The organism is Symploca atlantica LB2515 (genome assembly GCF_052546295.1).
Genome location: NZ_JBQWMT010000001.1, coordinates 4,068,081 through 4,125,553, shown reverse-complemented (window position 1 = coordinate 4,125,553; position 57,473 = coordinate 4,068,081). Strand labels below are relative to the sequence as shown.

51 protein-coding genes and 1 pseudogene (2 of these 52 cut by a window edge) are annotated in these 57,473 nt (G+C 43.9%); 21 read left to right on the top strand and 31 right to left on the bottom strand.

All coding sequences use genetic code 11. The features are described 5' to 3' along the window. The 3 genes from ACT7WV_RS17230 to ACT7WV_RS17220 all read right to left on the bottom strand — a co-directional run. Positions 1-3,698, bottom strand: the 5' portion of a protein-coding gene (locus ACT7WV_RS17230; protein ID WP_445104058.1) for a toll/interleukin-1 receptor domain-containing protein. 193 nt of this gene lie to the left of the window's left edge; the window shows 3,698 of its 3,891 coding nt (coding positions 1-3,698); its start codon is at positions 3,696-3,698; the stop codon falls past the left edge of the window. 299 nt (positions 3,699-3,997) lie between these two features. Then, on the bottom strand, positions 3,998-5,038 hold the full coding sequence (locus tag ACT7WV_RS17225; RefSeq protein WP_445104057.1) for a DUF4231 domain-containing protein: 1,041 nt from the start codon (positions 5,036-5,038) through the stop codon (positions 3,998-4,000). Further along, the gene (locus ACT7WV_RS17220) at positions 5,029-5,790 is read right to left on the bottom strand and encodes a hypothetical protein (RefSeq protein ID WP_445104056.1); all 762 of its coding nucleotides are present in this window, start codon (positions 5,788-5,790) and stop codon (positions 5,029-5,031) included. The genes ACT7WV_RS17225 and ACT7WV_RS17220 overlap by 10 nt, the downstream gene beginning before the upstream one ends. Positions 5,791-6,204: 414 nt before the next feature. Here ACT7WV_RS17220 and ACT7WV_RS17215 point away from each other — a divergent pair, with 414 nt between their 5' ends. Further along, positions 6,205-6,678: a hypothetical protein gene (locus ACT7WV_RS17215; protein ID WP_445104055.1), complete on the top strand. Its 474-nt coding sequence runs from the start codon at positions 6,205-6,207 to the stop codon at positions 6,676-6,678. Between the two features lie 16 nt (positions 6,679-6,694). Here the strand turns inward: ACT7WV_RS17215 and ACT7WV_RS17210 are convergent, their stop codons facing one another. Genes ACT7WV_RS17210 through ACT7WV_RS17200 form a run of 3 tightly spaced genes read right to left on the bottom strand, consistent with a single transcriptional unit; the run spans position 6,695 to position 9,994 of the window. Next, positions 6,695-8,506 (bottom strand): DnaJ domain-containing protein, encoded by a 1,812-nt coding sequence (locus tag ACT7WV_RS17210; RefSeq protein WP_445104054.1) that lies wholly within the window; start codon positions 8,504-8,506, stop codon positions 6,695-6,697. A gap of 28 nt (positions 8,507-8,534) precedes the next feature. Next, positions 8,535-8,912 carry an HNH endonuclease gene (locus ACT7WV_RS17205; RefSeq protein ID WP_445104053.1) on the bottom strand — a complete coding sequence of 126 codons (378 nt, stop codon included), beginning with the start codon at positions 8,910-8,912 and terminating at the stop codon, positions 8,535-8,537. A 50-nt stretch (positions 8,913-8,962) separates the two neighbouring features. Next, complete coding sequence (locus ACT7WV_RS17200; RefSeq protein WP_445104052.1) at positions 8,963-9,994, bottom strand: PspA/IM30 family protein; 1,032 nt, start codon at positions 9,992-9,994, stop codon at positions 8,963-8,965. A gap of 308 nt (positions 9,995-10,302) precedes the next feature. On the opposite strand from ACT7WV_RS17200, the gene ACT7WV_RS17195 reads away from it, so the two are divergent. After that, positions 10,303-10,632: a DUF433 domain-containing protein gene (locus ACT7WV_RS17195; RefSeq protein WP_463424267.1), complete on the top strand. Its 330-nt coding sequence runs from the start codon at positions 10,303-10,305 to the stop codon at positions 10,630-10,632. A 3-nt stretch (positions 10,633-10,635) separates the two neighbouring features. Then, positions 10,636-10,977: a DUF5615 family PIN-like protein gene (locus ACT7WV_RS17190; RefSeq protein ID WP_445104050.1), complete on the top strand. Its 342-nt coding sequence runs from the start codon at positions 10,636-10,638 to the stop codon at positions 10,975-10,977. 260 nt (positions 10,978-11,237) lie between these two features. Here the strand turns inward: ACT7WV_RS17190 and ACT7WV_RS17185 are convergent, their stop codons facing one another. Next, the gene (locus tag ACT7WV_RS17185; RefSeq protein WP_445104049.1) at positions 11,238-11,648 is read right to left on the bottom strand and encodes a hypothetical protein; all 411 of its coding nucleotides are present in this window, start codon (positions 11,646-11,648) and stop codon (positions 11,238-11,240) included. A 155-nt stretch (positions 11,649-11,803) separates the two neighbouring features. Here ACT7WV_RS17185 and ACT7WV_RS17180 point away from each other — a divergent pair, with 155 nt between their 5' ends. After that, positions 11,804-13,024, top strand: a complete 1,221-nt coding sequence (locus ACT7WV_RS17180; RefSeq protein ID WP_445104048.1) for a GUN4 domain-containing protein — start codon at positions 11,804-11,806, stop codon at positions 13,022-13,024. A 71-nt stretch (positions 13,025-13,095) separates the two neighbouring features. Here the strand turns inward: ACT7WV_RS17180 and ACT7WV_RS17175 are convergent, their stop codons facing one another. Continuing rightward, a complete protein-coding gene (locus ACT7WV_RS17175; protein WP_445104047.1) occupies positions 13,096-13,518 on the bottom strand; it encodes an EVE domain-containing protein in 423 nt (140 codons plus the stop codon). A gap of 136 nt (positions 13,519-13,654) precedes the next feature. On the opposite strand from ACT7WV_RS17175, the gene ACT7WV_RS17170 reads away from it, so the two are divergent. From ACT7WV_RS17170 to ACT7WV_RS17150, 5 genes and pseudogenes are all read left to right on the top strand, one after another. Further along, the gene (locus ACT7WV_RS17170) at positions 13,655-14,863 is read left to right on the top strand and encodes a Coenzyme F420 hydrogenase/dehydrogenase, beta subunit C-terminal domain (RefSeq protein WP_445104046.1); all 1,209 of its coding nucleotides are present in this window, start codon (positions 13,655-13,657) and stop codon (positions 14,861-14,863) included. 121 nt (positions 14,864-14,984) lie between these two features. After that, positions 14,985-15,470 (top strand): ATP-dependent zinc protease family protein, encoded by a 486-nt coding sequence (locus tag ACT7WV_RS17165; protein ID WP_445104045.1) that lies wholly within the window; start codon positions 14,985-14,987, stop codon positions 15,468-15,470. Further along, positions 15,467-16,372 (top strand): 30S ribosomal protein S6--L-glutamate ligase, encoded by a 906-nt coding sequence (gene rimK / locus ACT7WV_RS17160; RefSeq protein ID WP_445104044.1) that lies wholly within the window; start codon positions 15,467-15,469, stop codon positions 16,370-16,372. The genes ACT7WV_RS17165 and rimK overlap by 4 nt, the downstream gene beginning before the upstream one ends. A 182-nt stretch (positions 16,373-16,554) precedes the next feature. After that, positions 16,555-17,505, top strand: coding sequence for a succinylglutamate desuccinylase/aspartoacylase family protein (locus ACT7WV_RS17155; protein ID WP_445104043.1), 951 nt, complete (start codon positions 16,555-16,557; stop codon positions 17,503-17,505). Between the two features lie 868 nt (positions 17,506-18,373). Continuing rightward, a pseudogene (locus ACT7WV_RS17150) lies at positions 18,374-19,621 on the top strand (glycosyltransferase family 4 protein); the annotation flags it as partial. A 423-nt stretch (positions 19,622-20,044) separates the two neighbouring features. Here ACT7WV_RS17150 and ACT7WV_RS17145 read toward each other — a convergent pair. The 8 genes from ACT7WV_RS17145 to ACT7WV_RS17110 form a co-directional block, all read right to left on the bottom strand. Next, a complete protein-coding gene (locus ACT7WV_RS17145; protein ID WP_445104041.1) occupies positions 20,045-20,482 on the bottom strand; it encodes an Hsp20/alpha crystallin family protein in 438 nt (145 codons plus the stop codon). Between the two features lie 191 nt (positions 20,483-20,673). Further along, positions 20,674-21,126 carry a hypothetical protein gene (locus ACT7WV_RS17140; protein ID WP_445104040.1) on the bottom strand — a complete coding sequence of 151 codons (453 nt, stop codon included), beginning with the start codon at positions 21,124-21,126 and terminating at the stop codon, positions 20,674-20,676. Positions 21,127-21,382: 256 nt separating this feature from the next. Beyond that, a complete protein-coding gene (locus ACT7WV_RS17135; RefSeq protein WP_445104039.1) occupies positions 21,383-22,117 on the bottom strand; it encodes a peptidoglycan-binding domain-containing protein in 735 nt (244 codons plus the stop codon). A gap of 303 nt (positions 22,118-22,420) precedes the next feature. Further along, the gene (locus ACT7WV_RS17130) at positions 22,421-22,633 is read right to left on the bottom strand and encodes a hypothetical protein (protein ID WP_445104038.1); all 213 of its coding nucleotides are present in this window, start codon (positions 22,631-22,633) and stop codon (positions 22,421-22,423) included. A 340-nt stretch (positions 22,634-22,973) separates the two neighbouring features. After that, the gene (locus ACT7WV_RS17125) at positions 22,974-24,437 is read right to left on the bottom strand and encodes a 16S rRNA (cytosine(967)-C(5))-methyltransferase (protein WP_445104037.1); all 1,464 of its coding nucleotides are present in this window, start codon (positions 24,435-24,437) and stop codon (positions 22,974-22,976) included. Between the two features lie 127 nt (positions 24,438-24,564). After that, the gene (locus ACT7WV_RS17120) at positions 24,565-25,158 is read right to left on the bottom strand and encodes a hypothetical protein (RefSeq protein ID WP_445104036.1); all 594 of its coding nucleotides are present in this window, start codon (positions 25,156-25,158) and stop codon (positions 24,565-24,567) included. Between the two features lie 20 nt (positions 25,159-25,178). Then, positions 25,179-25,379 carry a hypothetical protein gene (locus ACT7WV_RS17115; RefSeq protein WP_445104035.1) on the bottom strand — a complete coding sequence of 67 codons (201 nt, stop codon included), beginning with the start codon at positions 25,377-25,379 and terminating at the stop codon, positions 25,179-25,181. A gap of 160 nt (positions 25,380-25,539) precedes the next feature. Further along, the gene (locus tag ACT7WV_RS17110) at positions 25,540-26,331 is read right to left on the bottom strand and encodes a TIGR04255 family protein (protein ID WP_445104034.1); all 792 of its coding nucleotides are present in this window, start codon (positions 26,329-26,331) and stop codon (positions 25,540-25,542) included. A gap of 319 nt (positions 26,332-26,650) precedes the next feature. Here ACT7WV_RS17110 and ACT7WV_RS17105 point away from each other — a divergent pair, with 319 nt between their 5' ends. Continuing rightward, complete coding sequence (locus ACT7WV_RS17105) at positions 26,651-27,181, top strand: hypothetical protein (protein ID WP_445104033.1); 531 nt, start codon at positions 26,651-26,653, stop codon at positions 27,179-27,181. Positions 27,182-27,198: 17 nt separating this feature from the next. Here ACT7WV_RS17105 and ACT7WV_RS17100 read toward each other — a convergent pair whose 3' ends face one another. Next, positions 27,199-28,446: a CCA tRNA nucleotidyltransferase gene (locus ACT7WV_RS17100; protein WP_445104032.1), complete on the bottom strand. Its 1,248-nt coding sequence runs from the start codon at positions 28,444-28,446 to the stop codon at positions 27,199-27,201. 146 nt (positions 28,447-28,592) lie between these two features. Here ACT7WV_RS17100 and ACT7WV_RS17095 point away from each other — a divergent pair, with 146 nt between their 5' ends. Together ACT7WV_RS17095 and ACT7WV_RS17090 are read left to right on the top strand one after the other, a co-directional pair. Further along, positions 28,593-28,841: a Ycf34 family protein gene (locus ACT7WV_RS17095; RefSeq protein WP_445104031.1), complete on the top strand. Its 249-nt coding sequence runs from the start codon at positions 28,593-28,595 to the stop codon at positions 28,839-28,841. Between the two features lie 152 nt (positions 28,842-28,993). Further along, complete coding sequence (locus ACT7WV_RS17090) at positions 28,994-29,641, top strand: DedA family protein (protein ID WP_445104030.1); 648 nt, start codon at positions 28,994-28,996, stop codon at positions 29,639-29,641. 373 nt (positions 29,642-30,014) lie between these two features. On the opposite strand, the gene ACT7WV_RS17085 is transcribed toward ACT7WV_RS17090, so the two are convergent. The 4 genes from ACT7WV_RS17085 to ACT7WV_RS17070 form a co-directional block, all read right to left on the bottom strand. After that, a complete protein-coding gene (locus ACT7WV_RS17085; RefSeq protein WP_445104029.1) occupies positions 30,015-30,713 on the bottom strand; it encodes a hypothetical protein in 699 nt (232 codons plus the stop codon). A gap of 257 nt (positions 30,714-30,970) precedes the next feature. Next, positions 30,971-32,173 (bottom strand): argininosuccinate synthase, encoded by a 1,203-nt coding sequence (locus ACT7WV_RS17080; protein WP_445104028.1) that lies wholly within the window; start codon positions 32,171-32,173, stop codon positions 30,971-30,973. Between the two features lie 152 nt (positions 32,174-32,325). Further along, entirely contained in the window at positions 32,326-34,671 is a 2,346-nt protein-coding gene (locus ACT7WV_RS17075) for an ATP-dependent helicase (RefSeq protein WP_445104027.1), read from the bottom strand. A 405-nt stretch (positions 34,672-35,076) separates the two neighbouring features. Next, positions 35,077-35,604: a hypothetical protein gene (locus tag ACT7WV_RS17070; RefSeq protein WP_445104026.1), complete on the bottom strand. Its 528-nt coding sequence runs from the start codon at positions 35,602-35,604 to the stop codon at positions 35,077-35,079. A 114-nt stretch (positions 35,605-35,718) separates the two neighbouring features. On the opposite strand from ACT7WV_RS17070, the gene ACT7WV_RS17065 reads away from it, so the two are divergent. Further along, a complete protein-coding gene (locus tag ACT7WV_RS17065) occupies positions 35,719-36,372 on the top strand; it encodes a L,D-transpeptidase (RefSeq protein ID WP_445104025.1) in 654 nt (217 codons plus the stop codon). Between the two features lie 782 nt (positions 36,373-37,154). On the opposite strand, the gene ACT7WV_RS17060 is transcribed toward ACT7WV_RS17065, so the two are convergent. From ACT7WV_RS17060 to ACT7WV_RS17045, 4 genes are all read right to left on the bottom strand, one after another. After that, positions 37,155-39,170, bottom strand: coding sequence for a ribonuclease catalytic domain-containing protein (locus ACT7WV_RS17060; protein ID WP_445104024.1), 2,016 nt, complete (start codon positions 39,168-39,170; stop codon positions 37,155-37,157). Positions 39,171-39,434: 264 nt separating this feature from the next. After that, positions 39,435-39,650, bottom strand: coding sequence for a 30S ribosomal protein S18 (gene rpsR, locus ACT7WV_RS17055; protein ID WP_445104023.1), 216 nt, complete (start codon positions 39,648-39,650; stop codon positions 39,435-39,437). Between the two features lie 196 nt (positions 39,651-39,846). Continuing rightward, the gene (gene rpmG, locus ACT7WV_RS17050) at positions 39,847-40,041 is read right to left on the bottom strand and encodes a 50S ribosomal protein L33 (RefSeq protein WP_445104022.1); all 195 of its coding nucleotides are present in this window, start codon (positions 40,039-40,041) and stop codon (positions 39,847-39,849) included. A gap of 49 nt (positions 40,042-40,090) precedes the next feature. Beyond that, positions 40,091-40,624, bottom strand: coding sequence for an RDD family protein (locus ACT7WV_RS17045; RefSeq protein WP_445104021.1), 534 nt, complete (start codon positions 40,622-40,624; stop codon positions 40,091-40,093). Between the two features lie 394 nt (positions 40,625-41,018). Here ACT7WV_RS17045 and ACT7WV_RS17040 point away from each other — a divergent pair, with 394 nt between their 5' ends. After that, a complete protein-coding gene (locus ACT7WV_RS17040; protein ID WP_445104020.1) occupies positions 41,019-42,278 on the top strand; it encodes a molybdopterin molybdotransferase MoeA in 1,260 nt (419 codons plus the stop codon). A gap of 271 nt (positions 42,279-42,549) precedes the next feature. On the opposite strand, the gene ACT7WV_RS17035 is transcribed toward ACT7WV_RS17040, so the two are convergent. Then, on the bottom strand, positions 42,550-44,412 hold the full coding sequence (locus tag ACT7WV_RS17035) for a protein kinase domain-containing protein (RefSeq protein WP_445104019.1): 1,863 nt from the start codon (positions 44,410-44,412) through the stop codon (positions 42,550-42,552). A 144-nt stretch (positions 44,413-44,556) separates the two neighbouring features. Then, entirely contained in the window at positions 44,557-44,826 is a 270-nt protein-coding gene (locus ACT7WV_RS17030; protein ID WP_445104018.1) for a hypothetical protein, read from the bottom strand. A gap of 160 nt (positions 44,827-44,986) precedes the next feature. Here ACT7WV_RS17030 and ACT7WV_RS17025 point away from each other — a divergent pair, with 160 nt between their 5' ends. After that, positions 44,987-47,110 (top strand): NAD(P)/FAD-dependent oxidoreductase, encoded by a 2,124-nt coding sequence (locus ACT7WV_RS17025; protein ID WP_445104017.1) that lies wholly within the window; start codon positions 44,987-44,989, stop codon positions 47,108-47,110. Positions 47,111-47,219: 109 nt separating this feature from the next. Here ACT7WV_RS17025 and ACT7WV_RS17020 read toward each other — a convergent pair whose 3' ends face one another. The 3 genes from ACT7WV_RS17020 to csaB all read right to left on the bottom strand — a co-directional run bounded on the left by ACT7WV_RS17020 (position 47,220) and on the right by csaB (position 50,558). Continuing rightward, entirely contained in the window at positions 47,220-47,474 is a 255-nt protein-coding gene (locus tag ACT7WV_RS17020) for a GlsB/YeaQ/YmgE family stress response membrane protein (protein WP_445104016.1), read from the bottom strand. Positions 47,475-47,774: 300 nt separating this feature from the next. Beyond that, positions 47,775-49,220, bottom strand: coding sequence for a hypothetical protein (locus tag ACT7WV_RS17015; protein WP_445104015.1), 1,446 nt, complete (start codon positions 49,218-49,220; stop codon positions 47,775-47,777). A 282-nt stretch (positions 49,221-49,502) separates the two neighbouring features. Then, positions 49,503-50,558 carry a polysaccharide pyruvyl transferase CsaB gene (csaB, locus tag ACT7WV_RS17010; RefSeq protein WP_445104014.1) on the bottom strand — a complete coding sequence of 352 codons (1,056 nt, stop codon included), beginning with the start codon at positions 50,556-50,558 and terminating at the stop codon, positions 49,503-49,505. Between the two features lie 178 nt (positions 50,559-50,736). On the opposite strand from csaB, the gene ACT7WV_RS17005 reads away from it, so the two are divergent. The 3 genes from ACT7WV_RS17005 to ACT7WV_RS16995 all read left to right on the top strand — a co-directional run bounded on the left by ACT7WV_RS17005 (position 50,737) and on the right by ACT7WV_RS16995 (position 52,113). Next, a complete protein-coding gene (locus ACT7WV_RS17005; protein WP_445104013.1) occupies positions 50,737-51,096 on the top strand; it encodes a DUF2499 domain-containing protein in 360 nt (119 codons plus the stop codon). Positions 51,097-51,262: 166 nt separating this feature from the next. Next, positions 51,263-51,568 carry a DUF3593 domain-containing protein gene (locus ACT7WV_RS17000; RefSeq protein WP_445105677.1) on the top strand — a complete coding sequence of 102 codons (306 nt, stop codon included), beginning with the start codon at positions 51,263-51,265 and terminating at the stop codon, positions 51,566-51,568. 116 nt (positions 51,569-51,684) lie between these two features. After that, the gene (locus ACT7WV_RS16995) at positions 51,685-52,113 is read left to right on the top strand and encodes a hypothetical protein (protein ID WP_445104012.1); all 429 of its coding nucleotides are present in this window, start codon (positions 51,685-51,687) and stop codon (positions 52,111-52,113) included. A gap of 15 nt (positions 52,114-52,128) precedes the next feature. On the opposite strand, the gene ACT7WV_RS16990 is transcribed toward ACT7WV_RS16995, so the two are convergent. Beyond that, entirely contained in the window at positions 52,129-53,475 is a 1,347-nt protein-coding gene (locus ACT7WV_RS16990) for a helix-hairpin-helix domain-containing protein (RefSeq protein ID WP_445104011.1), read from the bottom strand. A 280-nt stretch (positions 53,476-53,755) separates the two neighbouring features. Between ACT7WV_RS16990 and ACT7WV_RS16985 the strand changes: the two genes are divergently transcribed. The 3 genes from ACT7WV_RS16985 to ACT7WV_RS16975 all read left to right on the top strand — a co-directional run. Then, entirely contained in the window at positions 53,756-55,003 is a 1,248-nt protein-coding gene (locus tag ACT7WV_RS16985) for a hypothetical protein (protein ID WP_445104010.1), read from the top strand. Positions 55,004-55,011: 8 nt separating this feature from the next. After that, on the top strand, positions 55,012-56,247 hold the full coding sequence (locus tag ACT7WV_RS16980) for a Dyp-type peroxidase (RefSeq protein ID WP_445104009.1): 1,236 nt from the start codon (positions 55,012-55,014) through the stop codon (positions 56,245-56,247). 165 nt (positions 56,248-56,412) lie between these two features. After that, positions 56,413-57,473, top strand: the beginning of a protein-coding gene (locus ACT7WV_RS16975) for a DNA polymerase III subunit alpha (RefSeq protein WP_445104008.1). Its footprint extends 1,594 nt past the window's final position; 1,061 of the gene's 2,655 nt are visible here — the first part of the coding sequence; it begins with the start codon at positions 56,413-56,415; its stop codon lies beyond the right edge, outside the window.

The window sequence follows — 57,473 nt, the reverse complement described above, 5'->3', positions numbered from 1 at the left end:
TGATGCCCTTTAAAGGTAATCAATTCTTTACCAGACAAGTACCATAATTTAGTGATACCATCCTGTCCAGCAGTAGCCAGAAGACTACCATCAGGACTGAAACTGATACTAATGTCCTCGCCTTGATTAGTTGGAAATACTGATAACTGTTTTCCTGAAGAGTCAGACAAAAAGACTGTACCGAAGTTGCCGCCATAGTTACCAACGCTAGCTATTAATAGCTCGCCATCGGGAGTAAAACTAACACTTCTTACGAGATCTTGTCTGTATTCTGCTAACTGTTTGCCAGATAAATCCCACAAACGAACTGTGTCGTTATCTCCTGCGGTTGCTAATCGCTTGCTATCTGGGCTAAAACTAACACTAATCGCTTCCTTTTGATGTCCTGGGAATTGGGCTAACTGCCTACCAGAAGCATCCCACAAGGCGATAGTTCCGTCTTCTAAGGCTGTAGCCAGTTTGTCACCGTCTGGACTAAAACTAATGCTGTTAACCTTAGTTTGAAGTTGGGGGAATTGAGTTAACTGCTTCCCTGCTAAATTAAACAAGCGGAAAGTACCGTTATTTGATACTGTAGCTAGTTGCTTACCATTCGGACTAAGACTGATGCTGGTTGCCTCGCTTTGAAGTGACTGTAATTGATTCAACTGCTTGCCTGCCGAATCCCACAGGCGTACAGTATTATCAGCTCCCGAACTAGCCAATTGCTTGCCATCAGGACTAAAAATTACGTTCCAAACACTACCTCGATGTCCTTGAAACTGATTTAGTTGTTCACCAAACAAACTCCACAAGCGGACAATACCATCAGAACCAACAGTAGCTATTTGCTGACTATCGGGGCTAAAACTGACGCTTCTCGCCTCACTTAGTCCGATTGGTTGCGGTGATGGCTTCTGTTCTAAATTCCACAAGATAGCATAACCACTTTCTTCTCCATACAAACCCACCAGTTTCTTGCCATCAGGGCTAAAAGTCACATCTAAAATCTGACCTTGACCTTGTGTTTTTAATTCTGCGATCTGCTTTCCTGATAAATCTAACAAACTGAAATTGCCGTAATCTTTAATAGTAGCTATTAGGAGTCTACCATTGGGACTAAAACCAATATTGAGTACTCCATACATAGGTCCTTTATATTCAGCTATTTTCCTCCCTGATAAATCCCACAAACGAGCAGCACCGTCACTGCTGGCGGTAGCTAATTGCTTCCCATTGGGACTAAAGATCATGCTGGTAACTGTATTTTGATGCCCCTTAAATTGAGCTAACTGCTTGCCTGAAGAGTTCCATAAACGAACAGTGCCATCATTTTCTGCGGTTGCCACTAACTTCCCATCGCGGCTAAAACTGACGTTGACAAACTGGTTTTGATGCCCTGGAAATTGGGCTAATTGCTTACCTGAAGCATCCCACAAATTAACCATCCCATCAGCACCTGCGGTAGATACTAGTAATTGCTTACTATTAGGAGTAAAAACAAAGTTCTTAAACCTACCTTGAGGCACTTCTAAACGGTTGCGTTCTTTTGCTGAATAAAAAACTTTACGCAGCGTTCCTATCACTCTATTATTTAGAGAAGCTTCTGGTCTAAATAGTTGCAAAACTGGATGGTTAAGTTTTTGCCCTGTCCGTAAGCTGCTCACTAATGCATCTAACTGTTGATTGGAAAGTAATTCTGCTTCTGAAGATGCTCTATAAGCACGAATTTGAGCAATTAAACTGTTTCTATACAAAAACCCAGCTAAGACAGATAATCCCGTAGTTACTATTGCTGCACTCAAAGCAAGTGTCGTTAGTTTCTGAGCAGCTTTGCGTTGTTTCCTTTCGTACTCTAGCTCTTTTTGTTGACGTTTTTCTTCTTGCTTCAAGAGGTAAGTTTGTAACTCCTCGCTAGCCTCAATATATGCTGTTTGTAAGTCCGTGGCGGGTGGCTGCTTATTCTGCTGTTGAGTTTCCTGTAACCAGGCTTGAGCAATCGCTAATTCACTACCACGCAGTAGCAAGTCAGCACTTTGGTCTTTTTGCTTCCATTCTAGCGATCGCTGCGACCATTTAGTATGATTTCTGACATGCTCTCTATCAGTATCTAGAGTTCTAATTACTTCACTAAAATTGGCATAAAAATCTCCTCCATGCCGTTGAAAATCAATCCATTGCACACGGCTTAGTGCCGGATGTAACTCTGATGACGGTTTTTGTCCGTAGAGTACCGTGACAAAACGCTTATGCAACTTCTGTGCATATGCCACCTCATCATCACAATAGGGCGAGGAAATTGAGTTTTGGGAAATAATAAACAGAAAGTTTTCCGAAGCTTCAATACCGCGATAGATTTCTTGCTGGAAATCAGTTCCCGGTGGGATACTTTCTTGGTCAAACCAGGTAGTTTTACCCTGTAACTGTAGTGCCTCGTTTAACTTCCGAGCAAAGTCAGAATCAGTGCGAGAATAAGAGATAAAAACTTCGGGTGATGATTCTGTTGGTTGCTTAGTACTTTCAGCAATAAACTCTTCCTGTAAGGGAAGCGGCGGATTGTTGCGCCTTTTTTGAGCAACAGCAAACCAAGATTTATAATAATCTAAATTGTAGCCTCTTAATAAAATACTAGGATTTCTGTTCTGTTCTTGCCATTTGATGGCTTTGACTAACAGTAGTTTATGGTCTTGGTAATAGGAGGCATCTTGACTTAATTCCTTTAATAACTTAGCAACACCACTACGGTATTGGGCAGTATCTTGATACTCGGTCAAGTCGATAAATTGTAAGCCTTTAAGCTCTGGCGGTGACTGTACTAAGTCGGTTATACCTACGAGAACGGGAATAATACGCTTATGGTGAGCGAATGCGTGTTCTAGTTCTTGCTGGCAGTATTTTGACCTAATCGATTCTGGAGAAATTAAGTAGACAAAGTTATCTGCTTGTTCAATACCTTTATTAATTTCGTTTTGATATGCCGCGCCAGTTTTAATATCAGTTTTATTCGTCCAAATAGTTAATCCTTCTCGCATTAAGGTTCTGCCAATTTTCTCCCTGATGACTTGGTCTTTATCTGCATGAGCGATAAACACTTCAGTCATCAAGTTATTGGCATTCTTGGTGCTTTCGCAAATAAACTCGCAATGTAAGTCTGTAGGCACACAAGGCGGTTGCTCGTCTGTAAACCTTACCCTTAACCAAGATTCTGCTTTAATACGCTCTGATTGAATCAACAAATATTTGTTTTTTTGATGATTTCTTTTCCACTCCAAGGCTTTCGCTAAAAACTGGGTATGTTGTTCCACATAATCAGCATGCTGACGGATCGAATTAATTAGTTTTTCAAAAGACGCTTCAAAATCATCAATGTCTTCTTGAAAATAAATCCAGTTCAGCTTACGAATAACTGGATGAATCTTGTCTTTATCTGATTTGACATGCACCAAAGGGATAATACGCTTGTTGTATTTAAGAGCCAGTTCAATTTCTTTGAGGCAATAAACCGAATTAACCGCGTGGGGTGCAATGATAAAAATAAAGTTATGCGTTCTCTCAATGCCATCATCAATCTGCTGTTGCCAGTCTACAGCCGGTGGAATATCGTTTTGGTCAAACCAAACTTTTAAGTCAAGGGAAGTTAATTTTTGATGCAGTTTGGTAGCAAAAGCTTTACTATCTGCTCGTCCGTAAGAGATGAAAATATCAAAAAAACTGTTCATTTTTTTAGCCTATAAAATAGTTAGGTATTGCTGAAGACTGGGACAAGTCTATAAGTGGCAAAACCTGCGATTTTGAGTTGCTAAATATTTTTAGATACCAAATCCTACTTATTATGCAGACTGGCAATTTTTTGTAACATTTACCACGAACTTGACTTTGCAGACAGACTCTATGATTAGACTACACAGGAACAACCCCGAATTCCGCAAAAAAAATTATTTCAATTGCTCTCCCAGTTGAGAGCTACTATAAAATTGAAATGCTGTATACACCAGCGTCTGGCTCGTAGTATCAATTTTCAATTTTCAATTTTCGATTTTCCATTTTCAGAAGCTTTCTGGGCTTCACTATAGAGCTCCATTAGGGCATCATTCATCTCTTGTACCCAGCCAGCATTTTCGCTTTGGATGGTTGTTTCAGTACTCATCACTAATAGCTCGAAGTTCTCTAATTTTTCTTGGCTTGAGAGCGCATGCCACCAAGTGCTAATATCGTACAAATCATCGGCGGCTTGGTTGTAAGCAATCAAAGTTGCCTCAACTCGTTTGAGTTCTAGGAAACCGGAAAATGCTGCGGTTAATGCAGTACTAAAAGTGACCCAAATTTCTTGCCCAACTGCTACTATAAAAGTACCAGCACCTCCTAAAAGATAAATTCCCCACTGAAAGTAATGTAACTGTTTGTCGAGTTGTCTAGCGTGCTGGCGATACCACTGAAACTGTTCTTCCAGCCGCCAGACAAGATACTTTTCGGGGGTGAGATCAGAAAATTTGTCGTCTTGATCTTTGTTGATAAGATTCGCTAGAGGCTTCTGATTCTTACTTTTAGATAAAGGTTTTTCCTGCGTGATTTCTCCCTCGTAGGGGTTGAGACTACTCTGGTGAATTGGAGTTCCTTTAAGCCTTTGACTAATTAGCTTGAGCTTATTAGCTAATTTAATATCACGCGAATTCTTATCAGAATAATTCCCAACTTGCGCCCGATAGCAATAAATCTCCTTTTTCATTAATTCGGCACTACCTCGCAGGAGAATCCAATTGTTACCTTTGTCAAACTTAACCGCACCTGCCATTAGGACGCTGAGAGTAATTGGCACTAACAACAGAAAGACGTGAATCACCGTGGCAACCTGCTCAGCAACAGAGACTTTCTCCAACACTGAGTTAGTTACAGCTAGAAAGGTTGCCAACACACTCAAAACCAGAATCCCGATACGCAAGCGAAAGAAACGACGCTGAGCAGCTTGGGCATTTTTGCTATAAGTACGCTGTCGCTCCCAAGCCTGTTGGAGAGTTGTACTCGGTGGTGGGGAGTCTGTCGCCTCTATTTCTAACGCCATGTCAGTCCCTTTTGTGTTAACCACTCCCTGAGAAGTTGACTCAACTCTGTCAATGGCTCTGAGAGGTCAAACAATGTCAAATGACCTTCCTGTAACAGTTTCGTAATCAGCTCTCTTGCTTGCTGTTCTGGATAGCGCGATGCTCTAGTAATTTCATCTGCTAGCCTACCACTACCAGCGAGGACTACCAAGGGTCGTCCCGCTTTGATGTTTTCCGAGGCATCTACCAAGGCAATCTCCCCACCATTAGCTAATACCGTAATCGATGGGGCTTCTCCTGCTAGAGTAGTAGCTACACGGCTGAGCCAGGGAGATTCGTCACCCCAAGTAGAGCCAGGAATCAACACAAAGTGAGTATGATTAGGCTCCAGGGGCGTTTTCTCAGTAGACACAGGCGGTGCATCAGGAAGTACAATTCTACCTACTGGGGCAATACCAACTAAAGGAAAAGTGCCAGCAATCTCAGCGCGAGCTTGTCCCATCATTTGCATCACCCCGGCGTCTGTGCCGCCATCCACTACCAACGCCTGTAACTGTTGTGCGATTGGGGCGAGTACTTCGACAAATAATTGATCCAGACGAGCTAGACTCTCCTCACTCATCTTGCTGGCACCTCCTATTACCACTAAGACAGGACGCGAGCCTTGAAGACCAATCTGGCTGAGGGCAGCAGGCAAGTCTCCAGAGTCATCCACTTCTATAGCACAGGCCTTTTGCCCATTGGAGAAGGTGAGATTGAGATGCTCTTTCATGAGATAATTAAATATCCAATATATTAAACTTTGCGGACATCTTTGCAAAGATTGCCTTAGTGAAGCATCTGGCAAGAGTTATCGCTCTTAAGCTTAGGCGAGAAATTAATATAATCGAATTCTGGTTCAACTTTCAGACAAGCTTGAGTCTAGGTCTAGCTAAGTACCCTACCGATGGGCTAACTCTCCAATTTGTGTATCAAGCTGCTGTGGGAGTATTGGCGTAGCGTTGGCTTGACCCTCAGTATTCAGGCAAATAAACTGTAGCTGGTAGTTCTTATGAGCCGATGTAAATCAACTCCAGGCGATCGCTTCTAGTAAAATTTCAGACTTCTTTGGGCAATCCCTGTTTAGTCCAATAATTAATTTATACGTAGCTGATAACACAGATTAGCTGTTAGAGGTAATCAGAAGATGAGGAAAATACTCTACATACTCATTGGTCCAAAAGGCTCAGGAAAAACCTATATCGGCAGTCAAGTCAATAAAAATACAGAGATACATTTCTTAAGAGTAGAACCGATATGGTTGAAATTAGCGCCTGGTGAGAATGGTTGGGAAAGAGTTGAGCAGGAAATAGATCAAGAGTTTCAGCAGCATCATCAGGTGATGATTGAAAGTTTGGGAGCAGGCGAAGGTTTCAATCGGCTGCATTCCTCGTTAAGAAATAAATACGAAATCAAGCTAATAAAAGTTTATTCTGATTTAGAAGAGTGTTTGAGAAGGGTGAAAAATAGAGATAATGCCGATCACATCCCGGTATCAGATGAGAAAGTAGAAGAATACAATAAGATAGCAGCAAGCATTAACCATCCATGGGATGCAGTTATTGATAATAATAGTTGGGCTACTGACGAAGATATTCTTAGGGTCATTGAATCTATATAACGAGTCTCAATAAGTTCTACAACTTAGATAAAACTCTTTTCGTAACTCCTAGATTACTTAATATTTTGAGAAACTTTTCATAGGCTTTATTAATTTCCTGCATTTTGGCGATCGCATTAGCAGAAGGGTTGATATCTGGGTGATACTGCCATGCTAATTGTCGGTAAGCTAGTTTAACGGTATGAGGTTCAGCATCTATTTCCACGCCCAAAACTTCCCACCATTCTCCAGAATATAGGGTATCTGGGATAGATTCGTCATCGCCAAGTATTTGATGCCAAATTTTAATTTTTCCGCTTTCAGTGCCACTGATGAGAATTTTGCCATCAGGATTAAAAGTAACAGGACTGCATCCGCAAAGAGTTTGAATCAACTCGCCAGTATTTATCTGCCAAAGTTTGACAGATTTTCTGCTACCACTAGCTAGGATACTACCATCAGAACTTATTGCCAGGGAAAAGATGGGAGTTGATTGTCCCTCAATGGTGCGAATTAATTCCCCTGTGCCGAGATTCCATAATTTAATCGTGCCGTCTGTACTAGCGCTAGCCAAAGTATTGCCATCAGGAGTGATCACAACAGCAGTTACCCAACCGGAATGTCCAGTAAGAATGCGAGGTTGTTGATAACTATCAATAGACCACAGCCTAATAGTTTTATCTGCACTACCACTAGCAATAGTTTGACCATCCGGAGTTATAGCAACAGACCAAACTGTATCTAAATGTCCAGTTAATTTTCGTTTGAATTCCCCAGTAAAACCACCCCACAGTTTGATAGTGCGATCGCCACTAGCACTAACAACAATTTTTCGGTCTTGGCTGAAGGCTATAGAGGAAACAAAACCCAAATGACTGTAAGGTGAATTGCGCTGAAAAAAAGAGCAGACTAGTGCTTTAGTCTCTAATTTCCAACTAGTAATCATGTTGTCGAAGCCACCAGCAACAAGTGTTTTACCATCTGGACTAATAGCAACAGTACAAACCTCTCCAGCTTGTCCAAAAAATGTAAATATCTGTTTTCCTGTTTTCAAGCTCCACAAACTAACTGTTTTATCTTGACTGCCACTAGCCAGGGTTTGTCCATCGGGACTAACGGCAATAGCATTAACTGAAGCTTGATGTCCTGGGAGAACCTTTAGACATTTCCAACTTTGAGATGTTTTAGCATCAGTGGGAGTAATTTCAGTGGCAATTTCAGAGTTAGTAAATTCACTAGTAGTTTGATTTTTTGCTTCCGTTGCTTTAATAGTTTGATTGTCTAAATTTTCTTTTAGTGCTTCTAATTCCTCCTCTACTTCTAGAGCAGCAAATTTTTGCTTCCAAGTCCATTCAGCATAGACTGGATCTAACTCTAAAAGTGCTTGGGTATAGGCTTCCATTTCCAGCACCTTACTTTCCATCCGTCCCAAGGCATCTACAGCACCCGCCATCCGTTGTCCTGGCTCTTGTTTAAATGCCTTATAAAAACCATAAATACCAAGTCCAACTACTCCCCCGGCTGCTGCCATTGTCCCCATACCAATGCCAACTGCGCCAAAGCTTCCAGCTAATCCCATACCGCCAATAGTGGCAGATACACCAGCACCAGCAGTCGCACCAATTCCTATGGCACCCAAAGCAACAGCATCGCCTTCTTCTATTGCTTTAAAAGCACCAAAAGCAGCAGCACCGGCAACCGCACCAGCAGCAGTAACGGGAGCCATACCGATACCAACTGCGCCAAAGCTTCCAGCTAATCCCATACTTCCAATGGTGGCAGATACACCAGCGCCAGCAGTTGCACCACTGGCAATGAAAACAACACTTTCTTGGGAATTTTCTGCCACTACTTTTTTCTCCTAGAGGTTTGGTACTTTACTTCAATCGGCGCGCACCCTTACCTCGATTGCAATCAAAACACAGCGTTTGCAAATTGCTGAGATTGTTGCTTCCGCCTTGGGAAAAAGGCACAATATGATCTACTTCTAGCTTTACTTCTCGTGAACTGCGACCGCAAGAAATACATTTGTGACCATCTCTGTGCAAAACGGTATAACGGACTGATGCAGGAATGTAACGCGATCGCTTTTCTGTTCCTTGTTTATATTTAGGCTTCGGTTTAGATTTAGCCGTAGATTTTTCAGTCTTAGGCTTTGTCGGTTTATCAACTTTTTGACTATTAGCTTGAGTCACTAAATCTCGAAGCACACCTCTCACAATTCTTTGCAAAGGATTAAGCTTTTTTCTTGGCATTGGATCATCTTAACTTTATAGATTATCAATTAGCTTTGCAGTTCTTCTAGTTAGTCATCTACTGATGAATCAGAAGTCAAAAATAATTCTTGCTCCTGTTTGTAGGCATCGCTGTCTAATAGCTGTGCCTTCATAGCTGCTAACTCTTCATTGATGTTACTCTCGGCTTCAAAAGCAGCAAATTGAGCTTCTAAGTTCGCAGATTCTAACTCGTCAATTGCTTGAGAACAAGCTTCCATTTCTAATACTTTATCTTCCAGTATCTCACAGGCGGCCATAGCATTGTTGGTGCTGCTGTGGAGTTGCTCATTAAGCTTTACCACTGTCAAGCGTGCCTTGAGTTCATCTCTTTTAGTCTTGGCTTGCTCCAATTTTTCTTTGATCGCTGCAAGGTTGTGTTTGAGGGTACTCACCTGAGATTCTTGCTGTTCGAGCTGAGCTTTTAGTACCTTCACTTTTTCAGCCTGACTCTTCTGGCAAATAATTGCCTGACGTGCCAAAGTATTATCGCCATTTTGCAGAGCAAGCTGAGTAAGTTCTTGCCACTTATTTACTTCAGCTTGAGTTTGATTACTCTGTTGCTGAGTGCGTTTTTGTCTGGCAAGGGATTCGATAAAAGCAAGATGCAACTGCAATAAAGCCTGTTCCATTTCAGTGATCGCCTGATCAAGACACTTTTCTTCATCTGTGCCTTGTTGCAGAATTTGATCTAAAGCATGTGTACCAAGTCCAAGCAGACTACCACCTATTGCCACAGGTGTTGTGCCACCACTTACTATTGCTTCCAGTGCTGCTGCACCTAATGCTGAGACATTTTCCCCTTCAATTACCTTTTTGGCTTCATCAGCGGCTACACCAGCAACAGCGCCAGCTCCTGCAACTACAGCAGAACCAATTGCCATACCAGTTCCAGCAACCGCTAATCCTATCCCGCCAACTGTCGCAGAAATGCTAGCACCTACCGCTGCTGCTCCCGCGATCAAGGCGGCTCCTTCTCCTGTATCATTGCTAGAATCTTTGCTTTCAGGAGTATTCAAATTAGCTTTAACTGCTTGGCTAATACGATCAAATAGTTGTCCCATTGCTTTATCTATATGCGGGTGGAATGTTTACAGTAGCGTTAATTCCTAATGCAGATAGATGCTGGCACTTTCAGGATGAGAGGGAGCCAATAATTTTTTATCCCTGGTTATAAGAAACTTATGAGTTTTCAGATTTACAATACTCTTAAGCCTTCCTTCTATTATCAACATAATTGATGATTTTGGCATTGAGAAGCTTCTTCAATTCATCAACTCTTTATATTTTCGATAAATATTATTAAAATATGGCAAACTTGTTATCAAGCGATCGCTACAATCAAAGTAATTCTCCATCATCCCTATTCTTCATGACTCACCAGGAACTCAAACATCAGCTTCTCACTCTATCTCTTTCTGACAAAGCAGAGATTATTGAGAGTCTGACTAAAACCCTAAGCACGGGTGCAAAAGGAATCACCAAAACTCCTGGTGTTTGTGGGGGAGAAGCTTGTATTACGGGAACCAGAATTGCTGTTTGGCTACTAGTTGAAGCACAACGGATTGGCATTAGTGAAGCCCAACTCTTGCAAGACTATCCTCATATCACTGCTGCCGATTTAGTCAATTCTTGGGCGTATGCAGATGCCCATCCCGAAGAAATTGCAGCAGCGATTTGCGCCAATAATGAGGTTGCTTAACCAGTGGCGCGTTTGTATGCTGATGAGCAGTTTCCCAGATTAGTTAGTGAGTTACTTCGGACGATAGGACATGATGTCTTGACAGTGCAAAAAGCTGGCAATGCTAATTTGGGTATCCCTGATGAAGATGTCTTAGCTTTTGTAATCAATGACAATCGTGCAGTTGTAACCCTCAATCGTCAGGATTTTATTCGATTACACCGCGTGAATTCCGAGCATTTCGGTGTCATTGTCTGCACTAACGATACCGATAGAACTCGGATGGCAAATCGTATCAACGAAGCGATCGCTGCTGAGGAATCCCTGCAAGGTAAGTTGATTAGGGTTGTGCGCCCTGTAAGTTGAAAAGATCGCCGAAATCAAAAGGCATAAATGAGAGGAAGCAAGATAAAGCGATCGCCACTTAAGTGATGCTTGCAAAGTCAGTCACACTATCATTTTTCCCAGTTGTATCCACCGAAAGTAGAGTGTTTTTGGGAATAGCAAAAGCCCTCCGTAAATTCAACGAAGGGCTATAAAAGTTAGGTTATGGAAATGTTATGTGGTGTTATCAAAGAACTACTACACAAATTTTGGCATTCTAAAAACTACTTTGATGTTTGGGCTTAATCATGATGATGATTTTCCCATAAGCGGTATGCACCATAGCCAACTGCCGCTGTTGCAGCCACTGGAGCTAGTATTGGTGCTGCTACTGTAGTTGCTGCTGTAGTTGCTGCTTGTCCAACCACAGTAATTCCAGTAATACCTGCCGCAGCTACACTTCCACCACTTCCAGTAGCGAGAAGCGTTACGGCACTGCCACTAATCACTCCTGCCGTGAAGGCTGCTGTACTGCCACAGCTTGTCTCACAGTTGAAAGTAACGGAATCTATATCTACAAGGGAGTCTATATCTACAAAATTTCCTAAAGCACTAGCTGGAGCAGGAAAACTCAGCAGCATGCTAGTAACTAACAGTACTGAAACTAGGCAAGTCACAATTAGTTTTTTAGTGTTTTGAAACATAGGTTGCATTGATCTTTCCCTCACAAACGGTTATCAACAGTTCATATTTTCAATATCGCTGTTGGATGTTTGCGATCGCGTTTGCGTATGTATCTTTTCTAATTAAATTTAAAAGACAGAGTAATAATGGTGGAATCTCCAACTTTTTTTCAGGATAAGGAGTTATGAGCAGCATTATTGGGGTGATAACTGTAATAGCCAGTGCAGTAGTAGCGGGAGTTTTAGCGTGGTGGGTATCAAAGCAGCACCAGCGAAAAGAGAACAAGCAATCTGAGAAAGCAGAGCGTCGCCTACTAGATCAACTACAACAAGAAAGACTTCAACGTGAAGCCATAGAACGCCAACGTACAGAGGAACAACAGCAACGCGAAGCATCCGAGCGTCGCCGACAAGCTCAACTTGAACAAGAAAGACAACAGCAACGCGAGGAAGCACAGCGTCGCCTACGAATTCAACTTGAACAAGAAAGACAACAGCGCCAAGCCATAGAACGCCAGCGCACAGAGGAACACCAACAACGCGAGGAATCCGAGCGTCGCCTACAAGCTCAACTTGAACAAGAAAAACAACAGCGCAGAGAAAGGGAACAGCAATACCGCCAGAAACACCAGCAACGTGAAGAATGGGAAAGTTTGAAAGATGAATTAAAACATACTGAGGAGACAATTAAAAATGGTATAAATGATTTGAAACATGGTGCAGGGACAATTAAAAATGGTATAAATAATGGTATAGATGATTTAAAAAACTCTCTAAATAACTCCTTCGGCTCGTTTACTAATCCAACCTCAGCAGCATCTCAGAAACCTTCAGAGAATAGTTTTACAGATGAACTAAAAGATAGTAAAAATAACCTGGAAAACTCTCTGGTTAACTTCTTTGGTAAGCTTTCCAGTCCATCTTCAGAAAAAACGCCAACATTTGTTTCAAGGCTTTACGAACTCCTGAAATCTGGAAAATGGGAGGAAGCTGACAAGGAAACACTCAGCATTATGCTAAGGCTGGCAGACCGAGAAAAGGAAGGTTGGCTTGATGTACCATCCATCGAAAACTTCCCAAGCGAACCACTTCGTATTATTGACCAACTTTGGCTAAAATACTCCAACGGTCACTTCGGATTTAGCGTTCAAAAGCGCATTTGGGAAAGCGTAGGAGGAAATCTTGATGCTGACGATAAAATTCGTCAAGCCTTTAGCGATTGCATAGGATGGCGCCTCAATGAAAACTGGCTGCAAGTCGATGACCTTAACTTTAAACTATCAGCGCGTGTGGGACATCTACCTGCTGTTGCTGTCAGGTTGGGTGGATTGAGTTGGGGTATAGATGGGTTTTGGTGGGACAGGAGGAACGCCTACGAGTTTCTTTTATCTCGGAAAGACTGGTAATAAGAAAGAAGAGATTTCTTATAAATCCACGAGCAAAGAATATATTGTTGACCCATGATGATTATTGAGCCTTATCCCTTTAACTCATGAACTCGCTGCCATTCTTGAGGTATAACCTTATAATTAGTTCCATTAGGCACGCGAATCACCTGCAAAGCTTTCAGTGTAGAGTCCTGTTTTAACTGTTCCCGCAATAGCGGCTTTTCTAACAACTTAGTTGTGAAGCGAATTATTGCTTGGGGTTTAGTACCAAGACGACTCTTATCAATCCAGTACCCAATATCCGGTACTTTTGCCAACATCTGAGGCGGTTCAATAATTTCTGCGATCGCATAAATCCCTGCATCTTGTCCCGCTTTCCAAATCAGCACCCCATCACCAACCGCAATATGCTTAGCATAGCGAGTCACCAACCAGGGCATTTGCTCGAAATCCCGAATTGCATCGATAATGCAGTAATACTTAGGATTGCCTTGAAAAAGCCAGTATGCCATTAACCCTCACTCTTTGATATCTAATCTCTCGGCCTTCTTCCACCATATCTTCTCTGTGAGTCATGTTTAGCATTGTTAAGCTCATCTCTCAGGGCATTGTGAGAAAATTAACCAGAGTTTAAAAAACGGCCTTTCAATGACTTCAGTCACTCCCAACCCAGCCCAGCATCAAAAAGCCAAAGCCTTAAAACCAGGGGCTCAACGCCCAGCGAAGGAACTTTGTAGCGAATGTGGACTTTGTGACACACACTATATCCATTATGTTAAGGAAGCTTGTGCCTTCTTAAATCAGCAAATTCCTGAACTAGAAACACAAACCCATGGGCGTAGCCGCAATCTGGATAACCCCGATGATTGGTACTTTGGTGTTCGCCAAGATATGATGGCGGCGCGAAAAACCCAACCAATTGAAGGGGCACAGTGGACAGGGATTGTCAGCAGCATCGCCATTGAAATGCTGACCAGTGGCAAAGTTGAAGGTGTCGTCTGCGTACAAAATACCAAGGAAGACAGATTTCAACCGATGCCTATTATCGCCCGTACTCCAGAAGAAATTCTGGCAGCACGGGTCAATAAACCCACTCTTTCCCCTAACCTTTCTATCTTGGAACAAGTGGAAAAATCCGGCATGAAACGCCTGTTGGTAATTGGTGTTGGTTGCCAAATCCAAGCCTTACGAGCAGTTGAAAAACAACTAGGTCTAGAAAAACTCTATGTCTTAGGCACGCCTTGTGTCGATAATGTTACTCGTGCAGGGTTGCAAAAATTTCTGGAAACTACCAGCCGTTCCCCGGAAACAGTGGTGCATTATGAATTCATGCAAGACTTCCGGGTTCATTTTAAACATGAAGATGGTTCTATTGAAATGGTGCCTTTCTTTGGCTTGAAAACCAATCAACTCAAAGATGTTTTTGCTCCTTCTTGCATGAGTTGTTTTGACTATGTGAACTCCTTGGCAGATTTAGTCGTAGGCTACATGGGTGCACCTTTTGGCTGGCAGTGGATTGTCGTGCGCAACGATACTGGACAGGAAATGCTGGATATGGTGCAAAACCAGCTAGAAACACAGCCAGTGATCTCCCAAGGAGACAGAAAAAACGCTGTGCAACAGAGTATTCCTGCCTATGACAAAGCCGTGACTCTGCCGATGTGGGCTGCCAAAATGATGGGAGTCGTCATTGAAAAAATTGGGCCGAAAGGGTTAGAGTATGCTCGCTTCTCGATTGATTCTCACTTCACCCGCAACTATTTATATGTGAAGCGCAATCATCCAGAGAAGTTGGAGGAGCATGTTCCAGACTACGCCAAACGAATAGTCGGGCAGTATAAATTGCCTGAATCTTAGATGAAGAGAGTCAGTTCTTATTAGTAAATACTGACTTTCTTCCTCTCCGTAAGACCAAATCTACAGTTATGGTCACCATAAGCTTGCGGAGATTTTTTGATGGCAAGAGGCAAAACCTAAAGTGAAATTTTCTTCTCAAGAACAATTGCCAATTATTGGCTGGCGAGAGTGGCTTTCTTTACCGGATATTGGCATTACCCAAGTAAAAGCAAAAATTGACACCGGAGCACGTTCATCCACCTTACATGCCTTTGATGTTGAAACTTTCCAACAGAATGGGAAAATGATGGTTCGGTTCAAGGTACATCCCTACCAAAGAGATACCCATCGAACCGTGTTTGCAGAAGCCGAACTTTTAGACAAGCGAGAGGTTCGCAGTTCCATCGGACATACTCAGCTGCGACCCGTCATCCAGACTACTGTAGATCTAGCAGGTAGACTGTGGCCGATAGAACTAACCTTGACTAATCGGGATGTAATGGGCTTCCGTATGTTGCTGGGGCGTCAAGCAGTGCGCAGACGCTTTTTGGTGGATGCGGCTGGGTCATTCCTGCAAAGCTCAACTAGGAGTAGCAAACGCCAACAGGACAAAGAACAACAACTATGAAAATTGTCATTTTATCTCAAGATGCTTCGCTATACTCCACTCAACGCCTTAGGGAAGCTGGGGAGCAACGAGGTCATGAGATGCGTATAGTTGATTACGTACGCTGTTACATGAATATCACTTCCCACAAGCCAGCCGTAATTTACCAAGGCAATCCCTTAGATGATGTTGATGCGGTTATCCCTCGCATCGGAGCTTCCAAGACGTTCTACGGCACAGCGGTAGTGCGACAATTTGAAGTAATGGATGTCTTCAGTGCTAACGAATCTCAGGCAATCTCCCGTTCCCGCGACAAATTGCGCTGCTTGCAAATTCTCTCCCGTGAAGGAATTGGTTTACCAGTTACCGGTTTTGCCCACTCCACAAAAGATATTGACGGCTTAATTGAAATAGTCGGCGGTGCTCCTTTAGTGATCAAACTACTAGAGGGAACTCAAGGAATTGGGGTAGTCTTAGCGGAAACCCACCAAGCAGCCAAATCGGTGATTGAAGCTTTTCGCGGCTTAGATGCCAATATTTTGGTACAGGAATTCATTAAAGAAGCCGGAGGTATGGATATTCGCTGTTTTGTAATTAATGACAAGGTAGTGGCATCCATGAAACGGCAAGGTGCAGAAGGTGAATTTCGCTCGAATTTGCACCGAGGTGGGAAAGCTGAAAAAATTAAACTGACACCAGAGGAACGCAGCACAGCAATTCGGGCAGCTAAAGCCATGGGACTGAGAGTTGCAGGTGTAGATCTGCTACGCTCAAATCACGGGCCGGTGGTGATGGAGGTAAATTCTTCCCCTGGTATCGAAGGCATTGAAAAAGCCACTGATGTAGATGTTGCTGGCAAAATAATTGATTTTTTGGAAAAGAATGCCGCTAAAGGTAAAAATCGCGATCGCATCCAGTATTGAATTGTTATTTGTTTTCTAGGAGATGGGTTGAAGGTTGTCAGATTGAGCCGGGAAAGTTTCAACCCAGCCGGAACTGCATACTCAGGTTAAGCATAAGGTAAATTGCGATCGCCTTGTTTAACCTGTAACCTTCAACCTAGGCTGCGCCTAGCTGTATTAACTAACCTTTAAGTTTTTAATTAATGAGCAATATTGACGTGGGTGGTATCACCATTGCGCCGGGAGAACGCAAGCGTTTAGAAATTCCCGTCGCCCGTCTGCCAACACAAACTATGGTTTCTTTACCGGTAACTGTAGTCAACGGTATTCAAGATGGCCCTAGACTTTGGTTAAGCGCCGCGATCCACGGTGATGAAATTAATGGCGTGGAAATTATTCGCCAAGTTCTGGAAAAAATTAAGCCTAACTCACTACAAGGAACGCTGATTGCTGTGCCGATTGTCAATGTCTTCGGCTTTATCGAACAGTCGCGCTATCTCCCTGATCGCAGAGATCTCAATCGTTCCTTTCCTGGTTCCCCCCGTGGTTCTTTGGCTTCCCGGTTGGCTTACCTGTTTATGAAAGAAATAGTCAGTCGTTGTACCCACGGCATTGATCTTCATACCGCTTCTGATCATCGGACAAATCTGCCACAAATTCGCGCTAATTTGGATGATGCGGAAACCTATCGTTGTGCCCAAGCCTTTGCTGCTCCACTACTGATGCATGCCACCATCCGTGATGGTTCTCTGCGACAAGCAGCAACTCAACAGGGTATTCCCGTCTTGCTATATGAAGCTGGTGAAGCTCTCCGGTTTGATGACAAAGCAATCGAGGTTGGTGTCGAAGGAATTATGCGGGTGATGGGACGTTTGGGAATGGTGCAGTGGGAGAGATCACAGACATCAATGACCCCAGTGGAAGTGACTGAAAGCAGATGGATTCGTGCCTCCCATAGTGGGATTGTGCATTTGAAAGTGGCGTTGGGTCAAAGAGTCCAGAAAAAACAGTTACTTTGCTTCATTACTGATGCTTTTGGCGAAACTAGCTTCAAAACTTACGCTCCTTGCGAAGGCTTAGTCATCAGTCATACCCAAAATCCCTTGGTGAGCCAGGGAGATGGCATGTTGCACCTGGCAGTCTTGGGTAACTAGGCTGCAGTTGCGATCACAGCAGCCATGACTAGATTCTTGACTAGATGTCATCAACGCTTTTCTTGTTGCTATTAGGAATTTGGTAGTGTAGAATACTTTCATTGGTAAAAAATAAATTCCTAACTCTTCAACCCCGTGGAGGGAGGTTGAGTGTAAGAGGTAAAACGCATTCTCATCGGCAGAATAAATTACTCCTAAAAAATACTCTAAGTCGGCAGATTCTGAGAGTTGTAATCGAATTCGGGTGTTGTACGGCGACCATGGCAAGCAGTTGGCTGTTTTTTGCCAATGGTCTGTTTAATCTCAGATTAATATGCATTAGCTGACTTGAGCAGCGATCACGTAAGGACTCCGTAAGCCCTTGCGCTAGCAGTCATCTCTAAACAGTCACAAGAGAGCGACTTCTTGTAATCGTTGCGGCGGTGGGAGTTGCTACAACTGTCGTAGCTGCTAGTTTCTAAATCAGGTTTTCAATTTTCTCTGCCAATTCATTGGGTTCTAGCAACATTTGAAACCTCTTCCTGCTCTACTTAATCAAAAGGCAGGGTGGTTGCTGTGGCAAACCTTTGCTGAAAAGGTACGAGAAGATGGGCAAATGCAATTTACCTTTGGCTCTTGACTCCTCTGGGGCAGGGTGCGTACTACTATGGCATCAACAACAAATTATCAACAAGTGTGCTTTGAGGTGCTGATTTCCCTGAGGCACCCCCAGCATCGCTTTTGCTCCCGCACCTGTCAACCTACGGGGAACCAAAAGAGTAGGACAGGAAAGAGAAAAACTTCAGCTTCCCTGACTAGAGCTAACCAAGCTTGAATTCTCAAGCTTCCTAGTCAGTCTACAAGTTGATTAAATTCGGGAGATAAAACAATGGCTCGTCTGAATCAGCAGCGTATTGCCCTAATCTCTGTTCATGGAGATCCGGCAGTGGAAATTGGCAAAGAAGAGGCTGGGGGACAGAATGTCTACGTGCGTCATTTAGGAGAGACACTGGCGCAGCAGGGATGGCAGGTTGACATGTTTACCCGCAAGGCTGATTTTGAGCAACCTAGGGTAGTTGAACATAGTCCCAATTGCCGAACCATTCGTCTTGTGGCTGGACCAGAGAAATTTGTTCCACGAGACGAAATCTTTGGCTATTTGCCTGACTTTGTTCAAGCCTTCTTAGACTTCCAGGAAACATCGGGGATCAAGTATTCCGTAGTTCATACCAATTACTGGCTCTCAGCTTGGGTAGGTATGCAACTCAAGAAACTTCAGGCTGTCAAGCAAGTTCACACCTACCACTCCATTGGTGCTGTCAAGTATCAGTCAGTGGCAACCATCCCCTTAATTGCCAATACTCGTCTAGCAGTGGAAAAAGCCTGTCTCGAAACAGCAGATTACATCGTGGCAACTAGTCCGCAGGAGCAAGAACACATGCGAACCTTGGTTTCTACTAAGGGAAAAATTAATGTGATCCCCTGTGGTACTAATCTACAACGGTTTGGCTCTGTTTCTCGAGAAAGCGCGCGTCAGCAGTTAGGTATTGCCCCTGAGACTAAAGTCGTCTTATATGTGGGGCGCTTTGATCAGCGCAAGGGGATTGAAACGTTAGTAAGAGCTGTTAGTCTTTCTCAATTACGCTCTTATGGTCAACTCAAACTGATTATCGCTGGTGGCTCTCGTCCTGGTCACAGCGATGGTCGAGAACGCGATCGCATTGAAGGTATTGTAACTGAACTGGGCATGAGCGACTTGACCACTTTCCCTGGTCGCCTTGATGATCAAGAGCTGTTAGTTTACTATGCTGCTGCGGATGTCTGCGTTGTTCCCAGTCATTACGAGCCTTTTGGTTTAGTAACTATCGAAGCAATGGCCAGTGGAACTCCGGTTGTCGCGAGCAATGTGGGAGGTTTGCAGTTTACTGTTATTTCAGAAGAAACAGGTTTGTTGGTTCCACCAAAAGATGAAGTCAGCTTTGCCCAAGCGATTGACCGTATTTTAAGTAATGCAGAGTGGCAGAAACAGTTAGCTCAAGCAGCCAGGAAGCGAGTAGAGAATTGCTTTAGTTGGGAAAAAGTAGCATCGCAACTCACTGAAGTTTATACGCAATTGTTACAGCAACCAGCTAAAGAGTCAAATCGGCTAGCTTCTAAACAGTTACTACTTCTAGCGGGTCAACTGCAACTTTTTGCTGCTTCGGTAAAGTTAAGGAAGCCAGAACACAAGGGTCAGAAAATGCAGAAAACTCTGAGCCTTGGTTTTCCAGATGTTCCTTAACTGAACTCATATCTAGCTAGAAAATCGGTTTGCAGGTTGGAAATTTTGATCTTTGGTTGTGAGCTACTGCTCATCGGAGTCTTGCGGACTGGTTTATTAGTCAAATAATCAATTCTCTAAGCCCCGGAGGGCTAAAAACTTAGCTTATTCAACCAAGATTTCCATCTACAAAGTGGGAATTTGAATAACTAGCCCGGAAGTTTATTTCCGGGCTAGTTGAGTAACTAATTTACAGGGATGCAACAGTTTCAGGGAAGACCAATCTCTCGTCAAAAAAGATTAACCGAGGTTAACTTTGACGACTTTGTTCTTTTCATCTTCTGCTTTTGGCAGTGTGAGATTCAAGATACCATTCTTGTATTCTGCTTGCACTTGAGTATTTTCAACTCGTGCTGGTAAAGGAATCACACGGCGGAATTTACCGTAACGGAATTCAGTGCGAGTTACGCCTTTTTGTTCAGTGTTAGTTTGGGTTTTGCGTTCACCACTAATTGCTACTGCTTGGGCCGTAACTTGCACGTCCAAATCCTGGGATTCCATACCCGGTACTTCCAGTTGCAGGTGGATAGCTTCGGGGGTTTCTTTCATCTCAGCTAGTGGTACAAAGGTAGTTCCCACACCTTCTCCATTAGCGGGAGTTAAGCTGTCAAACAAACGGTTCATTTCCCGTTGTAAGGTGTCCATTTCCCGCAGAGGTTCCCAACGAATTAGTGTCATGATATTTGTCTCCTACAGGGAGTGAAAAGTTTGATCGTTGAGGCGACAATCAAATCTTTGCCTCTGATACTGAGAATAGATGAAAATAGGCTCAGCTATATCCGGTTTTAAGAACTGTCTTTAGGGTAATTGCCGTACCAAAAGTATCTCACTGCCAAATAAGTAAATATTTCTGTGGTGATAATGAGGTTTTACTGACGGCTACTATAAGCTCCAGAGTAGGGCACAATATTACGAATAGTGCCATCCGGGCCAACAGGTATCCAGCCAGTTCTGGGATACCGAATCTGAGCCCATAGATTGTTGTAGCTATCTAGTCTAAAGGTTCCTTCCAGACAGACAACCTCGCCATTTTTGACATACCCCACTTTATTGTTGTAAGCAAAATTCGGCTCTTGGTGTATATTCAAACCAGTACTACGTGGGTAATTCACCTGGCGATCTCTACCAGAGCAGTAATTGTACTGAGGTTGTTGTCGATAATCGGGTTGCTGGCGATAATCGGGCTGCTGAAGATAGTCGGGCTGTAGGTTATCTTGGGCAGTAACACTCGATAGAGGAGTGAAAACAGACGCTAGAGCAATTGCTCCTACCAAAATTTTGAGAGGTTGATTGAGCCGAAAGATGTGCTTTAGTGCTGACATAGGACTACTTGAAGAATTTTAGCTACATTTATATATTTCTTCTCAAGATTTACTTTGTCCGGAGAATTTCACACCAGAAAATTTTTGATATCTACTGTAGCGTTATTAATCTAGCTTTTTAAAGCTACCAAAATCGCCGCAAAGCACAGAGGCTTCACAGCGATTTTGACAAACTTCCTCCCCACTCTTGAGGAGCTTAGTCCATAGTCAAATAGCAGATGTGGCGGGTTGTTTCACCTATAGCCACGCTATTAAGCTACTTGGGATACCCAATAAAAGGCTCCGGAGCATCAGTCTCAAAAAAGCTGGTGGACTTCTTAGGGGTAGTAGCCTTTTCTGGTGTGACAGTATTTTCTTCTGGTACAACAATCTTTTCTAAGGTTGGTGTAAGCTCTTGTTGGCTAACAGCAGGTAAAGCCGCCAGAGTTTGTGGACCAACAATTCCGTCTACTTTCAGTCCTTTTTCTTGCTGAAATTGTCGGACAGCAGCTTCAGTCTTCTGGTCAAAGATACCATCATCACCGCCGGAGAAGCCCGCTATTTCCAGACGTTTCTGAATGGTACTGACTTTTTCGTCGCGAGTCCCTAAACTCAACAAACTTGGAGAAGATTGGCTAAATTCTGGATTGCGATTATCCAAGGAAGCCTGAGTGTTTGTTCCTACGACGCCGTCTGGTGTCAGCCCTTGAGATTGCTGGAATCTGATCACAGATCTTCTAGTGACTGGACCGAAATAACCAGTAGCATTTCCCTGAAAGTAACCCAATTGAGCTAGACGCTGTTGGAGGGAAGAGACTTGTGAGCCACTATCCCCCTGCTGAACGAAGGCAAATGCCTGAGTAGCAGTTCCTAAAATGCCCAAAACAATAGTTAAGGGGATAAATCCGTTAAAAATTTCCGGACGCTTGCGAGTGGTTTCTTTAACTGTGTCATCTGTGGAAGTTGGGACTTCGTCTGCTAAGGCAAGATGAAGATAAGCGAGTGTTTCCATGGCTGTTGAGGAGCATTAATACATTAATTACTAGTATTGTTTTCTAGTCTAACCCGGAGATTTTTCAACTAGTTTGAGTATTACCGCTCTCCTCGTACTTTTTATATAAAATTACGATGAAAAAACGGCGGCGAAAGGATAATTTATGGCTCTAGTTTTTGACAAATGCCTACCCCTGTACTTCAAGACCTTGATTAGTCTTCTGTTATGTTGAAGAATTGCCACACACTTTTGTTCCCTGAGTTTGGCTAGATCTAGAAAAAACCTTGGTTTTCCAAAACAGCAAGGCTCAGAGAGCTGCGACTACTTTACCTCTGGTGAAAGAAAAACTAGTGCTAAAATCAAAGCTGTAATTAAGAACGGTGCTACACCCAAAATCAGCAAAAAGATGGGTGTCAACTTAGGATTACCCATCACCAACTCAAGAGGCGGCGCAATATATTTTTCCCAAAATTGGGCGCGCTTGCCTGGTTTTTCTTGCTGTTGTTCTGATTGTGTAATTTGCTTAAAATTCATCCCTGCCTCTTTATTAGCTTTTGCTATCATTTCTTAAGTAGGAAGTAGTTTCTTCTGCTTGGTTTGAATTACTCAGCAATGCAGACTGTATAGTAGCTAGCTGTGGGAGAAAGTCCACATAATTAGCAGTAGTAGAGGTAGGGCGCAGGCAAAAACTGCTAATGATCCACAGCTCACGGAGTCTGATGTTACTCTGTCTAGTATGTTTTTAAACCGATTAAGGATGCTCATTCTACATCCTCCTAATTATTGATTTATATTTAAAGACTACTGAACTAAATGCGGCTAGAGCTCAGTAGAAAATAAAATTTAAAGCTTAGGACTGAGAACGTAACATTATTTAGTACTTCCGCCGCAACCGCACCATAAAAAAGCCATCCATTTGATAGCGGTGAGGCCAGACTTTGATCCAACCTTGTGGCATCAAGAATTCAGCCAAAGATGAATCCGGTGGCGACTCAATTTGCCATTGGCAATGAGTTTCCAAAAAAGATCGAATCACGTCTTCATTTTCGTGGGGATGCAGTGTGCAAGTAGCATATACCAAAACACCTCCAGGCTTGACCCAGGTAGCTGCATGTCCTAGTAATTCCCCCTGCATGATCGAGAGTTCAGCCACTCTCTCTGGGGTAATGCGCCAACGGATGTCAGGGCGTCGGTGGAGTGTGCCTAAACCCGAACAGGGAGCATCAAGCAAGACTCGATCTGCTAAGTTATTAAACTGAGGGAGGTTGCGACTATCACCAGTGCAGATTTCTATTGAGTGTAATTGCAACCGTTGGGCATTTTCTTTGACTTTTTTCAGGCGAGAAGCGGCGCGATCGCATGCCCAAATCTTACCCTGATCTTTGATTAACTCGGCGATATGAGTGGTTTTGCCACCGGGTGCAGCACAAGCATCAATCACCACCTCGCCAGGTTGAGGGTCAAGTAAATAGCTAACTAATTGAGCACTACTATCTTGAATTGTCCACCACCCCTCACTAAATCCAGGCAACTTTTGAATAGCACCCGTACCACCAACTACCCGTAAAGCTTGGGGTAAATGAGAAACTGTTTGAATATCCATTCCTGCTGCTTGCATCGCCGCCTCAACCTCTTCCCTAGACACCCGCAGGGGATTTACCCGCAAGTCGATAGTGGGAGATTGATTGAACCATCGACAAAGCTGTTCGGTTTCTGCTTCCCCTAACTGTTCTAACCACATTTGGATAATCCAATCAGGAAAACTATGCAAAATGCCCAAGCGCTTTACTAAATCTATGGGCAACTGCAAGGGATCAGACGATGGGCGGTTTTGGTCAGAAATTGCCTTTGTAGATAGTACTTTCTCTCTCTTATCCCCCTTGTCTCCCCTATCTACTACATCAGTATGGGTAGCAGACTCAGGATGAGATTGCTTTAGTTGAGCCGCACTAAGACGCAGATAGTGGCGCAGCAAACCGTTAACTACACCTTTGAGTCCCGGAAAACCATTATTTTTTGCTAGTTCAACTGTAGTATTGACGGCAGCTGAAGCAGGAATTCGCTCTTGGTAGCGCAGTTGGTATAAGCCGATGTGGAGAATTGTACGCAAGTCTGGGGGTTGCTGGTGGGCTTTCTTTTTACCCAGTTGGTCAATTAGGGCATCAAGAGTTCGCTCTCGCCTGACACTCCCATACACCAATTCTGTCACCAGACGCCGATTAGCACTGTTGATTAATTTAGCTGTTTGCAGCACTTTATCAAGGGCAAGATCTGTGAAAGCACCTCGCCGATGAATTTCTCGAAGCGCTAAAAATGCTAACTGGCGAGGATTTTCCATAAAGTTAAAGTTAGTTTTGGCTGGTTCTTGAATTCAATGTCTTTTTTTCCTAACGCTAAAGAACTGCCGTGTTGATCTAAGCTTTATGAATATTAAACGTTAAAGGAGAAAAACCATCTACAGAAACTCATCCTTCAGGTTGACTTTCATACTGAAAAGGCAGCGCAACTCTACTGTGGAAGCTATGATATCGTCTGGAAAAATGCTCCAAGTAAGGACTGGCTAAAACTGCTCGCCGCTTAACTATACCAAGTTCGATTTGACGATATAAAGTTGCTGCATCTATGCCAAGAACTTTCTTGAAATCAGCAGTAAGTTCAGGTAGACCTTCTTGCTCTCCCTCATATTCAGGAGGAATTTTCTCAAAGAAGTAGAATCTTTCATGACGATGGGACTCTACTAGCTTCCACTCCCTACTATTCATATTATCTGCTGTATCTCTGATTTCTCTTGCGGCTGCAATTTCGCACAAAATCACTGAGTTTAATAGTTTTGATGGCTGGATGTCTTCAGCGTGTCTAGCTCTATAGTCCCAATCTAGATCACAGTCTTGAGTGACTACAATTGTATATGGATGAAGAACAGCATCAAAAGATAGCTCTTGTATCTCCTGTGATAATTCACTAACAACAGGTTGGTATTGAACAACACCTGTCAATATTTCCCCTTGCCTCAACGAGGAACCTTTGTCTGATGCTTGGTAGATAGCCCGTTCTTCCATGAAGTAACTTACCAAACAATCTAATGTTCTAAAACAATAGGTGGTCTAACTTGTGTCGTTCTCAACTTACCTTTGATACTACTGACAGGAATCATAGGTAGGTTGACTTGAGGCAAACGATTAGTATGGAAGCGATAAATCCCCTCGAGTTCCTCAGCAGCTTCCTCTAAGGCGGTTTCTGGAAGAGTGTGAATAACCAGTAAGCATTTTAGCAACAGCATCAATTTGTCTGGTGACAAATCTTGCGGACTAGTTCTGAAAGATAAAGATGAGCCAGACATTATCAAATCAAAAGAAGGATACTGGATTACAATGGGTTTTCCACTTTCTCTATCAAAAACTGTATTGTTGATGGCGATACCTGATGAGGTTTTACTCTGCTTATGTTGAGTCAACTGATTGGGGTTGCATGGCGTTATGGAGGGTGTCTGTGATGCTCCACCTGAAGAGCCTTCCGGCAGATTGGTTGAACTGATTGAGTCTATTCCAAACATCTCCATTTCCCTCTATCTTTTGTTCTGTATAAAAATCAGCATCAAATAAGTAAGCAATCTCATCACTGTTCTCCTGTTGTTCTTTAATAGTCACCAGTCCATGATTCAAATTAATTTGTCCATTTTCTGTTTTCAAAACCAAATTCTTTATTATTGTCTGAATTGAAGAAGAAAATTCGGGTTCATGCAGTTCCGAAGCAATATGCTTACCAATCAATTCTGACCAATTCTTATCTTCAATTCCAAGTTTTGAACGAATAATTAAGTCCTGATAACGAAGACCTATTCTTGTATAAAATGATGGCTTATATATACGCTCAAAAATCTCTAAAGCTTCCTCAAGACGCTGCTTAAATTGCTCATATCGCTCATACGAAGAAGTAGTTATGGCAATAAAATCCTTAGTGATAGACAGATTCCATTTTTTGTCTTCTGACTTAAAGCTATAAACAATGTCACTTTGCACAGGCAAGCCAAATTGTTGCACGATATTTAAGATTTCTGATGGAACTTGCGCTTTGGTTGTCTCAAAATGTGGGTACCGAGACCTAATCTCGTCCTGAAACTCAACCGGCTCCTGGTGAGAGATTTTGAGTATGGGCGGAAATCGCAGTTGGCAGACAACCTCTACAAGAGGGTTGCGCTTATAAATCACACGCTCAAACTCGGGCAAGTTCATCAAACTCTACTTTTACCTCAAAATTACTACTATAGCTCTAGCTTAAATTATGGAGCTACCTCTCTACCAGTAGTTTCAATAACTTTTTGAATGAGATCGTAATCTAATCTAACGGGTAACCGCCTCGCCAATCCCCATACCTTAAACTAAAATGCTGTTATTACTTACATCTGGCATCACTCCCATTAACCCATCAGGGAATTAACCTAGACCATGATCAATCTAGTAAAGTATCTTAGAGCTGATGACATAGCCTAGGCGATCGCAAGGATTACGGCACTAGAGGTCAAAAACTCCGTATCATTAGGGACACACAGCTATGCGACCTGATTTGCAGGGCTTGGTGATTACAGAGGAATATCTCACAGACTTGGTGGGTGAGCATCCCCATCGAGTGAGAAGTTTCTACATAGCGGAGAAAGCCAAAGAACCGGGTGATTTCCTGATAAAACTCAGTCAAGCTTTAATTGTCTGGTTAAAGTTTAAGTCAGTCAGACGGCTGGTTAAAGAAGTAGATAGATACAATGCAGTTATTCGGGCTGTGGATATCAATGACCAACTAGAAGAAGCTGGCAACCAAGGAGTTGGTTTAAGTCACCGAGACCAAGTGATTCTAGCACTTGAGACGATGAAAGTAGATTTATTGCGTGCCTTGAAAACAGAAAGAATTCTGCGGGAAAATAAGAAGTTTATTACTAAGCATCCTCAGCTATTTACAACTAATTTAACCACCTTGACTGCACTACAAGTAAGTGACCAAGCTAGTGAGTATGGACGAGTACTCGATCAAGCTTTGCAGGTTGCAGTAGGTGTGCAAGAAGAAATGAGAAAGTTACAAAATCGTCGTTAGAGCAAGGATGTTGAGTATCAGAGACTATCAACTAATTGTGCAGCAAAATTTAGGGCAGTTTCGCGAGATTTAATTTTCCCCTCTATTTGGGCAATTTGAATTTCAGTGATTAACTTTCCAACTAAAGGGCCTGCTGGTAAATGTAAAGCTTCTTTTAAATCCTTACCAGTAACTAGCGCCTGAGGATGAGCAACTGGGTCATCCGGCTTAAGATAGCGTTCAATTAGAGGTGTTATAACCTCTACAGGCACTCCCCTAGTTACTACCAAAACTATCAAGACGGGGAAAACCAACCCGACATTCTGAAAGAAAAAATACTGCTCCCGTAGTGACATTTGCAAGTTAGCATGAGCAATTAACTCAGGTAAGTATTTAACTGCCGTAACCACAGTCCGAATTTCAGCACGAGCGTACTTTAAACGCCATAACTGCGCCTCTGCTGCTTCTGGTGCTGAGGATACTAGACTTGCCAGCTTCGCCAGACTCAGCCAAGGTAATAATTTTCCACTAACTGAGGCTTGCAGTTTAATCTGAAGCTCTAGCCACTTTTGTCTAAGTAAAATATTACACTGATCAATCGCCTCAATTTGAGCAATACCTTGAGCCGCGACATCAGGAAACCATGTTTGTAGTAAACCATCTTCCCAGGCAGCTTTAAGCCAGGGTGTCCCTTGGGGTGACTTGAGCAGATAGCCTAACTCTAACTGTATCCGCTCTGCCGACACTTGCCCTAGTAAAGGTGCCAGCGATTGAATTACTGAGCGTGTTGCTGGTTCAATAGTAAAACCCAACTGAGAGGCTTGCCGATAAGCTCTGAGTAATCTTAGGGGGTCATCTTGCAGATTTTTTACTGACACCATCCGGATGATACCTGCGTGCAAATCGGAGACACCTTGAAGCGGATCGATGAGTTTGCTAGTGTGAGGGTTGTAGGCGATCGCATTTATGGTGAAATCCCGCCTTTGTAAGTCAGTCTCTAGGCTGTCACCCTCTTGCTGAGCTATGTCAACTGTTGCCTGCTCAAACACGACTCTAGCAATCTGCCTTTGGGCATCAAGTACCACAAATCCGGCTTTGTAGTGATAAGCCAGTTGGCGCGCTATTTTGATAGCTTTAGTGGGTACAACAAAGTCTAAGTCGAGATACTCAGGAGTTCTTTCCAGTAAGGCATCCCTAACAGCGCCTCCTACTAAACAAGCTTCGGGTGGCAACCACTCTAAGCTAAAAGGCCAAATTTGAGGAGAGAGGGACGCTTGGATTGTCATTGATCATATTATTTTTATTCGCTTTTTATTTTCAACTAAGGAGCTGCTCAGTAACCAAAAACCAACAATAAATAACAAAAAATCAATAAACAACAAAAAACCTCTTGAATAAGCTAGATTAACAAAAAGAACTTGGAGTTTGTGCAATGTGTATTTGCGTTAACTGCCACTACGTGGACCGCTGCACTACATACCACGCAGTGGAAGGGCAGCATCAGCAACCTCACCTGACAGAAGACCCAAATTTCGACGCTACTGAACCCACCATCAATGTCAATATCCGTCCGAAGGAAGATTACGTGGAGATGGAATGGGATGTCGTCGGTTGTGAAAGCTTTAAGGAAGAAACCGGGAAGTGGTCTAAACTACGTCCGGGAGAACTAGTACCCACCTGAAAAGGGGGCTGTTTAGCAGCTTGATAGCCAGAAACAAGATCATTCTAGAAGTTAGATTATCCTCTTCTACAACCACCCGTAGTATCATTGACACTATTCCCTAGATCAAGCCAAGATGAGAGAAGCGATAATTTTTGTAAAGGCTTTACTGGATGTCGTTTGAGCTTCTGTCACTGGAAACGATCCAGGAAATTGCTAGGCAATACGGCTACTGGGCTGTTTTTTGCGGGATTGCTCTGGAAAGCGCCGGAATCCCCTTACCCGGAGAAACCATCACCCTGGTGGGAGGTTTTTTAGCGGGTAGCGGTGAACTAAATTACTGGTTAGTGCTAGGTAGTGCGATTGCTGGCGCTGTGTTCGGGGATAACTGTGGCTACTGGATAGGCAGAATAGGAGGCTGGTCTTTCCTGCTGCGACTAGGTCGTCTTTTCAGAATCTCGGAAGAACAACTTAAGGAAGCGAAAATTCAATTTAGTGAGAATGCTGCTAGAGCAGTATTTTTTGGTAGATTTGTCGCACTGCTGCGGATTTTTGCCGGTCCCATGGCGGGAATTGCCGAAATGCCCTACACGCAATTTTTATTATGTAATTTCGGCGGAGGTGCCCTCTGGGCATCAGTGATGGTTACTTTATCATTCTTTTTCGGACGCTTTGTACCTTTGGAGCAATTAGTTTCTTTAGTGGCCCGATTTGCTATTGTTGCCCTCATCTTAGTAATTGCTGCGACTGTTGTGCCTCGGTGGTTGGCATCTCGCAAACTTAAGGAATCATCTGTAGGTGACCAAGCCTCAAGAAAATAAGAGCAGAATCTCTGAGTAACTTAGCTTATTAGTAGATCAACACCTCAAAGCCCAAGTTGCCATACTGCACAGACAAATAGGCATCGAATCAGATCAAGTCGTTGGCATCAGTACGGAAGTTGACTTACCGAGGGAAGTGAAAGACCGCAGCGATCGCAGATTCTCACATCCTTACTATTGGGCCGATTTTACACTAACGGGCAGCCCCTGGTAAGCTTTCTGGTTGCGGGCAAAGAATAGTTCTACCCTACCCCAGATTTCTTATAGGCTCCTTGAAATTAACCGAATCTACTTTCCTAAATTCTTTTTCAAGAAACTATTTTGTTTTCTTAGAAGGAGAATTTCTGTGTCCATATGTGTTTTTTCTGAGGAGTCACTTAGGACTGCTATCATCACTACTAATCACTGTTTCTTGCTCTAATTTCCGCCAATCACCATCAACTAGTACCCACTGGTGATATTCTTTAGTCGGTATTGATGTTTTTACTAAAGATTCGATCAATGCTCCAGAATGAGCAACTTTTTCTTCCTGATTTTCGGCAGCTTTATACTGAGAAATGAGCTGTACAGTATAGGCGGAATTCAAGGAATATTTAGAAACTTCAATTTTAATTTCTTTGTCACTAGGATAAACTTGATTGATCTCAAATAATTTCGATGATAAAAAATAAGGATTGAACTGAGAGGAGACTATTTCTGAGTTGGCTTGCCTGAATAATGCTTTTTCTCCCCTTAAAAAATCAAGGAAAATCATCATTTTCCAGTTAGTTTCGTTTCTTAATATCTGTTGATTAATTTCTGCAATTAAACTCCTTATTTTATCTAGACGATTAGATTTATCAATCTGAGGAATTTTGCTACAAGCTTCAAAGGAGAAAAAAGAATTACCATTTGCTAATTTAGCTTCACAAATTAAAGAATTTGCTATTATTGTTCTCTCATCATCTGAACTAAAGGAACTGACAAAATTATAGTTAATGTAATATTCTCTGATTTCGGGAGGCAGATTATTTCGAGTTGAAGTTGATGCTTGGCTACGGCTAAATAGTACTAAGGATAGAGTCGTTGCCATTGACAAAACAAGAAGCGAATATCTTTTCATAGATATCTGCGTTGAAAAAACCATAGGATTCAACTTCAAGCTATGTACTGAAGGGGCAAACAGCTTAGCCTGGAATTAAAAAATAAGGAGAATAAAAGGCTTCTGAAGTAGAGATGGACAAATCAAGAGGATAGTCCAGACACAGTGAATTTTCAATAGCAATTCTCTTGTCTAACTAGTCACCGCTTCAGAAACCTCCAATAAATTATCAGGAACCTCTTCTATCCCTAACCTTTATTTTTCTGTGACCAGACACGAGTTGGCAATCCCCAAAGGTAAATAAAACCTTCAGCTGCCTTGTGGTCAAATTGGTCTTCTGAAGTGTAAGTTGCTAGTTCGGGGGTATATAAAGAATTCTCTGATTGGCGTCCGACAATCATCGCGTTGCCTTTAAACAGTTTAACTCGCACAGTTCCCGATACACGCTCCTGGGTTTTTTTGATGAAGGCATCTAAAGCCTGTTTGAGAGGACTGTACCACAACCCTTGGTAAACTATCTGACTGTAAGCATCTTCAATACCACGCTTGTATTGGGTAACATCAGCGGTTAAAGTAAGACTCTCCAAGTCACGATGGGCATGGATTAAAACTAAAAGGGCAGGAGCTTCGTAGATTTCCCTAGATTTAATGCCAACCACACGGTTCTCAACCATGTCAATCCTGCCAACTCCATGGTTCCCTGCTGACTCGTTGAGTTGACTAATCAGTGCTACCGGATCGAGAGTTGTGCCGTTCAGCGTGGTGGGAATACCCTGTTCAAAGCCAATTTCTACATATTCTGGCTGATTAGGAGTATCCGCGATCGCTTTAGTCATCAGATAAATTTCTTCTGGCGGTTCTACTGAAGGATCTTCCAAAGAAGCAGCCTCAATAGAACGACCCAGTAAATTACGGTCGATACTGTAGGGAGAAGACTTTTTAACTGGTGAAGGAATGCCAAAGCGCTCACCATAGGCAATTGTTTCCTCTCGACTGAAACCCCATTCCCTTGCTGGTGCTAGCACCTTTAAGTCAGGGTTTAGTGCCATAATTGACACATCAAAACGTACTTGGTCATTTCCCTTACCAGTGCAGCCGTGAGCCACAGCATCCGCACCGTAGGTTTGAGCCGCCTCAACCAATAACTTGGCAATCAGGGGACGAGCAAGAGCAGTTGAAAGAGGGTAGCGACTTTCATACAGTGCATTCGCCTGAATTGCTGGGAAGGCGTAGTCTTCAACAAAGCTTAAGGTGGCGTCAGCAACCAAGGATTGTGCCGCACCGGATTTCAAAGCTTTTTCTCGAATGGGTTCTAATTCATCTCCTTGACCCAGATCCGCTGCTAGAGTGATCACCTCCTTAACTCCCCACTCCTGTTTGAGGTAGGGGATACATACAGATGTATCTACTCCGCCTGAGTATGCCAGAACAACTTTTTCCGCGCGACCCATGAATTTCTTAGCCTGGACAACGACAAAGAGAACATTGTACCTGCTTAAGGGCTAATCAATGAATAAACACCAACAAACTACTGATTTTGTTCTAGGAGTAGGTCAAAATTATGTTGTGCATATTGGTTTTTTCTATAACCACCCGCCCCTAATTAGGAAAGTGGTGTTAATACAGCAGACATTGGCACCACAGCTTGCGGAAACTGACTCCGTAAGGCTGGCAAAATTGGAGTAGGCTTTTTCTGTTGTAAGTTGTCCGCCTGATGACCACTAAAGGTATTCCAACGGAAAGGCCCCTGCTCGGCTGCTGACATCCATAGCAAGCGTTTTGCCCGTGTCATTGCCACGTACAATAGACGAAATTCCTCGGCTCTCTTAAGGTTTCCCGCTTGTTCCCAAGCTTCTGGTGCCGTGAGTAGGGGTTGCTGATGAAGACTAGCACGAATTTGGGCCCTGGCTACTTCTGCCAGGGTAAAGTCTCCCAAAAACTGAGCAGCAGTAGGCACCCAAGGACTACCGGGGATAGTGTCTTCGTGGAGAAAGGGAATAAATACATAGTCCCAGTCCAACCCCTTAGCTTTGTGCATCGTAATAATCGTCAGTTGACCAGCACCCAGATAACGGGCATCCGCGTCTTCAGTGTCGACAGGTTCAAAACGTTCTGAACTGATGATTTCTTGAAGTGCTTCTAGGGTGGTGTCTAGAGAACTGTTACCGTAAGTTTGCTTCACCACTCGTTCTGCTAATTTATCGGCTGTTGCTAGTTCTGACTGTTCATAATTTAAGGTCAGAGCCAGGAAAGAAATCAATTGATAGTGGGGCAGTTCTAAACGAGCACCCAGGAGATTGCGGCAGCACTGAGCAGCTTGAAGCACGTTTGGTATCTGAGGAGGATCAAGCGGGCTAGGGTAGAGGAATTGTTCTGGAGAAGTTGCGATCGCATTGAGGTCTTGTGTCGCAATTAACTGCCGCTGCACTAGGACTTCGAGGGCGGTTTTGAGGTAATTGGGAGAATGAGGTCTTTTGAGAAATTGCAGTAGTTTGAGGATTTCCTCTGGAACATGGGAGTGACGAGAACTCCCAGCGACATCATAAATTTTAATGCCATGCTTGTGTTTGAGAAATTCTAGTTGTTGGGCAACAAAGCTCCCTTGCCGATTCTCCCTTACTAATACTGCCGCTCGATGCTTGGGGTTCCGGTCAAATAACTCAACAACACGCTCTCCTATCAGTTCCACTGTTTGGTAAATGTCGCGGGGATGGTAAATTTCTAATCCCCGACCTTCTGCTTGAGGATTAGTTTGGGAACCACCAGCATCAACCGGGCGAATATTTTGGAGGCGAAAAGCTGGTTCGTTACCTGTCAGCTGAGAGCGGTTTACCCAGCTTAAAAGAAAATTGGCAGCATCTATAATAATTTGAGTACTACGACCCGCTTGCTCCATTGTTGCCAGATGCCCATCTGCTTTGCATTCTTCACAAAACTGATTGAAATAAATCGGGTCAGCTGGGGTAAAGGTGGAGTTAATCGCTTGATTGGGGTCACCAACCCGGATTAAATTCAGCTCTGATTTTGCCAGGTTAGTAGGTTGCCGATTGACGTGATCAATTTTCGGCTCTTGGGCAGTGGAATTTGCAGGTACAGTGGCAAGGGTTTGTAGTAACTTATATTGTAGGGGCGTCGAATCCTGAGCTTCATCTTCAAAGACGGCAAAGTATTGGTTTTGCCACACCTGACGAATAGCTGCATTTTCTAACACCCGCAGTGCTGCCAGAATCATGTCGTCGTAGTCGATGAAATCGCGAGAGCGTGCCACACTTTGGTACTGTTGATAAAGTCCAGCTGCGATCGCCAAAATTTCATAAGTTTCCCTTGCTTGTTCGGCGATTTCCCACAAATCTTCAGGTAGTAGACCAGAGCTTTTTGCTTCGTGGATTACCGTGTAAGCCAGTTCTGGTAACACTTCAGTACGCAACACTGACTGCCGCCGCAGACGTTCGGTTTCTTCCCCATCAAAGCTAATTCCTTCCAGCAAGGCAGAATAACGGCGCGGATTATTGGCAATCCACTGTTCTACGCAGGCACGAATTAAGCGGTGACTCTGATTAGGAGTCACTACTGTTAGATTATTTAAATCTATACCTGAGAGTTCTGGATGACGGTTAGCAATGTTGAGCGCTAAACCATGTAATGTATAAACAACAAAGCTATTTTGTGGTGCTCGGAGTTTTTTAAGATCTTTACGAATTTTGACTCTAAGACTAGCAGCGGCTGAGCGAGTGAAGGTAACTACCAACAACTGACGCCGTCCGTGTAGTTGGTAGCGTGCGATTGCCATAGCTGCTGCTACTGCCATACCCGTAGATTTCCCGGCACCCGGTACAGCAGAGACTGCTAGCTGACCACCCTGCCAGTCTGCCATACTTTGTTGTCCAGGTCGCAGGATGATGGGAGTTTGAGTCTGGTCTATTTGCTCTGGGTGTTGGTCTTTTGGCATCTGTAGCCGGTAATCTTGATCAAGTATCAGCTACAGTTATAGTGACATATTTGCCCTGGAATACTCCGATAGGGATTAAGTGGGGCAAATATGTCTATTGAAGTTACGGTCGAGGAATGATCAGGGCGATGCCTGTTTCACCCTTCGGGTTAGAGAGCTGAGCTTGCAGGATTGATTCCAGCTAACTATAACTAGGTTAAGATTAGGTTTCTTTGACCCATTACCAAGGTCAAACTACTCTGGCAGGTTTTTAGATAGATTTTACTAGTTATCAAGATAATCAGGGATTGCCGAACTAAATCGAGCAATCACTAAGCACTGGAACCATTTGCCGTTGGGCAGCAGTGGCACTTCAGTTGAGTTTTCCTTACAATTTGGCTTTTCCTCATCTTTGGGGTGAGGAATTTACCAAAGGGCTCTAACTGGTTCCTCTACTTCTTGGACTCGACGAGGAGTGGTAACTGTACGCCTGACGGGAGCAGGACTAGGTACTGGCTCGGAGATCACAGTAGTTCTCTGTTCAGTTGTCTTCCGTTTGAGTTCCTCGAATACTTGCGCAATGCGCTCACTGCGATCGCTACTAGTCGGAGTCTCGACAATCACTAAATCACCAGGACGCACCACACGCACTATCCGCTTATCAGAGACGTAAACTGGAGTGCCTCCTCTGAGATTCAACTGACCTAGTTCCATGTGTGGGACCCAAAAAGTTTCAGTGTCACCGTCATCCAGCCCAACTGTTACCAAGTTGCCAGCGATACTCTTGACGGTGCCTCTCCGGTAATTTTGCATATCATCATTATTCTGTGCCAATAGTTGGTCTGAGGCTTGAGCATTAATTGAATTGGCATTTGCAGGTGCTATAGCTGCTGCACAAAGCAACAGTGATAGTGTCGTGCCTGTCAATATATTGAAGTTCTTAATCTGCATCATGATCTTAATTTTTACTTCAGCTAACCATCATCATGGCAGAAGTTTTTGCTAAAGTCACTTCTCAATTAGACATAAGTAATGCTAGAAACTTGTTAGAACTTAAAAATAACAAGAATGGTAACAGGTAAATCGCTATTTCGTAGCTTGATGCTGCTTAGCTTAACTACAGTAATTCCCCTGCTTATTGAACAACGACAAGTATCTGCTTCCGAGGCAGCGAATATTCAAGCAACGTCTCCCAGTGGGGTGTTCCCTAAAATTAAATTTCCTGGTGTTGAGATACCGGAATTTCCTGGTGTTGAGATACCGGAATTTCCTCCCATTGAAAACCAGGACAGAATGAGTCCTCAGGAGGAAGAATCGCCAGCCGAAACTACTCAAGTTAGTCGTCTAGTGATCAAATTGAGTGAGCGTCGTGTTTATACCTATAGAGGTGATCTGCCATTAGCAAGTTACCCTATTGCCGTCGGTAAAGACGGCTGGGAAACACCAGTAGGCGCTTTTCAGGTTTTGCAAATGCTGCGCGATCCAGCCTGGGAACATCCCTGGACAGGTGAAGTAGTGCCTCCTGGCCCGAATAACCCTCTCGGAGACCGCTGGATTGGCTTTTGGACGGATGGGGAAAATTATATTGGCTTTCATGGCACAACTGCTGAGCAACTGGTAGGACAAGCCGTTTCTCATGGCTGCATCCGGATGCTCAATAAGGATGTCCGGGCTTTATTTGAAAAAGTTGCCATAGGAACACCCGTCATCGTACAGCCCTAAATAGCTGACCTTAAGGGCGGTGCAGAGGTAGGTTCATTTCTTTGAGAAATGGGGCGGTTAGGTGTTGCTGCTTGGTTAGTTGCTCTCATCCCTTTAAGGTTGATACAAGCTAGTTAGTTAGCGAGTCTAAAAGTCATGGCTGATCTACTAAAACTGAACAATGTCATCAGTTACGGGGCGGTTTGGTCGTACGGTGTAAAGTGTCAAAGCTTGCTCGCTATTTTCACAGCCTATTTAAAGACAAAACTATCCTGTTGGAGAAGATATAGCTTGAAAGATATAAAGGGGAAGATTTTTCGACCTGGAGTCTCAAAGGAGTTGTGCCACCCAATAGATCATTTTTTAAGTTGTCAGTGTAAAACTAGGGTTAAGTTACCGAACTTTAGAGCAAATATAGCAATTTTAAGTTGTACTAATTTAAATTTAAAAAGCTTTTCAATAGATGCATTTTTTTTTTAATTGCTATCAAAGTTTCAATTTAAATCTATTCTAAATAAGTTGTAAGATTAACAGCTCATAATACAAAATTTTGCTTTAGTCCCCCCTTTGTAGCTGTTTTTCTTAGGTAGGACTTAGGCATCGAAAGGCTATGACAAAGGTTTGAGATTCTGACGCTTCTTACGTCGCTATCACTCAGAATGACGGAAATTCCTAATCAGTAGTTAAGTCCTTATTGGGGTGAAGTGCCAGACTAGGCAAAAGTATACCGTCTCCTTCAAGGAAGACGGTATGCTTAAAGTATATAGAGGCTTCTCTGAGCGACGAAGATGGTGAGATAGAAGTTATGTCGTGGCTACCTGAACTTCTTGGGTTACTAGTTCTTTAAAGTGAATAGTATCCTGGCGAGGGTCAGCGTGGCTTACTAGTACTCTGAGGTGTTCCCCTAAAGATACGGAACGTTGGAAGCGCATTACCAACTCCATTCCTAATTCTTCTAAGAGAATTAGTCCTAAATTATCGTGTTCTCGCAGCCAACGCAGCACCAATGCTTGCCAAACTTGCTCAGGACAACGACGCAGGTACTCTAATGCCCAATAACGATTTGTTTGACGTTCTACTAAGGTTGCTTCGTAAGCCGTAGTCGTGACACTCTGCATTGTTTCTTGTAGGCGTTGAGCCTCAAACGGCAAGGGATCTCCGCGCAGATGCGCTTTGATTTGAAAATGAGTCAGCAAGTCAGTATAGCGACGGATGGGAGAAGTAGCCTGAGTATAAGTTTCTAGACCCAGACTAGCGTGCCGCGCCGGTGAAATGCTCATTTCGCTGCGGGGCATACAACGACGTACTGCACAGGCTCGGACGGGACCAGGGGGCAGTTGCAGTAGCTCTTCTTCGGAGGGTAATTCCGGCTGTGGTTGCCCTCGAAAGGGTAGGGGAATTTGATGTGCTTGACCATAGCGTCCTGCTACTTCACCGGTCAGTATCATCATTTCTGCAACCAGTTGCCGCGCTTGCGAATCTTCTAAAACGTCAATGATGATTTCTTCATCGTTGCGGACTTTAATCACTGACTCTGGCATATGGATGCTGATTGCTCCCTGGGACTTACGCCACTCTTGTCTGCGCTGGGCCCAACTAGCGAGGGCAGCAATTTCTGGTTCTGCCTGTATCCCTAGCTGCAACATCTCATCAACGTCTTCGTAAGTCAACCGATAAGTTGGTTTGATCAAGCTGGCATGGATACTGTAGTCCTCAATTTTGCCAGTTTCATCTAAAATGACGCCAAAACTGAGAGCCCGACAGACTTGACCCTGAACCAAACTCATTGGACCCGTCGCCAGTGCTGGCGGAAACATGGGAATCATTCCCGTTGGCAGATATAAAGTGGTGCTGCGTCGCCTTGCTTCTAGGTCAAGTTCATCTCCTGGCAGTAGTAAGTGCGTTGGATCAGCAATATGAATCCAGAGGCGTTGAATCCCATCACTAAGGATTTCTAGGCTCAAGCCATCGTCGATTTCTTGAGTACTTTCGTCGTCAATGGTGTAGACTTTGAGCTTTGTTAAATCCAGACGATCTGGATCCTGATCGGGAGGCGGAGAATCCAGGTATTGCCGTGCCAATTCAAGTACCTCGCGACGAAAGTTAACAGGGATTTGACTACGCCGCAAAAACAAGTTCTCGTGAGGACTCCAGCAACCCATATCCACCAGCAAATCGAAAGCACTTTGAGAAGTTTGAGTGCGTTCTACGGCTGCTAGAGTTTCTTGGGCAATACGAGGGACGTTTTCTGGATAGAGAACGAATCTTTCTAAGCCGTCGAGGCGAGGGCGGTCACTCTCTTGCCACTCCACCGCTTCACCCGCGACTTTCTGTTTCACACGCGTCAAAAATTCTTCTTGTTCCCGTTGCTTGGCTTGCGCTGCGAGTATTTGATGCTTCATCTCAGCAACTACACCAGCAGGACGGGGTTCATATAAGTCTGCTTTTTGTTTGAAGTAAATCTTGTCTTCAGATAATAAGCAGTGGGCGGCGTAACACAAAGGCGGACTCTGGTCAGAAAATAATAGCTGCGCCATTGCTGCGCAGCTTACTGCTTCCCCTTCCTCTACTAGTATTTCCCAGGCTACTTCCAGGCTTGAAGGGTCTAGATAAGGTTGTACTTCTTGGAGAAAATTGGGTATATCCGATGGGGCGAAGCTGCAACCCTCTACTCGGTAGGTTACGTCCTGGGGCCTAAGCTTGTGAGTTTGAGTTCGTTCGTCTACAACAATCCAGAGCTTTTTGCCCTCTGGGCGCTCTGCGGTAGCAAGACGGCGCTCTCCGTGCAGGCGAAATTCGATCAGTGTTCCCTTTTCCACAAGTTTTGCTAACCCCAGTAGCCTTAATCCAATAACTTACTCCCAGTCTATCCGCTAGTGGCGCGATGCCCAAGTCAGGAGTCAGATTATCATCCCACTAATGAGCAACTTTATATACTCCGTATACTGCGTACCTTCTTTTGTCTTACAAAAAAGGCAGAGCGTATGAGTCCTGGTTCCCAAGACCCACAACTCATGACAACGCTCACCCGTTAGCTTGGTTCTCGCCTACAGCATGGGTGGCTAAGATTTGATAATTTTTGTTTATCCTTCTTTATTAACGAAAGGCAGCAAAGCCAAAAAGCGTGCTCGCTTAATTGCTGTAGTTAAGTCTCGTTGTTGTTGGGCTGTTAGGCCAGTAATGCGGCGTGGCAGAATCTTACCGCGTTCAGTAACGAACTTACGCAATAGTTCGACATCTTTGTAGTCGATAGGATCTTCCGGCTTGATGGGGGAAAGGCGTTTACGAAAGTAAGTCATGAGCAGTTGAAGGTTATTTTTGCAGGAGGCGGGTTACACCTATCTAATTAGGCTGCGCCTAGAAATCAATAAATACTAGCTGAAACTTTGTTAGCAACTGGGTTACAACACCCCTGGGTTAAAGAATCTCGGAGGTTGAAGCTTAACTCAACCTGCTAACTCTCAGCCCTAAAGGTTAGAACACTCTTAGATCAATTTACTTGATTTCTTTGTGAACTGTATGCTTGTTACAGTGGCGGCAGAATTTCTTGAGTTCTAGACGTGCCGTTGTGTTACGACGATTCTTCATGCTCGTGTAGCGAGAAACTCCGGGCGTTCGCTTGTCGGGGTTACTGCGGCACTCGGTGCATTCCAAGGTGATAATAATGCGGACACCTTTCTTGCTTGCCATAGTTTTATTTCTAGAAAGTCAAATTTTAACAAAATTAAGACACAATTTACTATCGTCTCACACGAGACTGGAGTTGTGCAAGCACTTTTTTCACTTTTAGGTCTAAAGAAAAACCTCGACGAGTCTGCACAATCAGAGTTGCTGCAATTTTGTCGTGAAAAGCTTGTCGATGCTCGGTATCGCTCATGACGGCTCCCCAATCTACCATAAGAGGAGCACACAGTAGCAGTAAGGATATACCATTAGCTAAACCAATGGTAAGACCGAATGTTGCTAACAGAGCAAGAAACCCCGTAATTGCTTCTCGTTTGGTTAGTGTCAATAACTGGGGAATTTTGCTGAACTCGGCATCAATCACTTTCAGATCCAATGCCCAACGTCCTAGACTCTGACCCTGATTTTGGGCCACAATAACTACTCGCCAAATCAGCCATACGAGAAGAAAAACAAAACTGCGAGCTATCACATTTCCTGGGACAAGAGAGCTGACGAGCCAAACCAATACAAAATCAATTAAGAAGGCAATAGCCCGTCGTTCAATGGGTACTTTGGGAAAACGTTTGTCGACTAGTTCGATAGGCATGAGAATTTGAGGGAAAAGCTAATTTTTACCTCACATGACAGGTACGCCTCTGTTGAACCCATAGTGATTCAGGGAGGAGGTATCCCGCAGTAATGGGGCTTTCAGGTTATATAGTTCTTAAATTTTAAGTATTTTAAGTAATACCTACAGTCTAGGTCATACCTAGAGAAAAAGGCAGGCAATTATTATCTTTGAATTCAGAAGGCACGAGGCAGAAGAAATTATTGAACTCAAAGGCTATAAAAAAATCAAAAGTTTCAAAGGCAACTAAAACTCTAGCAAAGCTGCCTTATTTGTAAATAAGAGTACTAGTTTTACTTAGCTAAAATTTGAGTGTTAACAACCAACAAGCAATAAACTAACAATCGTACTGGTTAGGTTAAATTCAACAAGCATGCAGTCGGTTAAACAAGCAGAATCAATCATCCTGGATTCAGTACAGCCTCTAGATCAAAAACTCGACACAGAAGTGATCGAGTTATCAGCCGCTACTGGTCGTATTCTGGCTAATCCCGTGAAGAGTGAGTTAGATTTTCCTCACTGGGATAATTCAGCTATGGATGGCTATGCCGTGCGCTACTGCGATGTCCAATCCTGTAGTGCCCAGCAGCCAGCGGTTTTGGAAATTATTGAAGAAATTCCTGCGGGATATCAGCCTCAACATACAGTTGAACAAGGACAGGCAGCTCGCATTTTCACAGGTGCTTGTTTGCCAAAGGGTGCTGATACAGTGATCATGCAAGAGCAAGCACAACGCGAGCAGAACCGTGTATTAATTTTAGAGGCACCAGAACCTCACGCCTTTGTGCGTCGTCGGGCTTCTTTTTACCAGGCTGGGATGCCCTTACTAGAACCGGGAATTACTCTTAATGCTCCAGAAATCGCTGTCTTAGCGGCGGCACAGTGTACCCAACTGAGAGTCTATCGCCGTCCGCGAGTAGCAATTATTTCCACGGGCAATGAATTAGTAACACCTGACCAACCTTTGCAACCAGGTCAGATTGTAGATTCCAATCAGTATGCCCTTGCTACCTTTGTGGCGCAAATGGGAGGAGTACCCGTACCCCTGGGCATTGTACCGGATCAGCCAGACGTACTTAGGGAGAAGATCACTCAAGCGATCGCTACGGCAGACGTTGTTCTCTCGACTGGCGGTGTTTCTGTGGGGGATTATGACTATGTGGAGCAAATTTTGACCTCGCTGGGGGCCCAATTTCAGGTGCGCTCTGTTGCTGTCAAACCGGGTAAACCTTTAACGATGGCAACATTGTCTTCTTCCTCAGAACGCTGTGTGTTGTATTTTGGTCTACCAGGGAATCCGGCTGCAACACTGGTTACCTGTTGGCGATTTGTACAACCAGCAATTTTGAAGCTATCTGGTTTAGCTAGAGAAAGTTGGGGCCCAACCTTTGTACAGGCACAAACTTGTCAGGAACTTCGCTCTGGTGGCAAGCGGGAGACTTATCTCTGGGGTCAGCTAAAGTTAAATGCTGGTGTTTATCAGTTTCAGCTTGCTGGTGGGGGTCACAATTCGGGCAATTTGATCAGCCTAGCGCAAACTACTGGTCTTGCAGTTTTGCCTGTGGGCGAAACTGTTGTCCCGGTTGGCGAATCTGTGCAAGTCTTACAAGTTGGTTCGCCTATTAACAGTTGAATGGTACTGACTGAAGTAGGAAATATTTGTTTGTCGTTAAAAACCCTGCTTGGGGGGCTTCCCCCCAAACCCCCCATTGGGGGACGAGTGCCTCCCCCAAACCCCCTGCACAAGGATTGATCGGTTGAGATGAGATACCTGAATGTTCGCTACAGATGAGGTGATGAGGGGGTTAAAGGGGGATTGAATTGATTTGTAGTGTCCTTATTTCAATTTCATATGAACTCCTGAACTCCTGAACTCCTGAACGCCGACATTAGAATGTCGTTTGCTACTTTTTTGTATTGATACGCCAAATTTTAATCGTGCTGTCTTGACTGCCACTAGCGAGAAGTCGTCCATCCGGGCTAAAAGCGATCGCATAAACCAGGCTTGAGTGTTCTTGAATAGTAGATAACTCAAGCCCATTACTGAGATTCCAGAGTCTGATAGTTTCGTCCTCACTGCCACTGGCAAGGAATTGACCATCGGGACTAAAAGCGACAGTATAAACTGCACCGGTATGTCCTGTTAGGGAATAAATTTCTTTACCAGTACGTACACTCCAGAGTTTGATTGTCTTGTCTTCACTGCCACTAGCCAGGAGTTCTCCGTCGGGACTAAAAGCAACAGCATAAACTTCACCGTCATGTCCAGTTAAGTAATCAATCTCCTGCTTGGTGTTAACATGCCACAACTTGATGCTGTAGTCATCACTGCCACTAGCTAAAAGCTGTTCGTCTGAGCTAATGGCGACAGCATAAACTCCGCCAGCATGCCCTGTGAAGTTACCAGTCTCCTGTTCGCTGAGAACATCCCACAACTTGACGGTTTTGTCTTTACTGCCGCTAATTAGCAGTTGTCTATAGGGACTAACAGCAACAGCATAAACCTCACCATCATGTCCCGTCAGGGTAGAAATATTTTTTCCAGTACGAACATTCCACAGCTTGATCGTACCGTCGTTACTGCCACTAATGACAGTCTTACCCGTGGAGCTAAAAGCAACGCAACGAACCCAACCGGAATGCTTCGATAACCAACCGCCCAGAGTACAAATTTCCCAAGCTGTTTTTAGTTGCCAAAGTTTGACAGTTTTGTCTCTACTGCCGCTAGCAAGCATTCTGCTATTAGGGCTAAAAGCAACGGAAAAAATCCCATCTGAATGTCCGTAAAGAGTAGCAGTCAGGCTGACTCTAACAGAGGTAATTCTAGAGCTAGCAGTCTGTGCTGTTCTTGGCAGTGGTGTATGAGATTTAGGTGAGGTAACCTTACTATCCTTGAGCCTTTCCCAGGCTTGGAGTACTTCTGTGACAGATTGATAGCGCTGCTTAACAGTACTCTGAATCATTTTGTCCAAGATTGCAGCTAGTTGCTCACTTACCGGATTGTTGTGCAAGTAATCCCGCCACGCAAAATTACTCTCGATCACGTCATAGAGATCAAAGGGTTCTGTTTGGGTCAAAAGATGAATGCAGGTAACGCCCAAACTGTAGATATCACTAGCAAATACAGCTTTGCCAAAAGCCTGTTCGGGGGCTGCGTAACCTGCTGAGCCAATAGTTGTTCCGGTTTTGGCTAAAGTTGTGGCTGTGGCGTACTTAGCAGCACCAAAATCTACCAGCACTAGTTTGTCGTCTGTGTAGCGACGGATGATATTTTCTGGCTTGATGTCTCGATGAATGATCTGAGCTTGGTGAATAAATTGCAGCACTGGCAATAAATCACTCAAGAGGCTGCGAATTTGGGTTTCAGGGAAAGCTCCTGTGGTGGCTAGCTCTTGGGCTAGATTCTCTCCATTGACGAATTCTTGTACAATGTATAGGTTATTATCTTGCTCAAAATAGTCTAATAATTCGGGGATTTGAGGGTGTTCGCCCAGTTTCTCTAAGCGCGCTGCTTCTTGGCGAAATAGTTGAACAGCCTTCTTAAGTTGGTTTTGCCCTTGATAGTAAAACTGCTTAATGACGCACTGGGATTCAGAAGACTGGTATTCGTCTTCTGCTAAAAGAGTTCTGCCAAAACCCCCTGCACCAATGAGCTTGAGAATACGGTATTGCTCTGCCAACAAAAGTTTTGTGCCGCAACTTTGGCAAAACTTGCTGCTGTCAGGGTTGTAGGGATTAGAGCAATTGAGATTAGGGCAGTAGCTCACAACAGACAACAACAGGTGGATTGACTCTATGGTAAGCCCTGCCCAATCTGTAACAGATCAGAAGGTAGCTTTAGCTAATGCTGTTTTTTTTCGGTTTCTCCGTCCGAACTACTTCTTCGAGACGGAAAATTACACCTAGTTGCTCTAGCTGATGAATTGAGTGTGGTGGCATATTCCCATTACTGGCAAACTTGTCCAGGCTTGGGCAACCAGTTCACTAAGCCACCTTCTTTGTGAGGAATCGAGTAAACTATCTTCCGCTAGCACTTCAGCAGTTAAGTCTTCTAAGGATTTGCCTTGAGAACGTGCCAACTGAATGACACCTGCGATCGCTGCCACTACTACTTCTTCATCGACAGGTTCTTGACGCAGAGCGACAATTTCTTGAGAGTTAGCTGGGATGGGATAATTCATGGCTAGTTAACAACCGTACCCATAGACTTAATAAAAATTAAAATGATTGTAAAGATTTGCAACTAATCTTAAATGTGTCAGTACCGGAAGTTTAGCGTATTTTGAGCCATGGTTACCTCCGTCTTCCTCCGTAGTTGATTAACAGAATCAGAGCACTCAGATGAAAGAAATTTTGTACGTAGAAGTACCCACGCCAGATACAGATGCTGTCCGCACTTGGCTGCAACAGCAGTGGAACAATCAGCTAGGGAAGAAAATTATCACCCCTAACGGTATCCGTTTGCAATTTGAGAGTGCGATACCCAGCAATCAACTTACAGCAAGTGCCTCACTGATTCCGGAAATTTCCATTTTTGTCTGGTCAGTGCAGCGAACTACGTATCTTAAAGCCTTTCGTTGGTCTGACAAGTCTCTCACTGGTGAGAAGCAAGTTTTAGAACATCTTAAGAATCGTCTGCGCTGTGAATTTCCTCTCAATTACCCCGAACCACCAGTTGTTGATTTGTCTGAGCAATCGATTTTTGAGGCACTAGCTCCCTACTATCCACAGACTGTACATTTCTTCAAAAAAATGCCTCAAGGGGAGTACGATTTAAACCGCGTCTACTGGTGGGAAAAGCGTTGGCGTGAGGGTGTCCGTAACCCCCAGCAGCCAAAGCAGGTCTTGTTTAAGAAGTCGAATAAGGAAAGTCTCAAGACTCAAAACTCAAAAGACAAGCTGCCACCTGCAACTCCTACTTACGACCTGATCTATATTGGTGGGGCTTTGGGTGTTATCCATGCAGCCGTTATGGCACAGTTGGGCTACCGGGTACTGCTGATTGAAAGGCTACCCTTTGGGCGGATGAATCGGGAGTGGAACATTTCACGAGACGAGTTCCAAAGCCTGATTGATTTAGGCTTATTCACAACAACAGAGTTTGAAAGTATGATTGCCAGGGAATATATTGATGGCTTCAATAAATTCTTTGATGGCAACAACCCGCCTCACCTGAAAGCAGCAGTATTACACACGCCGACAGTGCTCAACGTAGCCATAGATTCAGAAAAACTGCTACAACTTTGCGGTGAAAAACTTAAAAAAGCAGGTGGAGAAATCTGGGACGAAACAGAATTTATTCAAGCAGATGTGGAACCAGAACAAGTTAAGGTTACTCTGCAACATCTGCCAACAAAATCACCTCGACAAGCTAACGGGCGTCTTTTAGTAGATGCGATGGGCAGTACTTCACCAATTGCCTTACAACTCAACGGGAGTCGCGCTTTTGACAGTGTTTGTCCAACAGTGGGGGCCGTAATTGCCAAAGGATTTGAGTCGGGAGTATGGGATTCAAATTACGGTGATGTTCTTAATAGTCACGGGGACATCTCACGGGGACGTCAGCTGATTTGGGAGTTATTTCCCGGCGCTGGAGAAGAGCTTACTATCTATTTATTCCACTATCATGAAGTAAATGTTGAAAATCCTGGCTCTTTGCTGGAGATGTACGAAGATTTTTTCCAGATTTTGCCAGAGTACCGTCGTTGCGACCTGGAAAAGTTAGTTTGGAAGAAGCCGACTTTTGGTTATATTCCCGGTCACTTTAGTGTAGGAAGTCGCGATCGCACTGTGGCTTATGACCGACTCATTTCCATCGGGGATGCTGCCTCTCTCCAGTCTCCCCTCGTCTTTACTGGTTTTGGATCCCTCGTCCGTAACCTCTATCGCTTAACTGACCTTTTAGATACAGCACTGCGGCATAACCTGTTGAGTGTTCAGGATTTAAACCAGATTCGTGCCTACCAAAGCAATGTTTCCGTTACTTGGCTATTTTCTAAGGGAATGATGGTGCCGACCAATCATTATCTACCTCCCCAACAAATCAACTCAATGCTTAATACCTTTTTTGGTCTTTTAGCTGATGAACCAGTAATGGTGGCAGATACTTTTATTAAAGACCGAGTAGGTTGGCTAACCTTTAACCGATTGGCTTTGAAGGCAGCTAGACGAAACCCTGCGATTATTCCTTGGATTTGGGAAATGGCTGGTTCTAAAGATTTGTTGCGTTGGCTAGGCAGTTATTTAAGTTTTACTGGTAATGCTTTATTAAGTTGGTTGCTGGGGGGTTGGTTGCCTGGTATTTTAAAGCGTCTCAAGCCTTTACTTGAGAGCCACTATCCTGCTCTTTGGCTAAGGTTATTAGCTCAAAGTTATGCCCTCAATGCTGGTATGGGGCGTCCAGAGAAAGTGAGCAGTAAAGGAATAGGAGTTAAAAACGATCAGCTAGTGCGACACTCTGGCTAAGGCAAAGCATTTGATTAGTTGGTAGTTTTGATGCTTTTACCTTAGAAAACTGGGCGATAGTATCGCCCACTTGGGTCTTTGCCCATTAACTGCTGTTTTATCTAGAACTTTAGGATCTACCTGTAGCTAAACCGTATAAGAACAGTACAACAATTGCACCCACAATTGCCACGAGAAAGCCTTGGATATTAAATCCGGTAAATGATATCCCCAACAGAGCACTGCCCAAAAAGCCGCCCACTAAAGCCCCGATAATCCCCAGTACCATTGTCACTAAAATCCCGCCACCCTGAGAACCTGGGTAGATCGCCTTGGCGATCGCACCAGCAATTATTCCTAAAACAATCCAAGCAAGGATACCCATTTTATTTTTTTCCTTCCTTAAAGCTAATTAGCAGCACAGTCTTCTGATCACTACTTGAGAATATCAGTAGAGATTTGAGCAAACCATCTATCAGAAGAAATAACTACTCTTTAAGAAACTCTGACGGTAATTGTTGATACTTTTTTGCAGATAAATTTACTTTCTTCTATCAATCAATAATCGATTAAGTTAGTCTTGTCTTTGGTTAATTACTGGTTAATCAGCATGATCCTCGTCAACCAAGTTGAGCAGTAGTCATGAGAGAGCAGCAAAAACTCTTGCTCCTGGTTCTTTAAGACCTCAAAAAGACTGGGAACGAGGAAAACTAGGTAATTCAATTGCCGACAATGATTGACGCTTTTTAGGAGGACGTAGAGGGTAGAGTACTGGTGAAGGCCAGTTGGACTGGGGTAGAAGGACTTCTGGGATTTCCGACGACTCACTATTGAGGGCTTCTCTCCAAGATTCTTGGCTTTGATCTAGAGGCTCGGAACCGAGATTAGCATTCTCTGACCACGACGCACTTTCCTCGGTATCATCTCCAAAGGTTGCTGGCTCGTTAGACTCATCTAATTGTCTCTCTGGCGATGGTGTCCCATCAAGATCATCTGTTAAATCTGAGGGAAACTCCGACAAACCAGACGCTTCTGCTAGCGAGTTCATTTCAGCAAGTAACTGCTTTTCTAGTTCCAACTCTCTGGCTGTACTTGCTGCGGATATCTGGGCGAGATCAGATGGGTCTGCTGTTATGGCATGATCAGACTCTTTAGGGTTTTTCATCTCAGTAGCTTCTTGAGTAGCAAAAGAGTCTACCGAGTCAGGATCTCGGGCCGTGGGCTCGTACCAGATGCTGTCAAGTTTCAGGGGATCTTCAGGTAACTCCGGTTCGGCTGACCAGGGTTGGATGGGCTGAGTTTTGGGCATAAGAGCACTTTTGGTGTTGCCACTTCTCAGAGGGGGCTGTGGTTGAGAACTCAAATGACTTGGACCTGGCATTTCCAGCGACTTTTCTAGGGCAACTTTAAATTGCAAGGCTTGGCGTTGCTGTCGATGCAGACGGGCTTTGAGTTCTCGACAGGTATTTTCAGACTGCAACAGTTGGTGAGATTGCTCGTTGTAGCGCTCCTGAGTAAGAGCACATTCTCGCTCTAATTGAGCAACCCTCTCCTGAGAACTTTGTAACTGTTCTGATAATGTTTCAATCAAAATTTGCTGGCGCTGGGCGGCTTGGTGAGACGACTCCAGCGTCTGAAACATGCGAGTTAATTGGTCTTTGACCGTAATCAGTTCTTCAGTTTGCTCAATCAGTAGAGATTCGCGCTCTTGGGTTCGCGTCTGCTGCGAATGTAAAGCTTCCTGTTTCTCGTTGAGCGTTTGCTTGAGCTGAGTTAATTGGTCAAGCAAGCGACGATTGCGCTGGCGCATTTTTTGAGTCAAGGCAAACCAATCAGCGTCCTTGGAGTGCTCTTGAGAAGAGGCATCGGGTACTTGGCTAAGACCATCGCCTACCTCTATCGTGGCTGATAGGGGAGTTACCGCAGTGTCTGGTTCCGTTATCGGCTCTTGACTAGATTCTTGTTCAACGCCATCGTCGTCATCTTCCTGGGAACCCAGTAGCTCTAATAGGCTAAATATCGGTGCCTCTTGTAAGGTTTCTTCTACCTCAGACACATCCGCCGCACTGTAATCTATTGATTCAGTGGGTTCAGGGAAAGGCTGGTTGTTTGGGGTATCAGCTTCACTCATTACTCTTCATCCAGAGGGTCACAAATCCACAACACCGGGTAAGTAAGGACAAAGCAAATGCTCCCCAAGGATAAGGGTGTACCCGGCAATTTGGGTAAGATACTTTGCTTGAGATATTGTCCATAGTAGAAAATTGGAGTCAACTCCTTAACCCTGAATTAATCTTGGGCGTGCCTGTCAACATCGCCTCACCCCTAACTCCTTAACAAAGTAATGCACAAAAACTGCCAGACTACAAATTTTCCTATAAACAGAATCTAGCAGACTTGTCTTGGTGGCAACTTAGATCAATTTTGAGACAAATTCTCTCAACAACTCCTGATGCATCAGCGCTCTGTCTACCAAGGACTGAACTTGATCGCCGGTAAGTGGATTACCGTTGACATAGTGTTCTAGCCAGGTTTGACTGATAATATTCGGGTCATCTGGCAGTTGTGCTAAATCCCACCCAGGCAAATTGAGTTCACTCATCAGATTACTAACTTTGGGGTCGTAGCTGAGAGCAAAACATCGGCATTCCTGCGCTGCTGCCATAATTAGACTGTGGTAGCGCATCCCAATTGCCATCTCGACGCCCCGAAATAATCCTTTAAGTTCTCTAGGATCTTCTAGAAGGAAAATCTGATGGGGACCAGTAAGCTGGGAGCTGATTGACTCGGCAATCCTCAGGTCTTGAGATGCCTGAAAGGGTACTAGTAAGATACAGGTTCCAGTAGCTTTTTGAAAGTCAACTAGAGCACGGGTGAGGTTACCAAGGCGAATTGGAGTTAGGCTAGAGTGCGATCGCAAGGTAACGGCTACTCTTGGTGCTGGTAAATCCCACAATCCTTTAACGGGTAGAGAGTCTAATGCCCAAACTGGATCAGGAGCCAGAGTAAAGGGAATTTGCCAATTACCTAAAATTGCTGCTGAACCCTGATCGCGTACACTGACTGCTGTACAACTGGTGAAAGACTGCCGTGCTAACCAGCGAGTTAGAGGACGCTTTAAGGGGCCTACACCCTGTGCCCAAGCAATAGTTTTTAGACCCAACTGCTGTGCCAACCCCATTAAGCCGCTGTAGTAGAGTGGGCTACGGGCGCTGGTAGCGTCTTGGATTAAACTACCGCCGCCCCAGATGAAGACATCGGAGTGGCGCATTGCTTTGAGGACTCGTAAGGCAGACATGCGATCGCCACTTTGAACAGTGTAACGCTTCCTCGTCTGGGCAGGGTTGCCAGAAAGCACCAGAGGTGTCACGGACTCTGGTAGCATTTGCAGGAGTGAAGCTAGCAATGCTTCATCCCCGCCATTGCCTTTGCCGTAATAGCCGCATAAAACTGCTTTTATTTGCCCCATCTCAAAACTTTAGCAGTTTTTATGACACGATACGATACTAGGATTTGCCGGGAAAGCAGTTTGCTAGCTTGATTTATTTGAGCTAGATAATTGATCAATTGCCAGAGTCGTTGTTAAGTTCGTACTTCAGTTTAATACTTCCAACTCTCTTGCTTCCACCCATTACTCTTCTATCCCCATGCACGCTCTTTCAATTCCCACTTGGATTATTCACGTCTCTAGTGTCATCGAGTGGATTGCTGCTATTTGGCTAATTTGGACTTATGGTGAAACCACTGGCAATCGCCGTTGGTGGGCTTTATCTTTTGCTATGTTACCGGCGCTGGTGAGTGCGATGTGTGCTTGTACTTGGCACTTCTTTGATAATTCTGAAGCTTTAGAGTGGCTTGTCACTCTCCAGGCGGCAATGACGGTTGTGGGTAATTTTACTCTTTGTGCTGCTGCTTGGTGGATTTGGCGTTTGACCCGCCAGACGGCTGCAAGTGAGACAGACAAAACTGTGCCCTCATCAAAGGAACAAGATCAAGTTCTACTCTGACTCAGCCATTTTCAAATATAGGTTAGGTTTTTACGATTCAAGATTATCAATATCTACTCAATTGGTTAAGAGTCCTAACTCCTGTTTGAGGTTATTAAGACAATTGGTTTTACCCTGAAGATTGTTTATTTTTCTTGATAAATTTGCCGATGCGAGGTCAGTAATTATGATGCTCAAAGATACATTATTTGCCCTTTCTCTATTTCCCTACCTGGGATTTTTGTGGTTTATTACTCGTTCTGGACAAACACCGCGTTTAGCATTAATTGGATTTTACTTACTCTTGGTTTTTGTGGCTGTTACCATTCCCGCCGGAATTTACGCCAAGATGGCTTATGGGGAATCTTTAGCCAACGTTGATTGGTTACATGGAAGCGCTGAGTTTTTCTTGACGCTATCTAATATTTTTGTAGTGCTGGGCTTCCGACAGGCAATTGTTCAGCGTCAGGCTGCGTCGCAAGAGAAAGGATAAGGCTTCTTTGTTACTTTTGAGGTTTTAGGGTAATCATGCCTTGATTTGGCAAAACGAAGCAATTCCGACTGTAACTGATACAATACTTTACAAATATTTACTTTGACTAATCAGTTATGAATCCTGAACCCTTTGTCAATCCTCCTGTATATACCCTGATCATGGTGACTAACTTTTTTGCGATCGCTTTTGGGTTGATTTTCAAAGATATGTTGGAATACCAGGTTGCCAAATGGAATAACAATCGCGACTCGCAACCACAAATCAATTACCAAACACTGAACAGCAGCATTGCTTATGCGGGAATGTGCATTTTTATAACTTTATTTATGGGAGCCTGTTTCTCGGTATTTGGTCTTCCCTCCTGGCTTGCCTATATTGGTGCTGTTGTCGTGGTGCTGCCCACAGCATTGCTCATCTGGGTACAACTCGGCTCAATGCTTAGTTTACTCGCCAGTGGTGGCTCTGAAGCAGTGGATATTGATTCCTACGGTGCGGGAAATATTTTAGATGTGCAGACAGTCAAGACAAACCCAAGTAAATAGTCTCTAGCCAAACAACTAATTATCAACTAGCGAAGAAGGATGAGCAGGGAAACCAGCAGAATTGAGAGCATTAATCACCTCTCGATAATCTTGCACCCAATATTTAGAGTCAAAGCGAACTAATTGACCAATATTGGTTCCTGCCACCTTTGCTAGTACAGGTACTTTTGCCTGATTTTTTTGTCCTGAATGTTCTTGTAAAATTGTTCTGAGGTTAGTTAATTCCCCTTTACTCATTCGCTGTGGCGTTAATTCTACAATAATCATTTGTAGACCTTCAATCGGCTCGGCATCTTCAATAATTAGTTGGGTTTGATCATCTCGCTGATCTGCCTTTCCCCAAATAATTAAACGGGCATCTTTTTGGATTAACGAACTGATGCGCTGATAAGTTTTGGGGAAGACAATTCCCTCTGCTTGACCAGTTAAGTCTTCCATTTGTACAAATGCCATGCGTTCACCTGCGGCTTTGGTGAGGTGAGGTTTTACCTCAGTCAGCATAACAATGGCGCTGAGAGTTTTCCTTGAACCTTGCTCCGCTAACTCATTAAGATTAATGGGAGACAAAAGTTTAGTAACTTGATGCACGGACTTTAAAGGGTGATCAGATACATAAAAACCCAATAGTTCTTTTTCTAAACGCAACTTTTCTTGGGGTGAAAAATCAGATACGGCAGAAGCCTTGGGTGCAGATTCCCAAGCATTATTACTACTGTCTTGATCTGGTGTTGTTGCTCCTAGAATATCGAAAATATTTATTTGACCGCTTTCTCGATCTTTAGCACGATCTTGCGCCCAAGGTATAACTACTTCTAAATCTTTAGTCAGTTGTTGGCGATTTGGTTCGACACTATCTAGAGCACCACAGTAAATTAAAGCTTCCAAAGCACGGCGGTTAACTGCCCGCAAATCAACGCGATCGCATAAATCGGCTAAAGCCTTAAAACTTCCACCAGTTTGCCTGACCTTTAAAATACATTCAATTGCTCCTTCTCCTAAATTTCTGACGGCCGATAGACCAAACAAAATTTTGCCCGATGCTGGGGTAAAATCAATCTCAGAATAGTTAATATCTGGTTGCTCTATCTCAATACCCATGCTGGCACAAGTGGCAAGATATTTCTGCACTTTGTCAGTGTTGCCACTACTAGCAGTTAGTAACGCTGCCATATACTCAACGGGATAATTAGCTTTAAGATAAGCAGTTTGATAAGTTACATAACCATAAGCAGTTGAGTGGGATTTATTAAAGCAATTAGAAGCCACCTTACCATTGGTCAAAATAAAGTTATGGTCGCGCTCTAGACCAATGTCGTAGACTGGTTGACTACCTAATGATTTGCGACCGATAATTTTCACCACTTTTGTAACTCCTTAAAATCTATTTAAGCTTAATTTTTGGTACTTATTGTTAATTAGTCTAGCAATTCTATCTCAATTTTCTATTTTAAATTAACCATTTTTTGTGACTAATCGCGGTCGTTCCTGCTCTATTTACAAGAATCTTCACTTCTCTTAGTCGCAAAGTTGTTAATTTAGCAGTGTGTAAAGAATATTGAACTTTCAAAAAATGATTACGGAATATCTGGTTAAGACTAAGTATCTCATAGACAGTTAGTCGCACAAAGAACCAGAAAACCTTATGAACTACGACAGTCCAGGTCATGCTGACCAGCTTAGTACCCATCTTCTTGAGAAATGGAACGAAACCATCCAATCTGGTTATGAGAGCTTAGAACCTGAGTGGGGAAGCCGCTTTTTTACTATTGACCCGGCAACTGTGACCAATCCGATTCCAGCACCCATTCAGTGGTTTGGTGATCCAGCAGAGCCAAACTTCTGTATTGGGGAACAAGTAGCACAGCAGCTATCAGACTGGGATGTTAGAGGTCGGCACGAGTTGCACAATGAATACTGTGAATATCATATAATCGAGCGGCTTGATGCTACAGGTCGTCTGCGACCTAAAAGAATTCAGGTAACCACTGAACTGCGAGAATACTGGGTTTGTATGGCGATACATGACCCCACTAAAGTACGCGAGATGACCCAAAACATTCTGGGATTTCAGCCTAGTTGGGAAGATCTTTACGGAGTCAGTGACCCATTTAAGCTGACCGAAAAGCAGAGGGAAATCAATTTTTCTACCCTAGTTGCTGGTCACGGCAATGATAACCAACTGGCAGTACAGGGAGTTCCAGCTCAACCCAGAGGAAGGCTGAACAGGGAAAATGCCCTATTTATGACCCACCCAATCAACGGGCTAGATGACTTACTTTATATTGTCATGTTTGGAGCTAGACCCTACGCCAGTAGCGCGGCTAGTAGTCTGGAACGAGCCACGAGGGAACAACTCTTCCGAGAATTTGGGGTTGAGCACTTAGCTTGTCGCCATGCCGATCCAGCAGCGGCTTTGGGTGCTTACGGTGCGGCTTTTAATGGTCGAGTTGTTGCCTTTGCTAACCCCTTGGGAATGTACATCAAATCCTTCACCAAGAGCGCGTTTCTCTATCAAGATGATCTGATTCCAGACTCCTGGGTGCGTTTAAGTCGAGGTCAAGAAGAGGGGATGTATCAGCGGCTGGAATTTGGTCCTGCTGATAATGAGCCAGTCTTTTTGGATGAGATTATGGTTGATGTTGGTAGCAGCCAGCAATCTCTCACAGGTGGCTTTCAGGTAGTGCAACAAATGGAAGTTGGGCCTTTGGTGTTGGTGGGAGAACCGACTCCGGTTGCAGAGGAGGAGTATGTTGTCCTCAACGCTAGTGATCAACCTATCCAATGCCGTGAAGCTGCTGTTTGCGGTCAGATTAGGACACTAAAACAAGCCTATGACGACGCTCAGCAGATGATTCGTGTCGCTCCGCGCACCATGGGACGCAAGGGATAAAGCAGCCAATGGCACCTACACTACAAGAAGGTATTTATCACGCTCCTCAAGTTAGACCCGGAAAGTTTTTTAATATCCTGTTTCTGCGCGTCCAAGATGGTTTTAGTGCTCCTCAAGTAGGGGAGTCGTTTCTCAAGCTATGGGAAATGTATCAGCAACTCAAAGGCGGCAACGTTGGGGATTTACCTGGACATCCCCTCCCTAGTGGAGAACTGACGGTGCTGGTGGGATATGGCCCTAATGTGTTCCAACTCCCGGAGGCTAAGCGATTGCTGCCTAGTGAACTTGGTAGTAAAAACCAGTTTCGCTCACCCTTGCCAACAGGAGGAGGTCGTCTTCTGGGACCATCGGGCTTGATTTACGCTGATGATGTGCGCCTTAATCCGGCTACTGAGGAGATTGCTGTTCAATTTATTGCAGAAACTCAACTGGCTGTTAATCGTGCGGTTGTGGAAACTTGGAAATTTCTGCAAGATCTTACAGATCCAGAAACTGGCAGTGTACCCTTAATGTTGACCAGCTTCTACAGCGGATTTCAGCGAGATGATGGTCGTAGCTGGATTGATTTTCATGATGGTCTCTCTAATCTGAGGAGTGAGGAGCGAGAAAGGGTAATTGCCATCAAGCCGAATCAGGATAGCTGGACTGAAGGCGGCACCTATTTAGCTTTCCTCCGGCTGGGAGTAGACTTGACGGCTTGGGGCAAACTTAACCGTCAGCAACAGGAACTTTTGGTGGGTAGGGATAAATTATCTGGTTGTCCTTTAGTATCTCTGGATAGTCAAGGTCAGCCTATGGTTAATACAGGTTGTCCCTTTGCTGGTACTAGAGAGGTTTCTGAGGCTGAGGAAGGTAATAGCAATGGACAGTTCCGTGAACCTCTAAGTGTCATTGAGCCAGTTTTGCGCCAAAGCCATGTCCAGAGGGCAAATATGCACATAGGGCCAGTAAGCGATCGCAACTCACTGCGCGTTTTCCGACAGGGGTATGAGTTTTTGGAACCGATAGACAGTTCACCAGGCTTTCGGGCCGGGTTAAATTTTGTCAGTTTCCAAGATACTCCTGAACGTTTACGTCGCATGCTGACTCAATCCACATGGCTTGGTCGTACTAACTTTGGTGGAGATCCAGATAATCAATTACCAGGTATGGATCGCTTGTTAACTGTGCGTGCTGCTGGAGTATTTTTAGTGCCACCTGTCGTTGAGGGAGAAGTGTTTCCTGGCTCCAGTATTTTTCTTTGAACTATAGCAGTTCTTGCTGATCATCCTGGAAAGGAGTTCAGAATGGAGTACTTCTGAACTTCTGTATTCTTCTTGTCCAATACAAAAGTGATCTGTGTCTCTACTTGGCGCAGGCATAGGTAAAATGATTACTCTCTGCTACCGACGCTTTTGTCCTGAGGCCCTATGTCTTTTGTTGGTCTACACATTCATAGCGATTACAGCTTACTTGATGGTGCCTCTCAGCTACCAGCCCTGGTGGATCGAGCCCTTGAGTTGGGAATGCCTGCGATCGCACTGACGGATCATGGTGTGATGTATGGTGCGATCGAACTCATTAAAGTCTGCCGTGGTAAAGGCATCAAGCCGATTATCGGTAACGAAATGTATGTCATCAATGGTGATATTGAGCATAAGGGTCGTTACCGCAAATATCACCAAGTTGTTTTAGCAAAAAATACCCTAGGCTACAAAAATTTAGTCAAGTTAACCACAATTTCTCACCTCAAAGGAGTTCAGGGGAAAGGCATTTTTTCTCGTCCTTGTATTAATAAAGAACTGCTTAAGCAGTACCACGAAGGTTTAATTGTTACTAGTGCCTGCTTGGGGGGAGAAGTTCCTCAAGCAATCCTCAAAGGCGACACAGCACTGGCTCGTGAAGTTGCCCGGTGGTACCAAGAAGTTTTTGGTGAAGATTACTATCTAGAAATTCAAGACCACGGTTCGATGGAAGACCGTGTTGTTAACGTTGAAATTGTTAAAATTGCTCGTGAGTTAGGGATTGAAATTATCGCTACTAACGACTCTCACTATACATCCTGCTACGATGTTGAGGCTCACGACGCCTTGCTTTGTATTCAAACTGGCAAGCTAATTGTTGAAGATAAACGGATGCGCTATAGCGGTACGGAATATCTCAAATCTGCTGAAGAAATGGCGCAACTGTTCCGAGATCATCTACCGTCTGAAGTAATTCAAGAAGCGATCGCTACCACTTTAGAAGTGGCAGACAAAATCAAGCCTTACGATATTTTGGGAGAACCTCGTATTCCCAATTATCCTGTTCCCAGTGGTCATACTGCTGATACTTATCTGGAGGAAGTTACCTGGAAAGGACTAATGGCACGCTTAAAGTGCCACTCTCGTAGCGAAATTGACTCTACGTATAAAGAGCGCTTAGAGTATGAGCTAAAAATGATGCAACAGATGGGGTTCTCTACCTACTTTTTAGTAGTTTGGGACTACAT

Excerpts from the sequence above, each read along its gene's own strand:
- ACT7WV_RS17180 (WP_445104048.1), top strand. The coding sequence starts at position 11,804 with ATGAGCAGCATTATTGGGGTGATAACTGTAATAGCCAGTGCAGTAGTA.
- ACT7WV_RS17110 (WP_445104034.1), bottom strand. The coding sequence starts at position 26,331 with ATGAACTTGCCCGAGTTTGAGCGTGTGATTTATAAGCGCAACCCTCTT.
- ACT7WV_RS17155 (WP_445104043.1), top strand. The coding sequence starts at position 16,555 with ATGAGCAATATTGACGTGGGTGGTATCACCATTGCGCCGGGAGAACGC.
- ACT7WV_RS17220 (WP_445104056.1), bottom strand. The coding sequence starts at position 5,790 with ATGAAAGAGCATCTCAATCTCACCTTCTCCAATGGGCAAAAGGCCTGT.
- ACT7WV_RS17135 (WP_445104039.1), bottom strand. The coding sequence starts at position 22,117 with ATGGAAACACTCGCTTATCTTCATCTTGCCTTAGCAGACGAAGTCCCA.
- ACT7WV_RS17020 (WP_445104016.1), bottom strand. The coding sequence starts at position 47,474 with ATGGGTATCCTTGCTTGGATTGTTTTAGGAATAATTGCTGGTGCGATC.
- ACT7WV_RS17125 (WP_445104037.1), bottom strand. The coding sequence starts at position 24,437 with ATGGAAAATCCTCGCCAGTTAGCATTTTTAGCGCTTCGAGAAATTCAT.
- ACT7WV_RS17015 (WP_445104015.1), bottom strand. The coding sequence starts at position 49,220 with ATGAGTGAAGCTGATACCCCAAACAACCAGCCTTTCCCTGAACCCACT.
- ACT7WV_RS17215 (WP_445104055.1), top strand. The coding sequence starts at position 6,205 with ATGAGGAAAATACTCTACATACTCATTGGTCCAAAAGGCTCAGGAAAA.
- ACT7WV_RS17085 (WP_445104029.1), bottom strand. The coding sequence starts at position 30,713 with ATGGCAACGACTCTATCCTTAGTACTATTTAGCCGTAGCCAAGCATCA.
- ACT7WV_RS17170 (WP_445104046.1), top strand. The coding sequence starts at position 13,655 with ATGACTTCAGTCACTCCCAACCCAGCCCAGCATCAAAAAGCCAAAGCC.
- ACT7WV_RS17120 (WP_445104036.1), bottom strand. The coding sequence starts at position 25,158 with ATGGAAGAACGGGCTATCTACCAAGCATCAGACAAAGGTTCCTCGTTG.
- csaB (WP_445104014.1), bottom strand. The coding sequence starts at position 50,558 with ATGGGGCAAATAAAAGCAGTTTTATGCGGCTATTACGGCAAAGGCAAT.
- rpmG (WP_445104022.1), bottom strand. The coding sequence starts at position 40,041 with ATGGCAAGCAAGAAAGGTGTCCGCATTATTATCACCTTGGAATGCACC.
- ACT7WV_RS17080 (WP_445104028.1), bottom strand. The coding sequence starts at position 32,173 with ATGGGTCGCGCGGAAAAAGTTGTTCTGGCATACTCAGGCGGAGTAGAT.
- ACT7WV_RS17200 (WP_445104052.1), bottom strand. The coding sequence starts at position 9,994 with ATGGGACAACTATTTGATCGTATTAGCCAAGCAGTTAAAGCTAATTTG.
- ACT7WV_RS17100 (WP_445104032.1), bottom strand. The coding sequence starts at position 28,446 with ATGACAATCCAAGCGTCCCTCTCTCCTCAAATTTGGCCTTTTAGCTTA.
- ACT7WV_RS17000 (WP_445105677.1), top strand. The coding sequence starts at position 51,263 with ATGATGCTCAAAGATACATTATTTGCCCTTTCTCTATTTCCCTACCTG.
- ACT7WV_RS17145 (WP_445104041.1), bottom strand. The coding sequence starts at position 20,482 with ATGACACTAATTCGTTGGGAACCTCTGCGGGAAATGGACACCTTACAA.
- ACT7WV_RS17025 (WP_445104017.1), top strand. The coding sequence starts at position 44,987 with ATGAAAGAAATTTTGTACGTAGAAGTACCCACGCCAGATACAGATGCT.
- ACT7WV_RS17005 (WP_445104013.1), top strand. The coding sequence starts at position 50,737 with ATGCACGCTCTTTCAATTCCCACTTGGATTATTCACGTCTCTAGTGTC.
- ACT7WV_RS17130 (WP_445104038.1), bottom strand. The coding sequence starts at position 22,633 with ATGAATTTTAAGCAAATTACACAATCAGAACAACAGCAAGAAAAACCA.
- rimK (WP_445104044.1), top strand. The coding sequence starts at position 15,467 with ATGAAAATTGTCATTTTATCTCAAGATGCTTCGCTATACTCCACTCAA.
- ACT7WV_RS17195 (WP_463424267.1), top strand. The coding sequence starts at position 10,303 with ATGACTCACCAGGAACTCAAACATCAGCTTCTCACTCTATCTCTTTCT.
- ACT7WV_RS17105 (WP_445104033.1), top strand. The coding sequence starts at position 26,651 with ATGCGACCTGATTTGCAGGGCTTGGTGATTACAGAGGAATATCTCACA.
- rpsR (WP_445104023.1), bottom strand. The coding sequence starts at position 39,650 with ATGACTTACTTTCGTAAACGCCTTTCCCCCATCAAGCCGGAAGATCCT.
- ACT7WV_RS17040 (WP_445104020.1), top strand. The coding sequence starts at position 41,019 with ATGCAGTCGGTTAAACAAGCAGAATCAATCATCCTGGATTCAGTACAG.
- ACT7WV_RS17205 (WP_445104053.1), bottom strand. The coding sequence starts at position 8,912 with ATGCCAAGAAAAAAGCTTAATCCTTTGCAAAGAATTGTGAGAGGTGTG.
- ACT7WV_RS17225 (WP_445104057.1), bottom strand. The coding sequence starts at position 5,038 with ATGGCGTTAGAAATAGAGGCGACAGACTCCCCACCACCGAGTACAACT.
- ACT7WV_RS17030 (WP_445104018.1), bottom strand. The coding sequence starts at position 44,826 with ATGAATTATCCCATCCCAGCTAACTCTCAAGAAATTGTCGCTCTGCGT.
- ACT7WV_RS17070 (WP_445104026.1), bottom strand. The coding sequence starts at position 35,604 with ATGATGCAGATTAAGAACTTCAATATATTGACAGGCACGACACTATCA.
- ACT7WV_RS16980 (WP_445104009.1), top strand. The coding sequence starts at position 55,012 with ATGGCACCTACACTACAAGAAGGTATTTATCACGCTCCTCAAGTTAGA.
- ACT7WV_RS17115 (WP_445104035.1), bottom strand. The coding sequence starts at position 25,379 with ATGCTGTTGCTAAAATGCTTACTGGTTATTCACACTCTTCCAGAAACC.
- ACT7WV_RS17090 (WP_445104030.1), top strand. The coding sequence starts at position 28,994 with ATGTCGTTTGAGCTTCTGTCACTGGAAACGATCCAGGAAATTGCTAGG.
- ACT7WV_RS17175 (WP_445104047.1), bottom strand. The coding sequence starts at position 13,518 with ATGGCATACTGGCTTTTTCAAGGCAATCCTAAGTATTACTGCATTATC.
- ACT7WV_RS17065 (WP_445104025.1), top strand. The coding sequence starts at position 35,719 with ATGGTAACAGGTAAATCGCTATTTCGTAGCTTGATGCTGCTTAGCTTA.
- ACT7WV_RS17095 (WP_445104031.1), top strand. The coding sequence starts at position 28,593 with ATGTGTATTTGCGTTAACTGCCACTACGTGGACCGCTGCACTACATAC.
- ACT7WV_RS17140 (WP_445104040.1), bottom strand. The coding sequence starts at position 21,126 with ATGTCAGCACTAAAGCACATCTTTCGGCTCAATCAACCTCTCAAAATT.
- ACT7WV_RS17185 (WP_445104049.1), bottom strand. The coding sequence starts at position 11,648 with ATGCAACCTATGTTTCAAAACACTAAAAAACTAATTGTGACTTGCCTA.
- ACT7WV_RS17075 (WP_445104027.1), bottom strand. The coding sequence starts at position 34,671 with ATGCCAAAAGACCAACACCCAGAGCAAATAGACCAGACTCAAACTCCC.
- ACT7WV_RS17045 (WP_445104021.1), bottom strand. The coding sequence starts at position 40,624 with ATGCCTATCGAACTAGTCGACAAACGTTTTCCCAAAGTACCCATTGAA.
- ACT7WV_RS16995 (WP_445104012.1), top strand. The coding sequence starts at position 51,685 with ATGAATCCTGAACCCTTTGTCAATCCTCCTGTATATACCCTGATCATG.
- ACT7WV_RS16985 (WP_445104010.1), top strand. The coding sequence starts at position 53,756 with ATGAACTACGACAGTCCAGGTCATGCTGACCAGCTTAGTACCCATCTT.